Source organism: Klebsiella sp. HN106 (assembly GCF_051209435.1).
Lineage (GTDB): Bacteria > Pseudomonadota > Gammaproteobacteria > Enterobacterales > Enterobacteriaceae > Klebsiella > Klebsiella oxytoca.
Window position 1 is genome coordinate 1 of sequence record NZ_JBLURD010000005.1, and the last position, 57671, is coordinate 57671.

Sequence of the window (57671 nt, forward strand, 5' to 3'; positions counted from 1 at the left end):
TTTTTGCCAGGTCGAGACCAATACGTTTAATATTCATGATGGACACCTCCTCCAGTTAACTGTAGGTACACCTCAGTCTGGCACTTTGATGCCGTAAGGGGGAGGTGTCCATCACATCGGGCTACGGGTTTACCGCCATCTGCGGGTCGGTAGCCCGGAGAAGGCGCGCCAGCGCCGCCTCCGGGAAAATCACCGGGCCAATCCCGAGCAATAGTTAAAACAGATAAGCCATAAACCTCACCGGATAGCCACGCTATCCGGTTTTGCTTTACTGCGCAGGCGGGATATCCGTCGCTTCGCTACGTCCTTGCGCAACATCACCGGCGCTGTTCGACGCCGCGGCGGCCGCTGGCGCCATCAGCTTTTCCCACGTCGCCTGCAGGTCCTTCATGTTGTACTCCGGTTCGCCCTGCGGCTGCTGCAACACCAGCGCCATATCCTGCGAAAGCTGCTGACGCAGGTACTGATTCAGCATGTCAACCGTCAGCGAATTGAGGAACTCCTGACGCAGCTTCTGATACTGCTCGGGAGCGATATCCACCACCTGATTTTGCAACGAACGCATCCGCTGGCTAATCAGAAGATAGGTATCCGTGCGGGCATAGGTGGCAAACAGCTTCTGCAGTTCAAGGTTTTTCTGCGCAATCAGGGCATCAAACTCATCCTGCGGCAGACCGTTATCGCGCACTTTCGCCAGCTCGCGCGCCACGGTCGTTAAGTTGGCGTTCAGCCGCTCGCCCGGCGATTCGATATTGATCGCGCACTGGGCGCGCTGGTAAAGCACGCGGCAGTCAAAGCCCAGGCCGATATCCTTGATGTTACTTTTGCTCAGATTCTGCTGAACGTGCCAGAACAGCGCTTCTCTGGCGAGGTCATCTCGCCAGTAGCGCTGCAGCGCGACCGAGTCACGAATCGGCTGCCACGGCGCATCCCACATCAGCGACAGCTTATCCTGGCGCACTGCATCGGTCATGATGCTGACCGGCGTCGTCGGCAGCGGCGACAGGGTAGGAACCGCCACCGGCGTTTCGCGCTTGCCCTTCAGGCCGCCGAAAGTTTTGTTAATTTGCTCCGCGACGCTGCGGCTATCGACGTTGCCGACCACAATCAGGGTCATGGCATCCGGCGTGTACCACTTGTGGTAATAGTCTTTAAGCTGAGCAATATCCACCGGCTGCTTCAGCGGCGCCGCCGGATCATGCCCCAGCATGGTGGAGCCTTTCAGCCGATAACGCCACCAGCCCTCTTTAGTATCCGCAGGCCAGGTGACCACCATATCTTCGCCCTGCAGCGCATGGTTGACCGCTTCCGGAGTGATCGACATTTTACCGCTGGCGCTCGCCAGCCAGCTCAGCGCCTCTTTCAGCAGGTCGTTACGGTTATTCGGTAAGCTCAGGTTAAACAAACTGTAGTCATAAGAGACGATGGCGGGCGGCAGAGGACGTTTCGGGTCAATACTCTGCTGCCATAGCGAACGGGCCTGCATGGTCGGGAGGCCACCGTTTTGCGTCAGCGCGAGGCGCGGGATAAAGTGGCTAAAGCCGCTCTGCTGAGTGCTTTCGCTCAGCGAGCCAATATTCACGGACAGGCGAACTTCGATACGATCGCTGGGACGCTGCGGGGTGGCTAAAACCTGCCACTGAAACCCGTTTGCCAGTGTGCCCTGTTGCCAGGCCGGGTCCGGCTGGAGCGCTTCTGCCTGCACATAACCGACCGTCGCCAACATCAGCAAACCACCGGTTAAGAGTCGAATTTTTGTGCCCTGCATGTGAACCCCTGATGAACAATCCTGGTTACAACAGCGGCCCACGGGAGGGCCGCCGAAAAAATGGTGAGTTAAGTACGTCGGTTAGACCACACGGAGACGAAAATGTCGCATGTTGACGTGAAATAATCATAAGGGTCACCGCCGCGCATGCGGCAGCGACCCCTAATTATGCGCAGGAGCCCATAGTCCAGCAAGGGACTATGGACCTAACAGATGGATTTATGAGGATAATTCGTGCGATTTGTCTACCGGCGTACGGTTATTCAGCACATTATCGAGCTGCTGTGAGTCCAGCTCTTTAACCCATTTCGCGACCACAATAGTCGCTACGCCGTTACCCACCAGGTTGGTCAGCGCGCGCGCCTCGGACATAAAGCGGTCAATGCCAAGGATTAACGCCAGACCGGCGACCGGCAAATGACCGACGGCGGAGATGGTCGCCGCCAGGACGATAAAGCCGCTGCCCGTCACGCCCGCCGCGCCTTTCGAGGAGAGCAGCAGCACCACCAGCAGGGTAATCTGATGGAAAATATCCATATGGCTGTTTGTCGCCTGGGCGATAAACACCGCCGCCATCGTCAGGTAGATTGAGGTGCCATCGAGGTTAAAGGAGTACCCCGTCGGGATCACCAGCCCCACCACCGATTTACGGCAGCCCAGCTTCTCCATCTTATCAAGCATCCGCGGCAGCGCCGACTCGGACGAAGAGGTTCCCAGGACGATCAGCAGCTCTTCGCGGATATAGCGGATGAACTTAAAGATGCTGAAGCCGGTGGCTTTGGCGATCGAGCCCAGTACCACCACGACAAACAGGATACAGGTGATGTAGAAGCAGACGATCAGCTGACCAAGCTGCACCAGCGTACCGACGCCGTATTTCCCGATAGTAAAGGCCATGGCGCCGAATGCGCCAATCGGCGCCAGGCGCATGATCATATTGATGATGCCGAATATAACCTGCGAGAAGCTTTCGATAACGTTAAAAATCAGCTGGCCTTTGCTGCCCAGACGATGCAGCGCAAAACCGAACAGCACGGCAAACATCAGCACCTGCAGAATGTTGCCGCTGGCAAACGCGCCAATCACGCTGCCGGGGATAATATCGAGCAGGAACGCCACGATACCCTGATCTTTCGCCTGTTCGGCATAAACCGCCACGGCCTTCGCATCAAGGGTGGCCGGGTCAACGTTCATACCCGCGCCGGGCTGCACCACGTTAACAATGATCAGACCGATGATCAGCGCGATGGTGCTCACGACTTCAAAATAGAGCAGCGCCACCGCCCCGGTGCGGCCGACGGCCTTCATGCTCTCCATCCCGGCAATCCCCGTCACAACGGTACAGAAGATAACCGGGGCAATAATCATTTTAATCAGCTTAACGAAGGCATCGCCGAGGGGTTTCATCTGCGCACCCAGCTCCGGGTAAAAATGGCCCAGCAGAATACCGATCGCTATGGCCGATAAAACCTGGACATAGAGGCTTTTAAAGAAAGAGATTTTCATAGGGTGTCCTTTGGATATAACCACAGACTGTGAGGGGGTATTGCGTCTGTGGCTTAAAAATAACACCCACGAAACATTTCAGAAATAACGAGTGATGAAATTGCAATGCAATTGTTAATTTATTTGAACTGACTCGCATAAGCTAACAATGTTGTTACAAACTTGCATCCTCAACAACAGCCGGTAAAAAGCGGGCCTTAAAAGCCTCAGGCGGCATGGCGCAGCCAAAAAGATAACCTTGCACCGTCTCGACACCCGCCTCCTGCAGCCAGCGATACTGCTTATCGGTTTCAACGCCCTCCGCGACGATGTGCAGATTCAGCCCCCGCGCCAGCTGGATAATCGCGGGCACCATGCTGATGTCATCAGGTAGCATATCGATAAAGACTTTATCGATTTTCAGGATATCCACCGGCAGCGATTTAATATGCTGCAGTTGACGCAGCCCGGCGTAGCCCATACCAAAGTCGTCCAGCGCGATCCGCACGCCCGCTTCACGCAGCGGACGCAGCAGGGAAATCATGGCCTGCGGGTCGTCTATTCGACGGCTTTCGGTGACTTCGAGGATCAGCGTGCCCGGCGCGATACGATAGCGCGCGAGCAGCGCCAGCATCTCCGCGCCGCGATCGTGATGCAGCAGCTGTAGCTGCGACACGTTGACCGATAGCGGCAACATGATCCCCTGATTTTGCCAGGCGGCAAGCTGTCGGCAGGCCTCTTCCATCACCCAGTAGCCGACCGGGACGATCAGCCCGCAGGCTTCGATACGCTCAATCAGATCGCCAGGCAGCGACCAGCTCCCGTCAGCCTGACGCTGACGCAGCAGCGCTTCTGCACCGCAGACCTCGCCGCTGATAGTATCCACCTGCGGCTGCAGCCAGATGGCAAACTGCTGATTATCAAGCGCCGTTAAAATATCGTGCTCTTCCATCAGGCGGCGCTGCGCTTTTTCCATCTGTTCCGGATCGAAGAACTCAATCTGATTTTTACCTTTACGCCGCGCGGTAACGGCGGCGGAAAACGCCCGGCGATAGAGCTGTTCGCCGTTAATTTCGCCGTTAAACATCGCAATGCCGACGCTGGCGCAGGGGCGCAGCTGGATGCCGTGCAGGGGTAAACGTTCGCTTAAGACAGTAAGTACTTGCTTACTTAACGTCACCGCCTGCCAGGGCTCGGTAATTCCGTGGGCCAGAATCGCAAAGTCGTAGCCGCTCACCTGGGCCAGGACCATCTGCGTCGGGATAACCGCCCGCAGTTTTTCAACGAGCGTCAACAGCAGCATTTCGCGCTGCGTCTCTTTGAGTACGCCAGCGGTATCCTGCAGCGTTTCGCAGGCGACAATCAGCAGCGCAGACGCCTGCCCACGGGCGACGGTTTGCTCCAGCATCGCCATCAAAAAGGCTTTATTTGGCAGCTCGGATACCGGGAAACGGGTCGATTGCAAAGAGAGTTCATCGTGCAGGCGCAGCAGAGTCTGCTGGTTACGGTTATAGCTGCGCACCAGCATGCCGATTTCATCGTCATGATGTAAGCGCGGTATAGAAAGCTGATGGCCAAGACGCTCCTGCTGCGGGACATCATTCAGCTCGCGGGCGATTTTACGCAGCGGTCGTACCATCAGACGGTTGATGCACCAGGTGATGGCTACCGTCAGCATCAGCACCAAAAGTAAGTAAGCAGTCACTAATGTTGCCAGGGCGCTCATCACGAATTTATACATGCGATATGAATCGGCTTGCAGCACCAGATAGGCCAGCGGCTGTGGGTTAGCGGGCCGCTCAAGGGAGTAGATAGGCAGCGAAATCTGTACCGGCAGTTCAAACATGCGGGTGATGGTTACCGGCACCGGACGCTCGGGGATAAAGCGCATCCGCAGCGCCTGGAACTGATTAGGCAGGACAACATCCGCCCGGCTGACGATGCCAGCAGGCTGAATGCGGCTCAGAATGGCTTCCGCCTCCGGGATATCGGCTTTCAGAATAGCCGCTGACAGCGGTTCGCGGACGGAACGCGCAATGCTCTCTAACTGCGTGGCCGTGGTATAGCGACTCTGCTGAACAAAATGGAACAGCAAAATAGAACAGAAGACGAGTACAAACGCCATGGACACGCTCGCGACCATTGCCATCTGTTTAATTGTAAGTGAACGGCTGACGCGCAACGGGGTTCTCCACTGAAACTGAACGCATACCCGGTTTAGATCCATCATCTCCGGTCGTTTTCAGGCTGATTATATACTCAAATTGTTCGCTCACGCCCGCAAGGCGCGAAGCAATGCCATCGGGAGGCTTTCCCGGCGGCGGCACGGACCTGTAAGCATAGCGCGACCCGGGGACAATTCCCGGGCGGCGGCTGACGCCTTACCCGGGCTACAAAACGACAAAACCGTCCGGGGGACAAGTTCACCACCGCCATCGGGTCGGTAGCCCGGACAAGGTGCCTCTGGACCGCCTCCGGGATACAGCGCGCAATGCAGCTTCGCTAGCTCTCCCCAGTGGCGCCGCGCTTACCGGAGCTAAAGGTTCACAATCGCCACCGGAGGGGAAATCGGGCTGTATGGCCGGAGGCAACGAGTATACGCGAAGAGCGCCGTGGAGTGACGCCCTGTCGCATAATTCAGCCTAATCTGCTACCAGTCGGCGTAAGGGACCAGCGGCTGCGGCGGCATATCCATATCGCCCTGCCAGCCGGAAGCCGAATAGCGGACGTACAGCAGCGCATGGCTCGGGGTATAATCCTTCGCCTGCTGAATATCCACCGCCGCCCCGACAAACCAGTTGCTGGTTACCCGTCGTTCAATCAGCGCCCGCGCGGTATAGCCGACGCCAGAGCTGCTGCTGCCTTCTTCCGTAAGCTGGCTGGCATCATGACGATACTGAGAGGGGATCAAATTGAGCAGCGGATAGCGCGCCTCGGTTTTGGTCCGCGAGTGGGACCACGACACCGAGCCCCCCAGCTCCCATGACCAGTTCTCCGTCCGCTGACGCCAGGTCACAGGTACCGAGAAGGAGACATATTCCTGCGGACTGTAATATCCCCCCTGACCCAGGGTATAGCCGCTCAGGTCTTTATCGTAGTGCCAAAGCATATTGTTCAGGCCGACGGTGACCCGGCGGTTATCTTCGTTGATCGCTTTATAGTAGTAGCCGGTCATCCAGCGCACGCGCCAGTTGTCGGCAACGTTTTTCCCGGTCAGCTGGTCGACGCCCAACGAAGACCAGACCCCGTTGGCCTCGCCTTTATCGTAGCTCAGACTCACACCGCCGCCGTCGGCGCGCACCCCGCCCCAGGTCTTGCCAGTATGGCCGCCGTTAGGGTTATCTTTCTGCCCGCCGAAGGCCAACAGCGAGCTGGAGATGGGTCGCCGATGAAGATTAACGGTGTAGCCCAGCGGGCCAACGTCGCTGCTGTAGCTCAGGCCGCCCACCACATCAACGACGTTAAAGCCCATCGGCGTGGTGCCGATATCGCCGCTCCAGGTCTCGTTCTGCCAGCCCACCGCTACGCTGGCGCCGCTGTCGCTCTGATGTTTGCTGCCGCCGGTACAGGCGATTTCGCCGCAGGTGCCCCAGCTCGGCGCATAGCTGCCGTCGCTATTGGTAGAAAAACTCCCGGCATCCATATTAACCAGATCGGTACGGAAGAACATTCGCCCGTCGGCCAGCGGGGCATCTACGTGCAACATGGTGGTATGCGCTTTCAGATCGGAATAGCCGCCGGTACCGCTGGAGCCCCAGTAATCATGCTCGAGGGTGACGTTAAGATCCTGCTGGCGATAAAGATCGGCGGCATCGCTGCGGATCCCGCGCTTGAGCCAGTCATCGCTGCTGTCGTTACGCGTTAAGCGCGTAAAGGTGTCGTTATCCTGCGGGCGCTCGCGAGTAACCCCGGAGGCCACCATGGCGTCCTTATAACCTTCCAGCGCCTGCTGCGGCTCGCCGTTCTGCGCCTGGAAACGCGCGGCGTCGCGCAGCACCAGCGCGCTTTCCATCGACGGCGGCTGCGCTTTTGCCTGGGGCACGATGCGGGCGAAGGTTTGCTGCGCCTGAACGCGATCGCCCAGACCGGCCTGCGCGAGGGCAATACGCCGCTGCATATTGATAGAATCGATGTCTTCGCCCTTGAGCTGCGCCACCTGAGCGCGGGCAGCATTCTTATCGCCGTCGGCAAGATACACTTCCGCGAGTCCCAGACGCGCATCGCCGTTATCCGGCTGCTGGCCAAGCACCCGCTGATATTCCGCTATCGCCGTCTGGCTGTCGCTGCGCTGCTGCGCCCAGTCCGCCAGCGTGAGCGCGTAGCGCACCGACGTCGGTTGCTGTTTAATCAGCGCGATAGCCTGGGCCTCCTGGCCGCTATCGCGCAGCTGGTTTGCCTGCCGCAAGATCCTGTCGCTTTGCAGACGCGCCTCCAGCTCGCGAATATTGTCCGTCCACTGCCCTTGAGGCAGGGCGTTTATCTGCGCCAGCGCCATCTCATCCTGATTATTACCGGATAAATAGAGGCCGTAGGCGTAAACCCGATCAGCATCGCCAGGCTGGCGGTTGACCATCGCGCGCATCAGCGCGTCAGCCTCGCTGCGGCTGCCCGCGCTGACCAGATCCCGCGCCAGGCGGTAGGTTATCCACACGCTATCCGGATCCAGCGCCAGCCGACGGCGCTGCACTTCCGCCGCTTGCGCCCAGTTCCCCTGGCTCTCCAGCGCTTCGGCCTGTTTCTCCAGGCGTTCGTTCGTCAGGCTACGTTCAATATCATCAATGCTGCGCCGCTGGGCCGGCGACAGGCTGGCGATATACGCGCTGGCTTTTTCGGGCGATTCGCCGCGATACAGATTCGCCAGACCGCGTACCGCCAGGCTATTGCCGCGATCCATTCGCAGCGCGCGCTGGTAGTAACGCTCCGCCGCGGCGTTTTCTTTACGCGCCGCCGCCACGTCACCCAGCCCCAGCACCGCATAGCTATCGGTAGTGTCTATCCGCTGCGCCTGAGCGTAAGCATTTTGCGCTTGCGCCAGCTGGCCGCTTTTCAGAGCGCTATCGCCCTGCTTGATCAGCAGCCAGTAGCGGTTAGTCTTGAGCAGGCTGTCCCACTTATCGCGGCTCGGGCTATCCGGGGCCATTTTGATAGCTTTACTCAACTGAGCAACCGCCCGCGCCCGATCGCCGCGCTGGGAGTACGCCTGCCCCAATGCGCCAACCGCGTCGCTGTCTTTGGCATCCGCCCGGACAGCCTGTTGTAAATCGGCCACGGCCACCGAACCTTTCCCGGCCTTCACCGCCGCCAGCCCCTCCGCGCGATCGCGGAACGTCGGATCTTTGAGCTGGGTCTGCTGCTGATCGAGCAGAACGCGGGCATTTGCCGAGGTGGAACCGGTGGGGAATTGCACGATAAACCGCTGTAGCGCCTGTACGCTGGCCCGGCTCACCGGCATGCTTTTCACTTCGTTAAACCAGATGTCTGCTGCGATGCCACGACCCGCCGCCGAGCGCGACATCTGTTCAAGATACGCAAATCCCTCTTCCGGCTTATTATCGCCAAACATCTGTTTCGCCAGCGCCGTTTGCAGCTGGACGTTGTCCGGTAAGCGGGCGTTGAGTTTTTTCAGCTGATTGATGCCTTCGTTATGTCGGGCGGGCAGGCGCGCCACCAGCGTCCAGTACTCAATCGCCGCCTCATCATCATCCGGGACGCCGTTAAACAACTTCTCGTAAGCGGCGATGGCCTCGTCAACTTTCCCGGCCACGCCCAGCAGGCGCGCCTGCTGTAGCTCCTGGCGGCCATCGCCGGTGCTGCTTTTCATCTCGTCGCGCGAAGCTTTCAGCTCCGCCGATTCCGGCGCCAGCTTCGCCAGACGCGCCAGCTGCTTCTGCGCCCCGGCCGTATCACCCTGGCGGAGAAGATAGCGCACTCGCGCGGCGACAACGTCCGGATTGTTCGGATCGATCAATTCCAGGCGGTAGAGCGACTGACGCACCAAATCCTCTCGTTTGCTGGCCTCGCCGAGGCGCACCTGCTCCAGCAGATGCTCCTGAACAGGCGTGTTCACGGCGTGAGCCAGCGGCATCAGCGCGACGCTTAGGGAGAGCGTGAATAAGCTTAATGAGAACTTGTGCATTCCTGGTTCCAGTCAGGCCGTAATTCGCCACCGGCAGTGAAGCGAAAACGGTGTTGATCCCATCCCTGGCCGAAAAGGGTCAGGACCGTGCTGTAGTAAGCATCCGCGCCGGGATAGTGGTCGGCGACGCGCTGCCGCTGAATGGCCCGGGCATCTTCATGCTGCAAGAAAGGCAGTAGCGCCGCGGAGAAGCCCACCGGACCGTTGCCGGTGGTTTTACCGGTCGCAACGTTGGTTTTTTCCGGCGGCACACCCTGCACTACCGTCCGGGCCGCCATCGGTTTAAAGCGCGTCAGCAGGCGGGCTTTTTGCTTATCGCCGTCATCGAGCATACCGGCCCACAGATAGACGCGAATGGCGTCATAGCTGCCGATAATGGGTTTCTCCGCCTTCAACTGCCAGCCTTTGCCTTTTTCGTAACGGACCCAGTCAGGCGAAAAGCCTTTCGGCGCGGTCTCCAGCAGCAGGCGCAGATTGCCGTCGCGTATCTTTGGCCAGGGAGCGCCAAACGCCGCAAAGTAGGTCGCCAGCTGCGGCGGCAGATAGCTGGGATTAAAACGCCAGCCGCCGTCATCGACGAAGCCGACTCTCCCCGGCAAAATCATCGGCCCCAGCCCCGGTACGGTAGCCACTTCTTCATCAGCAATACGCGCCAGCAGCGCTTTGCCGACTTCCGTATACTGGGGCGTTTCCCACAGTCGTCCGGCCTCCAGCAGCGCCCAGGCTATCCACAGGTCGGAATCCGAGGCGGAGTTGTTATCGAGCACCGTCCATTCGTCATCGCTCTTTTTCCCCCACAGCCATCCCGGCAGATGCGCGCGCAGATCGCCCTCGGCAAGGTTGTTTTGCGTCCACTCGAACAGCTTGCGGAAGCCTTCGCGGTCGTTAGCCGCCAGGGCAAAGAACAGCCCGTAGCTTTGTCCTTCCGAGGTGGTGATTTTTCGTGAATCGCTGGGGTCGATAACCCGCCCTTCGGCGCTGACGTACTCTTGTTTAAACTGCTCCCAGGCCGGCCACCGGCAGGCGGCGCTCGCCTGCGCCGCCGCCAGCATGCATATCGACAACACCACTGCACGTACCGCGTTCATCAGCAACTACTCATCATCAAGGTGGAGGCGACGGCGGCTGATAATACGCAGCATGCGCCACAGCACCCACGCCAGTAGTACGATGCTTAATGCCGCCAGCACCGCCAGCAGTATCGGGTGGCTGGAGAGCGCAAACCAGATGCGTTCGAACCACGGCAGATGCCCGATATAGTAAACATCGCCTACCCGCAGGCTGTTGACGCCCGACTCGCGAATCACCGAGACGGAGCCAAACATCGCCGCGCGTTTACCGCTATCGTTAAGCGCCTGGGTGAGCAATTCGTTACCGCGAGGGCTATCGGCCAGCAGCGCCACGACGCTGCGCTGATCGTTGTAAGGCGACTGGAAGCCGATTATCGCCGCCATCGGCCCGGATGACGTGATATCAGTGCGGGTATTCGGCGTTCTGGCTTCGGTATCGGGGTAGATGCTCGCCAGGTCGTAATGGCGCATCGGCATTTTCACCCAGCTTTTGGTCGCTTCAACCAGCAGGTTAATTTTCGTTTCGTCCTTCAGCGCCTGCGGAATAGAGCCAATCAGCAGCAGGTCGGCGTCTTTGTCCTTAATCTGGCTGCCGTCATCGGTCATGCGCAGGTTAATCGCCGCCAGGCCGGTTTGCGCGCCGATGCCGCCGGCCGTTTCCAGCAGCGTGGCCACCTGACCCTCGGTCGGCGCTTTCGGCACCACGACTAAGGTATCGGAGAGATCGGCCATCCGGCTGTAGGGGAAGCCCGCGTTAGCAAACACGCGCAGATCCGGCATGGCCATAAAGTGATAGTACTTCGAGAAGTCGATGGTCGAGTCGTCCCCAATCACCACATGATTCTGCACCGGCTGGAAGGTAATACAGTTATCGATAGAGCCGCCGGGCATCGGGTTCATATACTGAAAATCGAAGCGCAGCTGGTTCATCGCCCCAAGGCGCAGCGCCGGGATTGTCACTTCCGTTTTGCCATCCAGCAGCCCCTGCAGCACCGGCAGGCGCAGAATCAGCTTATTAACATCCTGCGAGCTGTTGAGGCTGAAAGACTGTAAGAACTGATCGTTCAGGCTGATATCCATGCGCGAGCTGTCCTTGATCGGCGGCATGGTGTAGCGATAGTTCAGGTTCATATCGATGCCGTTGGCGCGCAGCAGGTAGAGATCCGGCGGCAGGTTCAGCGCGACGTTAATGGAATCCGGCACCAGGCCGCTGGATTGCAGCTGCTGTTCGTAGGTTTTCAGCTCGGCAAAGGTCACCGCGCGATCGGTGCGCACCCAGTTTGGCGCATCGTACGGTTTACGCGCCTGCAGTTGTTTGACATCGTCAACCGTCACGCTGCTGCCGCGGAACAGAATATTGCCCTGCGCTATCCCCTTCGCCGCCTGCAGCAGGTCTTTGTCATCTCGCCCAAAGACCACCAGCAGCTTAACGTACGGATTATCCGGATGGTCGATCATTTCAATAGTCGGCGCGTTAACCGGTGGATGCTCGCGCAGGAAGTCCGGGCGCTTATCGTTGGTCGCAAAAACAACGGCGTTGCGGTCCGGCAGCGCATTGAACTGCACCGGGAACTGCTGACCGCGCCAGCCCGCCTTGCTGCCGAACCAGGAGGCAACGATCGCCGCCGCCTGCTGCTGCAGGACACCCGGCGAGGAGGCAAAGACCATCGGTAGCGTCAGCTGGCGGTTATCACGCGAATCGTAGAACGGCACAGGAAAATGCGAAAGATCGTTGCGCACGTTCAGCGACTGATAGGTTAAATCCAGATAGCTTTCGCGACCGACGTCCAGCCACAGGGTACTGCTGGCCGGGTTTTCACAGACGTCGCGATAGTGGCCGACGAACTCAAGGCGCACGCGGTTAAAGTCGGTGATATAGAGAGGATCGATTGGGATCTGCGCGCTGACTTTTTTGCCCAACTGCTCTTTGGTGACCGGCAAAACGCCCATCAGCTCATCATTAAGATAAACCTTCAGCTGCGACTGCACCGGCAGCAGTGACGGAGAGGGGGTGTAGTCGAGATTAAGCAACGCTTTCGCCACCACCTCATCGCTGCGCATGCCGAACTCGACCGAACCCTCGGGGCGCGCGCCGCGCAGTACCATGCTGCCGGGAGGCGGAGCGATTTTGGCGAAGGTCAGCTTCACGTCGCGGCTCGGGGCGTTATCGAGCACCACCACCGGTGCCGCCGGATCGGCAAGGGTCGCCGTTGGCTGGCCGTCCGCTACCGTACCGGCAATACCGGGCACGGTTGTCGTCTGCGCCGCTGCCGTTGCCGCTGTCGGTTCCGCATACGACGCGAAGGAGGACCAGCCGCCAATGCCCACCGCTACTGCACAAATCAAAGAGAGTTTTCTGTTCATCGCATTATCATCATTGTTGGGCCATCGCCGGTTCTGCCGAGAGTGTCGCCGCAGCGCGTTCCGGACGGCGCGGAATAAACGAAACAAACCAGGCCACCAGCATGGTGAGCGAGCGGAAAATAACCTTCACCGACGGCGGGGAGAACTCCGCCAGGTGACGATATCCACGGAACCCCAGCTTCAGGATATCCAGCAGGCTTTCCATCGGCTTATCTTCCGGGAAGCTATCCTGCCAAAGCGCCCACGTATCTGCGCGGGCAAACGTACACTGCACAAAATCAATATGTTGTTGATTGCTTAGCGGCAGCAGCTGTAGCCCAACTTCACTGCCGTTAACCCGCGCGACCCGCACCGGGAAGGCATACTCCTGCTGCCCGCGTTTCAGCAGCAGCTTAACGTGCTGGCTTTCCAGCACCTGCGCCTCGCCGTGAATTCTGACGCCGAGGCCGCCGTCGGAGTAATCATGGACGGTACAGGAGAACAGGTGCCCGTCCTCGCGGGCAATCGCCGCCGGCATCGACATCTCCACGCGATGCGAGCGCCGCACCTGCTTGCTTTCAACCGATACCGCCACCGCGCCGCCGAGAATAATCAGGTTATAGAACACCCAGATAATGCTGACCCAGACGGTCAAAATTTCGTTTTCCGGGCCGTACATAAAGCGCCAGATACCCACGCCAACGCCGACCAGATTCAGCAGCACGAGGTAGATATAGGGACGCGAGATCACCCAGTCGACGTACTCGTCCTCCACCAGGCCGCCTTTTGCCGTCACGTTGAATTTGCCCTTATGCGGGTTAATCAACGCGACAACGGTCGGCGGCGCGATATACCACGCCAGTACCGTTTCATAGATCTCACTCCAGAAAGAGTGGCGGTATTTACCCTGAATCTTCGAGTTAGTCAGGCTGGCGTGAATCATATGCGGTAGCACGAACAGGGCGATCATCAGCGCCGGCGCATAGATGATATAGGCGTGGAGGAGCAGAAACGCCAGCGGCGCGGTCAGGAAGATCAGCCGCGGAATACCGGACAGGAAGTGCAGCATCGCGTTGACGTAGCAGATGCGCTGCGCCAGCTTCAGCCCTTTACCAAACAACGGGTTATCAAGGCGGAATATCTGCACCATCCCGCGCGCCCAGCGGATGCGCTGGCCGATATGCGCCGACAGGCTCTCCGTCGCCAGGCCGGCCGCCTGCGGAATACGCATATAGGCCGAAGTGTGCCCGCGACGATGCAGGCGCAAAGAGGTGTGGGCGTCTTCGGTGACCGTTTCCACGGCAATGCCGCCGATTTCATCCAGCGGGCCGCGGCGGATCACCGCACAGGAGCCGCAGAAGAAGGTGGCATCCCACATGTCGTTGCCGTCCTGCACCAGGCCATAAAACAACGTGCCTTCGTTCGGCGTTTTGCGAAAACGCCCCAGGTTACGTTCAAACGGGTCCGGAGAGAAGAAGTGGTGCGGCGTCTGCATCATCGCCAGCTCTTTCTCCTTCAGGAACCAGCCCATGGTCATCTGCAGGAACGAGCGGGTCGGCACGTGGTCGCAGTCGAAAATCGACACAAACTCGCCTTTGGCGTACTTCAGCGCATTGTTGATATTCCCGGCTTTCGCGTGTTCGTGCGTGGTGCGCGCGATGTAATGCACGCCAACGTCTTTGGCGAACTGGCGGAACTCTTCGCGCCCGCCGTCATCGAGGATCCAGATATTAAGCTTGTCCTTCGGCCAGTCGATCCCCTGCGAGGCGTAAATGGTGTTTTTCACCACGTTGAGATCTTCGTTATAAGTCGGCACGAAGATATCGACCGTCGGCCATTGCGCCATATCTTCCGGCAGCGGAACCGGCTGGCGGTTCAGCGGCCAGACGACCTGGAAATAGCCCAGCACCAGCACCACCCAGGCGTAGGTTTCTGCGAACAGCAGGATGATCCCGCACACCAGGCTTACGGGGTCGTCCCAGTTTAGCGTCGAGGTGTAGCGCCACCAGATATAGCGGCACGAGACCGTCAGCGAAAGCACGATCAGCATCAGCGCCGAGAAGCGCCCGGGGATGCGCCGTACCAGCAGCGCCACGCCCCACAGCAGCAGCAGAAAAATAAACTGCGAGAGCGGATTAAACGGCTGGGTAATACAGAGTAGCGCCAGGATCAGCGAGAAAAAGGTTATCGTGCCAAGGAGAAGCCGCCGCACTTTTGGATGCAGATGCCCCAGCTCCTTATGCTTATCCAGATGACCAGTGCGGGCGTTGACCTTTTCCGGTAGCTTTTCCAGCCACTGCGCATAGCGCCCCTGCACGCCTTCCAGCGCCGCCAGCGAACGCCAGTTGATCTTTTTATCCGGCTCCGGCACCCGCGTCACCAGCAGCCACAGGGCTTGCAGCAGATAGCGAATCGGGTCCAGCGGGCGCGGTCGATGCGGATTAATATGCGGAAAAAACTCGCCATGACGTTCGCGAATTGCCTGCCAGCGCGGGGTTTCCAGCGGCATCAACGCCCATGCCAGAGATGCCCACAAGCAGCCCAACGCGGCCGCCAGCCGCGACGCGCCGTGCTGGCGATAATCGCGATAGCGTTCGCTCAACCGCTCTCCAACCGGCGGCGCCAGCAGTAGCGTACTCAGGCGAATCATTCCGCGCCCCTTCCGGCGTAGTGCAGCAGGCACCAGTTGGCCAGCGTCAGTATCTCTTCCGCCGCCAGCGAGTCCTGGCGGTATTCGCCGAGCGGTTGCTTCGCCGCCAGACACTCCGCCATCGCTTCATCACGATGAATAGTCACCGGCAGAATGCGGCGCTGGCTCTCCAGCCACAGCTGATAGAGATCCTCCTGCAGCTGGCTGCCGACGCGCAGATCGTTAATCAAAATGTCGCTATTGACCGGCAGCGCCTGCTGATGCAGGCGAATATGGCTGTTGCCGTCCGGATGCACCACGACCAGCGTGCGATCGCAGACGTCAATCAGGGAGCGGGTCAGCGGTGAGAACCCGTCCGGCAGATCAATCAGCAGCCAGCGGTGATCGCCCTGCTGATGGAGCTTCTGCACCATCCCGGCCATCGGGGCCAGCGGCGTCTGAAGCTGGTCAATATTCTCGCGCTCGCCCGGCGTTAGCTGGCCAAAGGGCAGCAGATCGATATGCGAGGTGTAGCGCAGCCCGGCGTCTCGCCAGTCGTTCCCGTCGATGAGGGCGCGCGCCCAGCCCGCGTTGTGGCGGTAATCGACGTTGAAAAAGAAGCGCAGCATGTTAGCCGGGCTGGCGTCCACCACCAGCACGGTTTCCCCGAGTAATTGCAGCGCCCAGGCCAGCGCAGCGGTGATCGACGTGGTGCCGGTGCCGCCGCGCACGCCTTGTAATCCCAGAATAGCCATCGATGGCTTCCTTACTTTTTCTCTGCTAATTCAGCCAGTAGCGGCCAGCGTTTCAGCGCCGCGGTTAACTGCTCGCGTCGGGAAATATCATGATAATCAATATCAGGCAGGGAAAATGCCCGGCTTAACGCCAGGAAATCATTTTGAAACGTATAGCCCAAAGTCGCATCGGTGGGTACAGCAGGCTCTTTTGCTGGCATTTCTCTGTCCGTTGGAAAAATTAATAAATTATACCGAGAGGCGTTCGTTCATCCTTAAAATAGGTTTACATGCTAAAACTGATGTCCTTTAATTTCAATGTTAGGTTTACTCTGTCGCTTTCGCTAGTAAACTAATCAAGTGTAAAACAGGTCTCACGAGGGACACCGTGGATATCGTATATTCTTTGGGTATTTCATCATTATGGGACGAAGTGTGCCATATGCCCGTTGGCGGCGTGTGGTGGCTCAATGTCGACCGCCATGCGGACGCGGTAAGCTTGCTTAATCATACGCTTGCGGCCCAGGATAAACAGGCTCGCGTTGCGACGATAGCCATGGGTGATAACCCAAATGAAATCATAAAATTAGAAAAAGATCGCGGGCCTGAGAAAATCGCATTATTTACCATGCCGAACCGCTTTGAAGGGCTGGAAGAAATGCACCGCGATTTAGTCTGTTCCCTCGAACCTGGCAATTATTTGTTTATTCTGCTATGTGCTGAAAATGCCTGGCAGAATATTAAAAGCGAACAATTATGCAATTGGGTTGAGAAATCATATCGATGGACTAATTATCATCGTTGTTCATTATTAGTGCTTAATTCCGGGCACGATATCGATAAGCAACTTTCCCCTTTATTACGCGAGTACCGCTCGCTTTCCGGACTGGCAAGTATACGTTACCAGGGAGATAACCACCTGTTCGATATTGCCTGGTGGGGCAGCGAAAAGGGCATCAGCGCCCGGCAGCAGCTCATTGTTTTACACGATGAAAACGGCTGGCGGTTGGCGCAGGACGAGGAAACGGTGGTACAACCGCGCAGCGACGAGAAAACCATCCTCAGCAACCTGCGCGTACTGGAGGGGGCGCCCGCGCTTTCCGAATACTGGACGCTGTTCGAAACCAATGACGCCGTTTTCAACGCCGGCAGAATGGCGCAGGCGGCGACGCTGATTTTCTCCATTACCCAGAACGAACAGATTGAACAGCTGGGACGCTATATCCACACCCTGCGCCGCCAGCGCGGTAGCGCGCTGAAAATTGTCGTGCGCGAGCAAACGCCAAGCCTGCGCGCCACCGATGAACGCCTGCTGCTGAGCAGCGGCGCCAATATGGTTATTCCCAGCGGCGCACCGTTATCGCGCTGCCTCACACTTATAGAAAGCGTTCAAAAACAGCAGTTTACTCGCCATATTCCGGAGGATTTTAATACTCTGCTGAACTGGAGCCAGCCGCTGAAGCTGCGCGGCTACCAGAAGTGGGATGCCTTCTGCGAAGCGGTGCACAATATTATGGCCAACACCATGCTGCCCGCCGACGGCAAAGGGGTGATGGTGGCGCTGCGCCCGGCGCCCGGTCTGCGCGTAGAGCAGGCGCTGACGCTGTGTAAGCCTAATCGCATGGGCGACATCATGACCATCGGTAATAATCGCCTGGTGCTGTTTCTGTCATTTTGCCGGGTGAACGACCTCGACACCGCGTTAAACCATATCTTCCCTTTACCTACCGGCGATATTTTCTCTAATCGTATGATTTGGTTTGAAGATAAGCAGATAGCGGCTGAAATCCTGCAGATGCGCGGGATTATGCCGGAGAACTGGAATACGCCGCTGCCTGTTTCGCTTGCCAAAAAAACGCCTATCAACGCGACCCACGACGGACGTAGCTGGCGGCGAACCCCCGAGCCGCATCGTCTGTCCATCGACGGGGAGCCAACCTTATGATGTCGATTGCCGATATTATTCAGCTGGTCGTCCTGTGCGCCCTGCTGTTCTTTCCGCTGGGTTACCTTACGCGCCACTACCAGCGGCGAATTCGCACCACGTTAAGACTGATGTTCTTTAAACCCCGTTATGTCAAACCGGCTGGCGTGCTGCGCCGGGAAGCGGCATCCAGGCAAGGCAAATCAACGAAATGACCAAACCTAAAACCCCCTCAGCGTCGCTTCCGCTCTGGCGCTACTGGCGCGGCCTATCTGGCTGGAACTTCTACTTTCTGGTGAAGTTTGCCTTGCTATGGGCGGGATACCTCAATTTTCATCCCATGCTAAACCTGGTGTTTCTGGCCTTTCTGCTGGTGCCGATTCCGCAATATAAGCTGCACCGTATTCGCCACTGGATAGCGATCCCGCTGGGCTTTATGCTGTTCTGGCACGACACCTGGCTGCCCGGCCCGGAAAGCATCGTCAGCCAGGGTTCGCAGATTGCCGGCTTCAGCGCCGACTATATCTGGGATTTGGTAACCCGCTTTATTAACTGGAATATGATTGGCGCGTTCTTCGTGCTGCTGGTTCTGTGGCTGTTTATCAGCCAGTGGCTACGGGTAACGGTATTTGTCTCAGCAATTATGATTTGGCTGGTCGCCAGTCCGCTGCTACCTTCGTTTACCCTTTGGCCGACAGGTCAGCCGACGACCGCGGCGGCGAATAACGCGCCAAATACCGGTGGCGGGGCAATCGTCGCGACCAACGCCGCCCCGGCGAATAACGATATCCCGGCGCAAACGGAGCCGCCGACATCGGCCAATCTGACCAACTGGCTGAATACCTTTTACGCCTCTGAGCAGAAACGCAAAACCACGTTTCCTGATGCGCTCCCGGCCGATGCCCAGCCGTTTGATGTCTTGATCATCAACATCTGCTCGCTCTCATGGTCGGATATCGAAGCAGCGGGATTGATGGAGCATCCGCTGTGGAAGCATTTTGACCTGCTGTTCAAAAACTTTAACTCGGCGACCTCTTACAGCGGGCCGGCAGCGGCGCGTCTGCTGCGCGCCAGCTGCGGCCAGCTCTCTCACGCCAACCTTTATCAACCCTCAGGCAGCGAATGCTATCTGTTTGAAAACCTGGCGAAGCTGGGCTTCACCCAGCAACTGATGCTCGGTCACAACGGTGTCTTCGGCGACTTCCTGAAAGAGCTTCGTTCGTTGGGCGGTATCCAGAGCCCACTGATGGATCAAAGCGGCCTGCCGGTCATTCTGCAGGGCTTTGACGGCTCACCGGTCTATGATGACCAGGCGACGCTGAACCGCTGGCTGCAGTCGCTGGATAAGCTGAATACGCCGCGCACGGCGACCTTCTACAACACGCTGCCGCTGCACGACGGCAACCACTATCCGGGCCAGAGCAAAACCGCGGACTATAAAGCCCGTGCGCAGAAGTTCTTCGACGAACTGGACAGTTTCTTTACTGAGCTGGAGAAATCGGGACGCAAGGTGATGGTCATCGTCGTGCCTGAACACGGCGCGGCATTAAAAGGCGATAAAATGCAGGTCTCCGGTCTGCGCGATATTCCCAGCCCATCCATTACCAACGTGCCGGCGGCGGTGAAATTCTTCGGCATTAAGGCAAGACATCCCGATGCGCCGATTATCATCAGCCAGCCAAGCAGCTACCTGGCGGTTTCTGAGCTGGTGGTTCGCGCCCTCGACGGCAAGATGTTTGATGAGAATGACATCAACTGGCAGCAGTACATTGCCAACCTGCCGCAGAGCGCGGCGGTGTCGGAAAACTCCAACGCCATCGTCATTCAGTATCAGGGTAAACCGTATGTTCAGTTGAACGGCGGCAGTTGGGTACCTTATCCGCAATAAAACGAAAAAGGCCGCAGGATGTTCCCCCTGCGGCCCCGTTCGGGCGCATGCTGCCACTTAGGCAGACAGATGCCCACCGGTCGTCTACTTGCGATTATCCATCCAGCTCACGATGATGCTGACCAGAATGCCAGCAATGATCGGAGCCGCCAGATCGTCCCACAGCAGCAGACCCCACTGAGCGAGCGTCATACAGCCGCCTTATTGCAATGGCAACCGTTCGCGGCTATCCTCGAATTGTCTAGGTTCGAGATTAGCCCCCGAAACGTTGCCAGGTTATACCAAACAACGTGCGGGGGTTTTCTCTTTCCAGCAACCCATCAATCGATGCCGCCGGGGTTCAAGCCCCCGCAACATTGCGCCTCACCGGGCGAGCCCGGCTTGCCGACAATTCTACTGGCCCGATCGGCTACCCGCACTCCGCCATTACACACCATGCGAGACGCATTCCAGGAAAGTGTTTTGTTGCTGCAACAAAACGAAAAAGGCCGCAGGATTTTACCCCTGCGGCCCCGTTCGGGCGCATGCTGCCACTAAGGCAGGCAGATGCCCACCGGGTCGTCTACTTGCGATTATCCATCCAGCTCACGATGATGCTGACCAGAATGCCAGCAATGACCGGAGCCGCCAGATCGTCCCACAGCAGCAGACCCCACTGAGCGAGCGTCATACAGCCGCCTTATTGCAATGGCAACCGTTCGCGGCTATCCTCGAATTGTCTAGATGCGAGGTTAGCCCCCGAGACGTTGCCAGGTTGATACCAAACAACGTGCGGGGGTTTTCTCTTTCCAGCAACCCATCAATCGATGCCGCCGGGGTTCAAGCCCCCGCAACATTGCGCCTCACCGGGCGAGCCCGGCTTGCCGACAATTCTACTGGCCCGATCGGCTACCCGCACTCCGCCATTACGCACCATGCGAGACGCATTCCAGGAAAGTGTTTTGTTGCTGCAACAAAACGAAAAAGGCCGCAGGATGTTACCCCTGCGGCCCCGTTCGGGCGCATGCTGCCACTAAGGCAGGCAGATGCCCACCGGTCGTCTACTTGCGATTATCCATCCAGCTCACGATGATGCTGACCAGAATGCCAGCAATGACCGGAGCCGCCAGATCGTCCCACAGCAGCAGACCCCACTGAGCAAGCGTCATACAGCCGCCTTATTGCAATGGCAACCGTTCGCGGCTATCCTCGAATTGTTGAGGTTCGAGATTAGCCCCCGAGACGTTGCCAGGTTGATACCAAACAACGTGCGGGGGTTTTCTCTTTCCAGCAACCTATCAATCGATGCCGCCGGGGTTCAAGCCCCCGCAACATTGCGCCTCACCGGGCAAGCCGGCTTGCCCACAATTCTACGGCGCCCTTCAGATCTCAGCACCCAGCTCGACTGCGTTATTCGAGGCGCATTCCACAGTTTACGACCGTTCTTTCTTTGCCAGCCATACCAGCAGCTTCAGGCTGGCGGAGTAATAGTCGTCCTGGGAATTAATCTGCGGCTCGGCCTGCTCTTCACCAAGGGTTAAATCGCGTACCGCCAATAGCCCGCCGGTCATAAACCACGGCGCGGCCTCATTGGTATTGACGTTTATCCAGGCCGGCGTCTGCAGACGCGGATAGCGCTGAAACCAGTTTTTCCACGGCGTCAGCAGGCTGCTTTGCGGGTCGTCCCAGTAGACATACATAGGAATGCGGATAGCATCGAAGCTCATCCGCGTCGGCCACTCTTTTGCCGGCTCCATCTTGCCGTCCGCTCTTAAGGCGACCCAGTCGCTGGGTAGCTGCGATTTCCCCCACGCCATTTTCCCCAGCAGCGCCTGAGCATCACTCTTCAGCTTTCGCCAGGCGGTCAAATGAGTACGCGCCGCGAAGGCCTGCCAGGCGGGAAAGATAAAGTAGGATGGATTCAGATTCAGATGGTCGTTGAGATAAAATCCCTTTGCGCCCGGGAGCATCACCTGACGGTCGGCGAAGGTCACCACCGTATGCTTCAGCAGCGAAGCGGTTATCGCATCCGAAGCGGTACCGTAGGTTTTTTCATGCCACTGCTGCTGCGCGCGCAGCAGCGCCCAGGCAATCAGGGTATCGCCATCGGTGGCGTCATTTTTATCCGCCACTGGATCGGGCGCCACCGGGTTATAGCGCCAGTAAAACAGCCCGTTATCTTTGTTGCGCAGGGTTTTATCTGTCCACTGCCAGAGCTTGTCAAAGGCGGGACGATCGTCGTTGGCCACCGCTAACAGCATGGCAAAACCCTGCCCTTCAGTATGAGAGACGTTGCCGTTACCGGTATCAACAATACGCCCGTCCGGCATCATAAAACGCGATTTATAACTTTCCCACGCCGTATCGGCCCACGCGTGGGGAAGCATCATCACCGTCGTGACCACGACTGTCGCTAAAGCACGCAAGGACATAAATTCACCCATTAGGGATGGAAGTAAAGAAACTGAACGTCAGAGACTGAAAACAGCCGCTCACGCTGTAAAACCACGTGCGCCGCGCCGCCCTGTCCCTGTAACCAGCGGGAATAGAGCCCCTCGAGTATGGCACAAAATGCATTACACCAGCGGATGCGCCGCACTTCATGGCGGCTGACCGGCAGAGCCTGATGGCGTAATCGCAGGCCTTCATCGTTCACCTCGACGCTGACGAAGCCCCACTGAAAGCGGCTTAGCAGCGCATTCATGTTGGTCTCCAGCTGGCCGAGAGTCTCAGACTCCGGCAGCGGATGTTCATCGGCCAGCGCCTCGCCCATCTGCCGCAGAAAGGGCTGGCTCTCCAGCTCACCCGCGTTGTTGACCATACCATCAACCATAATGAGCAGCAGATCGAACCATCCGGCAGGCGTTTGCTGCTGCTGAAACCACGTCATAACCTGCGCGTTATTATTGTCCGTCACGATCAGTTATCTCCCAGCATGTAGCGGATATAGAGACCAGCGGTGCTCTCGTTATAATCGCCGAAGGTGTCATAGCCAACCTGACCACCGAGCGTCATTTGTTTGTTGACTTTGTAATCTGCGCCGGCGCGTAGGGTATAGCCGATACCGCTCTTCGAAGTGGCTGAATAGTAGGCTTCTTTGGCAAAACCGTTGCTCACTGCGGTCTCGAGGGCCTGCTGCCACCCGGCGTTAGTCGGGAAATAAGCGCTCTTATCCTGGCTATAGGATTGATAGCCCACCGAGCCGCCAAGTTTCATCGTCCAGTTGTCATATTTTTCCGTCAGGCTCACCGGCAGCGATACGCTGACGTAGTTCTGCGGGCTGAAGTAGCCCCCTTGCCCGTAGGTGAAGTAGCTCAGGTTTTTCGAGTAATCCATGTAACTCATGCTCAACCCGGTCTGCAGCTGACGATACTCATCGTGGTAAGGCCGCAAATAAACTCCGGCGTTGGCGTTTATGCTGGTATTGCTGGCGACGTTTTGTCCCAGGTAGCTATAGCCCCCGCCGCCGACGTAGAAACCGGCATCGCCGTCGTCATAGCTTAGCTGCAGGGTACCGCCGTTTTTGGTCACCTGCCCCCAGGTCTTGCCGGAATAGGAATCCTTCAGCCCTACCCAGGAGAGCAGACTGTCGGTCAGCGACCGACGCTCGCCGGTAAAAATCAACGACAGATAGTTGGTCAGCTTCGGCGACCACTTTACGCCGCCCACCACGGTATTTAGATCCTGGCCCAGAGGCGTGCTGCCGATATCGACGCGGTATTCGTCGCCGCTCAGCGCCAGAGCCAGCTCCACGCCGTTGGCTTTTTGTGAATCGGTTGAGCCGCTCGCCTGATCGACATTCGGTTTCAGGCTGGAAGAGGCCAGATAGCTGGCGACCTGCCCGGAATCGTAAGTTCCGAGTTTCGCCAGATTCTCCATGCCGCTGCTGGTGGTGGCGTTAAAGTCAGAGGCCTTGAGCGTGCCCAGACCGCTCAAGGCTTCTGCCCCCGGATTGTTGGCAAAGTACGTCGTGCGCTCGGTCGCGGTCATCGCCGCAATCGCCGCCTGCTCGCTGGTCGCGGTGGAAATCATATTGGAGACTGCATTGGATAGCGGGTTCGCGCCGTAACGCCGCCAGGCGTCGCCGGTCGCCGTCCCCGCGTTCAGCGTAATCGGCGTAACGGTAAAATCGAAACGCGAATCACCAAACGGCGATGAGGACCAGGTGAGCGGGGTTTTTATCTCGCTGAGCTTACTGGTGCCGGATTCGCCGTCGCGACCGCGAACCTCCATGCCCCCCTGCAGCCAGGTGCCGGTTTTTTCCTGCAACGTCTCCATCATGGTATCCACCTGGCGCAGCATCCGGGTCTGGGCGGTTTCGACCGGCAGATCGGTGCGCTGGATCCCCGGCAGCGCGCCGCCATCCCCGGTCGATACCTGAGAGACCTGCCACGGCATATATTGCCCGTAGGCGGAGGCCGCACGCGTCGCCCCGGGGGTACGCGAAACGCCGACAAACGGATTATCCGCCGCCAGCGCGCCGCCCACGGTCGGCGTTTGCGCGCCATTGCTGCTCTGTTGTCCCAGCAGCCTGCCGCGGGCGCTGCGCAGGTAAGTCATCGCCTGCTGATGATGCCCCTGCGACTCGGCAACGCGCGCCAGCAGCAGCAAACGGTCCGGCGAATTATCCGGGCGCAGTCCACCCGCCAGCTGCGCCGCCCGTTCGCTATTCCCCGCCGAGAGTGCGACATCAATAGCCCCGCTGCGCGCATCCTGCGTCGGCGTATCGCGGGTCATCAGATAGTCATAGACGACACCGGCCTCTTTGTTCATTTTGCCGCTCTGATAGAGCCGCGCCATAGCGAACATCAGATCGGTATTTTGCGGGTCGTTCTGCATCGCGCCCATCAGCTTGTCATACGCTGCCGCGTAGTTGCCCTGCTCGCGCAGATGGTCCGCTTCGTTAATCACATAACCGTTGCGAATACTGGCCAGCTGCGTCGGCGTACTGCTTGCCTGCAGCTGCGGGTTAGTGAGCAGACTCTGCGCTTCGGTTGTCAGGCCCGCCTGGTTAAGTACCGTCACCTGATCGGCATAATCCCCGGTATTACCTGAGATACCGCCGTTAATATTGTTGCGCACCAGCGATACCGCGGTGGTGACATCACCACTCTGGGCCAGCAGCCGCGCCAGTTTACCCACATCCGCCGGGGCTTCAGGCGGCGTTGCGGTCATCGTCCTGAGCGTATTAGCAGCGGCAACGGTATTGCCCTGCGCCAGATAGCTCTCCGCCGTCGCCAGCTGCAGGTTGTAGTTCACCCGTTGTTTCAGGTCGCGCATCTGGCTGGTCTGACTGGCGGGGGGAATTCTTGCCAGCAGGGTTTGCGCCTGCTGCCAGCCGCCGTTCTCGCTGGCAAAAAGTGCCGCAGCGTACAGCGAGCCGGCGCCGGCGCCGGGACGCCAGGCGGCGCCCATAACCGCATTTGCCTCACCGTCGTTACCGGCTTTTTGCAGCATACGGGCCAGATCGAGGCGCATCCACGCATCGTCCGGATAGCGAGAAAGCCCCTGGCGCAGCATGGCGATAGCCGCCGTCACGTTACCGGCGCTGGCCTGCTCCTGCGCCTGGCGACGCAGCGAATCGCCGGGCTGTCCGATGACCACCCGCGGCTGCAGTTTTTGCTGCAGGCTTTCCGGCAGCGTGCGCAGCATCGCCTGCGCTTCTGCCGTTTTATTCTGTTCGCGCAGAACGTAATAGAGATTCTCCCGCGCCGGGCCGTTTTGCGGCTGGTCGTTGAGCAGCGCCCGTAGCGTTTGTTCGGCCTGCGGCAAATCTTTGTTATGGCGCAGAACGTCGGCGCGGAACAGCTTCGCCGCCGTGCCCTGCGTCCCGCTCTGCTGCGCCAGCGGCGCAGAGAGCGCCAGCGCCTGGCTAATATTCCCTTGCTTGTAAGCCTGCTGCGCCTGGGCGAGCTGCCCGTAAAACAGCGCATCCGCCGCCTGCTGACGACGGGTTTCCGAGCCATCGCCGCCGAGATCCGCCGCCCGGCTCAAATACTGAGAGGCCGCCTGAAAATCGCCGCTGCGCTGGGCGATATAGCCCATTCCGGCCAGCGCGTCAGCGTCCTGCGGGTTGCTTTGCAGAACCTGTTCAAACTGCTGCTTCGCCGCGGCGGTATTGCCGCTGTTGAGGTCAGAATAGCCCTGGCCGCGCGCCTGGCCGCTGCGCCGTTCGCGAAAGTAGTTCTGGACTTCAGTATCCTGCGGATGACGCTGCATCCAGGTGTCGTAAAACGGCTCATCCCCCGGCTGCGGCCCCAGCCACAGCAGCGCCTGACGCAGCCCGCTATCGGCTTCTTTGCTGCCGCTGGCCATCGGCTCCAGCATGGCGATGCCTTCCCGGCGGGTCTCTTCGCGCCAGGTGAGCACTTTGCCCAGGGCAACGCGCGGCGCGTTCTCCTGCGGATGCTGCGCGACGTATTGACGTAGTTCGCTCAACGCCTGTGGGTAGAGCGCCTTGTCGCTGGCCATGGTCATATAGTATTCGGCCGCCAGCCCGGAAGGCGGAACGTTGCCGTTAAACATACTCCGCCAGGTCGCCAGCGCGGCGGGAACATTGCCGCTGCGCGCCTGCTGTCTGGCCAGAGTGAGCTGTCCCTGCGGCACCTGCGCCATTTTTTTTGCGCTATCCAGATCCTGTAGTCCGGGGCTGTCGGGCGCCGCTTTCTCCAGCCGCGCCCGCCACTGGGCTGCGGCCTGCAGATTGCCCCCCTGCTGCGCCCATAGCGCCATCAGGTACAGCGCCTGAGCGTTGTTGGCATCCACCGATAGCACTTTTTGCAGCGATTCCATCGCCAGTTCGTCATGCGATTTTTCGTGCCAGTAGTTGGCCTGTGCGAACAACGCTTGTAGCGCGGCATCGTTACCCGCCGCGTGCGCTCCGCCGAATGCGCCAAGCGTCAGCGCGCCGGACAGGCACAGCGTAGAAAATTGACGGGCTGCATGGGTATTCATTCTGCTGGCTCTTTTCATTGGCTCTCTCCCGAATCCAGGCGCTTACGAGCATGACGTTTAAACATGGCGGTCAGCGCCAGACCCAGAATCGATGTCGTAATCAACCCCAGCACCGCCAGCAGCCCGGAGTGCTGATTGGCGTACCATACCGCCATCATGTACCACGGCATCTGGCCGCTGGGGAACGGCGTGCTGACCTGGAAGCTACGCACGCCGTTATCGCTGGTGATCACTGCCGTATCGCCGCGAATACCGGCATTGATACGCGGGGAATTAAGATCGTCTTCCAGTTTCGCCAGCTGATCGTCGCTGCTGGCCATCGCCACCACCACCACCCGCTGCGGGTTCCACGGTGAGCGATAGCTGATAAAACCGCGCCAGGCGCTGCTGGAGGAGAAATAGCGATCGGCATCGACGCCGTCGGAAGCCCAGTCGCCGCTCAGCCTGCGCTGAATCTTTTCCCACAGCGTCGGTTCACGTACGCTCAGCAGGTTATCGACCGGGGCGTAGGGGGAATGGGCCAGCAGGCGCTGGTTAAACGCTTGTTGCTCGAGGGAACTGACCGCCAGCACGTCGCGATCGCGCAGCAGCGGCGCATTGGCGCCGCCGTCAGGAACGCCCAATATTACGCGGTTGTTGGCTAACGCTTTGCCGGTTGAATTACCCGAACGGGCTGCCAGATTCAGCATCATCGCCACCTGGGTTTCCGAAGGCTGTTCCGGCAGCAGCAGCGTAGTTTGCGAATAATCCGCTAACCGGGAGAACGGGAACGAAGCGCCGACAAAATAGGAAAGATTCGGCAGCAGCGAGAAGTGCCGCGTACCGCTCAAATCGATCCACGAATCGTCGGTGATTCGACTCTTGATAGTGCTGTTCAGCAGGAGCGAACAGGGCGCGTTATCCTTCGGCACCAGGTTGAAATAGAGAGATAGCTGGTTATCACCGTAAATCAGATACGGCGCCAGCGGGATAGTAAACCGTTCCTGACGCGCGTCGCCGCCCAGATGCCGCCAGAGCTTCTCCAGCGGCCCCTGTTTGTTCATCGGTAGATTATTAAGGAAGGTGTTGTTCAGCGTCACGCTCAGCAGCGACTTATCCTCGTTAATCCAGTTCTCCGACGGGAAACGATAGCCAATTTGCAGGGGGATAGTTTCTCCATCCCACAGATAAAGATCCGGCGCGGCGCGAAAGGCCACGCGCAGCGGTTCATGCCACACGCCGCTAACGGTCATACTTTGATCCTGACGGATCAGCTCGCTGATTTTTACCGGACGATCGGTGGCGATCCAGCGCGGCGCATCGTAGGGCTTGCCGACGGGAATCGCCTGCGGATCCACGGTCATGCTGGCCGTCTGCGGGGCGAAATCGCCGCGGGTCAGGCGCCACGCGGCCATGCGCAGTGCGGCGTCATTCTGGCCGACGATCAGCAGCAGCTTATAAGCCGGATTACCGGGATTTTCCACGATCCGCAGCAGCGGTTTGTCGGTTTGCGGCAGCGTCAGGCCGCCCACCCGATCCCCGGGATGACCGATGATAATCCCATGTTTCTCGGGCAGGCGATCGCGCAGCGCGTCAAAAGCGATGCCGCGATAGTCGGCCTGAATACCCAGCCATGACGACACCAGCGCCGCTGCGCTGAAAATATCCGCCGTTGGTTTCTCCGGATACGCGATAGCGATATCCGCTGGCGTCATCTGCATACGGTCGAAAAACGGGCGCGGGAAGTGGCCCAAATCGTTGCTGATATTGAGCTGCTGGCTCTCCCAGCTAAAGTGGGAGCCGGGCAGAATGGTTACCCGCGAGGTGTCGTGAATATCGAGCCGGCACTGCAGCGCATCGCCGTCGTTAATCTTAAAGCTCAGGTTGTTGCTGGACACCATCAGCGCCGCCGGGATATCCAGCTGGTAGTGCGAAATATCCTCGCCATCAGCCCCCAGCGGCAAGGTGCCGAGCGGCTGGCCGTTGAGCATTAATTGCAGCGTGGCGTTGCGGGACGCCATCTCCGGCGAAACCTTGACCTCCAGCATCAGCTGGGCGTGGGTGACCACCTGATCGGAGGGGAGCGTAAAGCTGGCGCCGCCCTGATTTTGTCCACCGCTGAGGATAATGCCGTCCGGCATGCCCATCTGCATCAGGTTAAGATTACCGCCAACGATCGGCGTAAGCGGTACCGTATCAGGGACAACAGGCGTTATCGGCGGCAGCGCGGGTAGCGAATCCGGCTGAGCGGCGTTTGCCGACGCGGCTTCCGTCGTCGCCGGTGAATTCGCTTCGCTAGCGGGCGCCGATGCGCTGTTCGCAGCCGCATCTGGAAGCGGAAAGTTAAGCTCCGGCAATGAATCTGCGGGCATCTCCTCGCTGTGCAGCGCTGGCGCAGAGAGCACTCCAACCAGCAGCGCGAGCGTCGTTAAGGATTTCATAGACTGCCATCCTCCTGCGCGGGGTTTGCCGCAGAGGGCTGACGACGCTGGCTGCGGCGCGTCTTCCACGTCAGCCAGAAGAGTTCAAATACGCAGCGTAAAATCGTGGCGAAAGAGCGGAACGGGTTGTCCTGCGGGCGCGGCGGATTAATCCACGCATCGGCGCGGGCCAGCACCACCCGCACCAGTTCACGGCGACGGGAAAGCTGAATGTTTTCATCAAATTGCAGGCGGATAAACCGATCGTCAGCGGTGACCTGGCGTACCGGGATCGAAATCGCTCCGGACTGAAGAATTAGCTCAATCTCTTCGATTTCATCCTCCAGGTGACGCTTATCCGGCGCGCTTACGCGGCAACCGCCCATGGACAGATCTGCGGTGTGGCTGCGGGAGACAATGCCGCTGGTGTAGTGGATAAGCACCGGGATATCGACATCAATACGAATCGTTTTTCGTACCTGACGGGTTTCGCGCGCCACGGCAATGGCGGCCAGCAGGAAAATCAGGCTGTAAATCCCCCAACCGACGTTCAGCGCGATAACGTTCGGGTCTGAGCCAAAATAGTCGTGACCGATGGCGCGGACGATACCAACCACCACCCCCAGGCCCAGCAGGCAGGCGACGACCAAGTGTGGCCTGACGACGGTAAAGTCGAAGTAGCCCACGTCCAGCAGGCCGCCTTTATCGGTCACGTTGAATTTTCCGCGTTTGGGGAAAATCATGGTGACCAGCGTTGGCAGCACCAGGTGGAAGGCCAGCACGATATCGTAGATTTCGCCCCAGAAACTGTAGCGATAGCGGCCGTTCATGCGCGATCCGACATAGATCGCGAGGAACAGATGCGGCAGCGCGTAGGAAACAATCAGGCTCGCCGAGGAGTAGATGATATTCAGGTTGAACAGCAGATAGGCCAGCGGTGCGGTGACAAAGACCACGCGCGGCAGAGCGAACTGATAATAGAGCATGGCGCTGAGGTAGCACAGGCGCTGCTGGAACGTTAGCCCACGCCCAAGTAGCGGGTTATCCAGACGGAAAATTTGCGTCATCCCGCGGGCCCAGCGGGTACGCTGAATGACGTGCACCACCAGGCGTTCGGTAGCCAAACCTGCCGCCAGAGGAATATCCAGGAACGCCGATTTCCAGCCCAGACGCTGGAACTTCAGCGCGGTATGGGCGTCTTCGGTGACGGTCTCAACCGCAAAGCCACCGATCTGCTCCAGCGCAGCGCGGCGAATAACCGCGCAGGAACCGCAGAAGAAGGTCGCATTCCAGTTGTCGTTTCCCTGCTGAATCGGACCATAAAACAGCATCCCTTCGTTGGGAATATTGCGGCCGACGGAGAGATTGCGCTCGAAGGGATCCGGCGAGTAAAAATAGTGCGGCGTCTGCACCAGCGCCAGCATCGGGTCTTTGAGGAATCCCCCCACCGTTGCCTGCAAGAAGACGCGGGTTGCCACGTGGTCGCAGTCAAAAACGCAGATCAGCTCGCCGTTGGTTAGCGTCATCGCGTGGTTGAGGTTGCCTGCCTTGGCGTGTTTGTTATCGTTGCGGGTGATATACCCTACCCCAACGTCGGCGGCGAATACCGCGAATTCGTTACGCTTGCCGTCATCCAGCAAATAGATTTTTAATTTATCTTTTGGATAATCAATACATTGCGCAGCGAGCACGGTATCACGCACCACTTCAAGCGGTTCGTTATAGCTGGGAATATAGATATCTACCGTCGGCCACTGGCTCATATCATCGGGCAACGGGACGATTTCACGCTTCAGCGGCCAGACCGTTTGCAGGTAGTTCAGCAGCAACATCACCCAGATATAGACTTCCGCCAGAAACAACCCCATTCCCAGAATCGCTTCGATGGTGGAGTTGAAATGCAGGGTCTGCGTCAGACGAAAATACATATAACGGGTCGACATCAACAGCGATGTCACCACCATAATGACGGAAACGCTGCGGTTTTTACTGAAACCCATAACAAAGAGAATACCGATGCTCAGCAGGCCAAAAATAGACTGCTTTTGGCTGTCCATCGGCGTAATCACCACCAGCACGGCAATGGGCGCAAGCACCAGTACCAGCGCCCAGAAAAGCGTTTTTTTCATTCAGCAGCCCTGCAGTTAAATTAAAGACCTGACCTGCGAGGCTGGCTGTGCACCGTGCCGTCGCCGATATTGATACCCAACTGCGCAGAGATTTTTTTGGCAATAATTTCAATATCAAAGGCGGCTGCGGAGGATGAGTTAAAGTCGAGGATCGACTTCTGGGAGGCATTTGCCTCCACCACGCTTTCATCACGATGAATAATGCCCAGCAGACGATCGCCCAGCTTTTCTTCCATCAACGCCGTGACATCGCGACTGACCTGGCGACGGTTATCGCTCTGGTTAATCACAAAATAGTGACCGTGTTTAGCGTTGAGAGCGCCTCCGGTCAGGCGCTGCTTTTCCACGTGCGACAATGCGGACATCGATGCGGTATCCGCCAGCAGCGGTACCAGATGCATGTCGGCCAGCGAAGTCAGCGCCTTTAGCGCGGGTGAAGGACCCGGCGGCAGGTCGGCAACGGTAATCAGCCCAGGGTAGTTAAGCAGTGCCGCCAGCCCGCGCGTCAGGAAATGCGCGTCATGGGTCAGACGCTCATCGAACGCCTGTCGCTGCGCCTCGCTCACCTCGCCGTAGGGCAAAACGAAAATATTGCTGCCGGCGCTTAACACGCACTGGCTCCAGTCATGGAGCTCCAGCGCTTTTGCGGCATACCCACGCTCATCGCCGAGAGGCACGCCAAAATGCAGGCGCAGCGCGTTCTGCACATCAAAATCCAGAGCGAGGACTTTGCTGCCTGCGCGGGCCAACGCCCAGGCCAGGTTTGCCGCCAGGGTCGTCTTTCCTACGCCGCCTTTCGGCGAACACACGCAGATCAACGGCATGTCGCAATCCTTTCTAAGAGTGATTTCAGGGGCTGATCTTTATCTTTCGCCGCTGGCGCCACCGTTTTTGCCGCAAAGAGATGGGCAAAACCGTCCACCGTCGGCGCTATCGCCGGGCGAGGTCTGACAGCCGGAGCTGGCACGTGGCCAGATAGCGGCGCAACAGGTTGCGATACGGCTGTCCGGAACGCTTGCCCGGTCGCGGCCTCGCCTGCCTGCACTATCGGTTCTACGGCAACCGGAGCAATATGACTCACCGCGGGCACAGGCTGCGGCGCGGATGGGGCGACAGGGTCGGGAATCATTACCGACGGCGCAACCGACGATGCCGCCGGCGCGGTCTGAATGGCTGTCCGCTCCACCTGATGAAACATATTGGCCGGCACCAGCTGCGGCAGGGGTAAAGATACCGATCCTCCCATAGCCAAAGAGGATGCTTGCTCGGCAGGAATAAGCTGATTGAGAATAACCCAATCGCCTTTTTCACCGGCGCCGGTTTCTGATGAGAGGTCCTTGAATGGGAGACTGTGTGTCCGCGTCTTTTCCTTAAAGCGCTGCAAATCATCATAATGGTTCATAGATAACCTCATGATTTTAAATACATCATATTTAATCTGTTTTAATTGTCATGCTATGCCGCCAGAGCATAGTTTAATGGGTTGTTTTTTGGGGAGTTACGCCCGTCACGATACGCTAACTTTAGTATTAATTTGATTATTTTGAATAAGCCTGACTGGTTTAATTCCATAGCGGTAGTGCGGCTACACTAACAGCTCTTTTTCAAAATGATAGCCCCATTTTTTGGGCGGCAGCGTCATCAATCCCCCCGCAACCTGCCGGGCTATCAGCAGACCGTAGTTTTTTATGCCGTTTAACTTTTAAAAACCGTGTAATACGCGCCGACTGAATACGAAAGAGAAAACATTTTAATATTTTTTAATGTCTTTAGTAATCACCTGCCACGCTTAATTAAAATAATAAATAACACCGCGGCGCAAAATAAATAGCTCAGGATGTTAGCTAAAAACCAGGAATATAAAGCGTTGACCGAACAACAAGGAACAACTTCATGAATCACCTTTGCTGCTTACCCGCTCCAACCAAAGAAAGAACGAAGACAAAACAAAATATTTTCATGTAGTTATCTCGATTTCCCGCAATAACTATTGTACTGGCGTAGGGTGCCAGCATTGTTCGTTGTAGGTTTGTTCCAACAGCGCTGAGTCCGGGCTAAAAAAAGCCGAAGCACAGGCTTCGGCTTTGATTATCGGTTACCTGGATCAGCTCAGCGGCTTCTCGCCGTTTTGATCCTGGTCGACCGCAAAGCAGGCCACCAGCTGGCCGCTGTAGTCTTTCAACTGCGGTTGAAGCTGGGTACATGGGCCAAAACGGCGGCGACAGCGGGCGTTAAACGCGCATCCAGGCGGCGGATTCAGCGGGCTCGGCAGCTCGCCGGTGAGCTTGATACGCTCGCGGCGGTCATCCGGATTCAGACGCGGCGTGGCTGACAGCAGCGCCTGAGTGTACGGATGCTGCGGGTTATTGAAGATTTGATCCTTCGTCCCTTTCTCCACGCAGCGGCCCAGATACATCACCATGACTTCATCAGCGATATGCTCCACGACCGACAAATCGTGAGAGATGAAGACGTAAGAAAGCCCCAGATCCTGCTGTAAATCCATCATCAGGTTCAGCACCTGCGCGCGCACCGAAACGTCCAGCGCGGAGACCGGTTCATCGGCAATCACCACGTCCGGGTCCAGCATCAGACCGCGGGCAATCGCGATACGCTGACGCTGGCCGCCGGAGAACATATGCGGATAACGGTCGTAATGTTCGGTTTTCAGACCCACTTTCGCCATCATCGCCAGCGCCTTCTCCCGGCGCTGCTCTTTGCTCAAGCTGGTGTTGATCTGCAGCGGCTCCTCGAGAATCTGCCCCACCTTTTTACGCGGGTTAAGCGAACCGTAGGGATTCTGGAACACAATCTGGATTTTCTGCCGGCGCAGCTTCTGCGCCTGCGGATCGTGCTTCAACAGGTCCTGTCCCTGGTAGTAAAGCTCCCCGCCGGTGGGAATTTCAATCATCGTCAGCAGACGACCGAGCGTCGACTTGCCGCAGCCAGACTCCCCTACCACCGCCAGCGTTTTACCGCGTTCAAGGGTAAACGAAACGCCGTCCAGCGCTTTGACCAGGCGTTCCGGCGCAAACAGCCCCTTCTTCACCGGGTAGTATTTTTTCAGATCGGTGGCCAGCAACAGAGGCTGTTGCGTGATGGCCTCATGCGTACTCATAGCCCAGGCCTCCCGGCATCATCAAGTGGGTAATGACATTTCGACTGGCGACCGCCGTTAAGCAGGTTCAGCTCAGGTTCTTCACTGCGGCATTTGTCTGTCGCATAGGGGCAGCGCGGATTGAGCAAACAGCCGTTCGGACGGTCGTATTTACCCGGCACCACGCCCGGCAGCGAGGCAAGGCGCGCTTTATCCTGAGCGAACTCCGGCAGCGCGCGCAGCAGCGCCTGCGTATAGGGGTGACGAGGCGCGCGGAAGATATCCTTCGCGTCGCCGGTTTCCACCACCTGCCCCGCGTACATGACGATGATTTTGTGCGCCGCTTCGGCCACCAGCGCCAGATCGTGGGTGATCAGGATCAGCGCCATATTCTCTTTTTGCTGCAGCTCAAGCAGCAACTCAATGATCTGCGCCTGGATAGTCACATCCAGCGCCGTCGTGGGTTCATCGGCAATCAGCAGCTTTGGCCGACAGGCGATGGCCATCGCAATCATCACGCGCTGGCTCATACCGCCGGAAAGCTGATGCGGATAGACATCAAGACGCGAAGCCGGGTCGGGGATACCGACCAGCGTCAGCAGGTCAATAGCCCGCTGCACGCGGGTTTTCTTGTTGCCGCCCTGGTGCACCTTAATGGCTTCCATAATCTGGTAGCCGACGGTATAGCACGGATTCAGGCTGGTCATCGGGTCCTGGAAGATCATCGCCACTTCCGCGCCCACCAGCTGGCGGCGCTCTTTTTCGGAAATGCGCTTCAGGTCGCGACCGTTAAACTCCAGCTTTTCAGCCATCACCCGGCCGGGATAGTCAATCAGCCCCATAATCGCCAAAGAGCTAACCGATTTACCCGAACCGGACTCGCCGACGATACCAACCACTTCGCCCTGATTTACGCTGTAGCTCACGCGATCTACGGCGCGGAACGGCGTCCCTTCGTCGCCGAAGTGCACCGAGAGTTTATCTACATTTAATAACGCCATCTCGAACCTCTTACTGCTTCAGTTTGGGATCGAGCGCGTCACGCAGACCGTCACCCATCAGGTTAAATGCCAGCACCGTCAGCAGGATAGCGACACCGGGAAAGGTGACGACCCACCAGGCGCTCTGCGCGAACTGCAACACGTCGGAGAGCATCGTGCCCCACTCCGGTGTCGGCGGCTGCGCACCCATGCCAAGGAAGCCAAGAGCGGCCATATCGAGAATGGCGTTAGAGAAGCCCAGAGACGCCTGAACAATCAGCGGCGCAAGGCAGTTAGGAAGAATGTTGATAAACATCTGACGCATCGCGCCAGCCCCCGCCACGCGGGAAGCGGTGACGTAATCGCGGTTCACCTCTACCAGCACCGCCGCGCGGGTCAGACGCACGTAGTGCGGCAGGGCGACAAAGGTCAGCGCTATTGAGGCATTGACGATCGACGGGCCGAAGATGGCCACCAGCACCAGCGCCAGCAGCAGACTTGGCAGAGCCAGCATAATGTCGACAACGCGCATAATGACCGAGTCAATCACGCCGCCAAAATAGCCCGCGACAAGACCGAGCACCACACCGAGGATCAGCGATAGCACAACGACCAGACAGCCTACCAGCAGCGACAGGCGCGCGCCGTACATCAGGCGCGACAGGATATCGCGGCCAACGTCATCGGTGCCGAGCAGGTGGGACATGCTGCCGCCCTCCTGCCAGAACGGCGGAGCCAGCAGCGCATCGCGGAACTGATCCGCCGGATTGTAAGGCGCGAGGAAGTTGGCGAAGACGGCGATGATGATCATCACCGCGACATAGGCCAGCCCCACGACGGCGCCTTTATTACGTTTAAAATAGTGCCAGAACTCCTGCAACGGGGTCATTGGCACCGGCGCGGCGACAACTTTATTTTCAGTAACTTGTGACATGATGGCCCCTTACTTCTTATGCCGGATACGCGGGTTCACCACGCCGTACAATAGGTCGACCAGCAGGTTGACGAGAATAATCATCGTCGCCACCAGCAGCACCCCGCCCTGCACCACCGGATAGTCGCGGCGCTGCAGCGCATCAATCAGCCAGCGGCCAAGGCCCGGCCAGGAGAAGATGGTTTCGGTCAGGATAGCCCCCGCCAGCAGCGTACCGACCTGCAGGCCGATAACCGTGACCACCGGCAGCATCGCGTTACGTAAAGCATGCACGATGATTACCCGCATCCGCGTCAGGCCTTTCGCGCGCGCGGTACGGATATAATCCTCACCCAGCACTTCCAGCATCGACGAACGGGTCATACGCACGATCACCGCCAGGGGAATCGTCCCCAGCACCACCGCGGGCAGGATCATATGCATTACCGCATCAATAAAGTCGCCCGGCTCGCCCCAAATCGCGGTATCGATCAGCATAAATCCGGTCAACGGCAGGGTATCGTCAAGGAAGACGGTATCGCTGATACGCCCGGAAACCGGCGTCAGATTGAGCTGCACCGACACCAGCATGATTAGCATCATGCCCCACCAGAAGATGGGCATAGAGTAGCCGGTCAGCGCGAGGCCAACGGAGGTGTGGTCGAAGATAGAGCCGCGCTTAACCGCCGCCAGCACGCCCACCGGGATACCGACAATGACGGCAAAAATCATCGCGCAGACGCCCAGCTCCATCGTGGCTTTAAAGCGCGGTACGAACTCTTCCCAGACGGGAATACGGCTTTTCAGCGAGATGCCCAAATCACCGTGCATCACGCCCCAAATATAGTTGACGTACTGCTGCCACATCGGTTTATCAAGGCCCATCTCGGCCAGCAGCTGCGCGTGACGTTCAGGGGAAATACCACGTTCGCCCGCCATAATCATCACCGGGTCGCCGGGAATCATATGAACGAAGGCAAAAGTGAGAAGGGTAATACCGATAAATGTCGGGATGACAAGTCCCAAACGTCGGAGAATGAACTGCAACATAACCCGGATTCTCTCTAGTGACGACCCGCCTGGTGACAGGACGTCTGTATTGCTCACAAATGTCAATTCCCTCTCCCCAAGGCGGGGAGAGGGGAAACACGCTGTTATTATTCGATAGAGACGTTATCGAAGTGGTGTTTACCTAATGGATCGACCACGTAGCCTTTGACCTCTTTACGCACCGGCTCATAGACGGTGGAGTGAGCGACGATCAGCGCCGGCGCCTGGTCGTGCATCACAACCTGAGCCTGTTTGTACAGCTCAATACGCTTGTTGTGGTCGTCGGTAGCGCGAGCCGGTTGAATCAAGTCTTCAAACGGCTTGTAGCACCAGCGGGAGTAGTTAGAACCGTCTTTTGCCGCGGCGCAGCTAAACAGGGTCGCGAAGAAGTTATCCGGATCCCCGTTGTCGCCGGTCCAGCCCATCATTACGGTCTGGTGCTCGCCCGCTTTCGCGCGCTTGAGGTATTCACCCCACTCGAAGGTCACGATCTTGGCCTGGACGCCAACTTTAGCCCAGTCGGCCTGAATCATCTCAGCCATACGGCGCGCGTTCGGGTTATACGGACGCTGTACCGGCATCGCCCACAGGTCGATGGTAAAGCCTTTTTCCAGTCCCGCCTCTTTCAGCAGCGCTTTCGCTTTTTCTGGATCGTAGGTGTAGTCTTTAATGTCGTCGTTATAGCCCCACATGGTCGGCGGGATCAGGTTCTTCGCGGCCTGGCCGGCGCCCTGATAAACGGCTTTGATAATCGCTTCTTTGTTTACCGCGTAGGTCAGCGCCTGACGAACTTTGACATCATCCAGCGGCTTCTTCTCGGTGTTAAAAGAGAGGTAGCCGACGTTCAGACCCGGCTGTTCCAGCAGGGTGATATTTTTGTCTTCCTTCATGCGCGCGATGTCTGCCGGGTTCGGGTACGGCATGATCTGGCATTCATTTTTCTGCAGCTTAGCGTAGCGCACGGAAGCATCAGGGGTGATGGAGAAGACCAGGCGATCGATTTTCGGCTTAGTGCCCCAGTAACCCGGGAAGGCTTTATAGAGAATACGGGAGTCTTTTTGATACTGCAGCAGCTGGAACGGACCGGTACCGATTGGGTTGAGGTCCACTTTCTCCGGCGTACCGGCTTTCAGCATGTTATCGGTATACTCTTTTGACAGAATAGAGGCGAAGTCCATAGCGAGGTCGGCAAGGAACGGCGATTCCGGACGGGTCAGCACGAACTGGACGGTATTATCGTCCACTTTCTTCACTTCGCTAATCAGGTCTGGTAATCCCATGCCTTCAAAGTATTCATAGCTGCCGCCAGACACTTTGTGGTACGGGTTATTGGTATTTTTTTGTCTGTCGAATGAGAAAACGACGTCATCGGCGTTCAGCGTGCGGGTCGGTTTAAAATCTTTGTTATCCTGCCACTTCACGTCTTTACGCAGATGGAAAGTATAGGTTTTTCCGTCTTCACTAACTTCCCATTTCTCCGCCAGGCCCGGAATAACTTCCGTGGTGCCGGTTTTGAATTCTACCAGGCGGTTATAAATTGGCACTGAGCTGGCGTCATAGGTGGTACCAGAGGTGAAGAGCTGTGGGTTAAAGCCTTCCGGCGAACCTTCTGAACAATAAACCAGGGTCTTCGCTTGTACGCTTGCTGCGACGGTCATGGCAACCAGGCTCAGACCAAGCTTCAGCATCCCTGATTTCTTCAAGGAAATACTCATTATTCTGCTCCAAATGTGATGTTGTTTGCATATATCCGCCAGACCTTTATTTATTTTTATTCGTCATATTTCGAACTACGGATGCGTTGGCTGCGCTCGATCGCTCCAGTCACATAGCCATCTATGCTCCTGGGGATTCTCAAGCTTGCCGCCTTCCCGCAGCTCGAACTATTTAGAATATACCCGGTCCGGTCGGTGGTGCCCGAAAGCGTTGAGAGAGATGGGGATTCCTTTCGCAAAAACGACTGAGTTGCAGTACGGATTCTCCATGAAATGCCCCTCATGCCCTACAATCTGTCAACAGAATGGGGAAACGTCAATACAGCCAACCTGGTTTTACATCCGGGGTGAGAATCGGCAGGCAAAGATTAAAAAAAGTGCAATGCGCTATTTCCAGCAGAGAAATTTATGCTAGCGGCCAATAGACAGAATAAAGCCCTTTATATTTTTCAACAGGCAGTCATAAGCAATTCCAGGAAATGGTAAAAATTTCTTGCGATGTGACCAATATGTGAGCGATAAATAGCGTGAACGTTAAAACGCACAGCGGAAAATGCTGAAGTTATCCATAAGCTTCGCGAAAAAAGATCGGAGTATATATAAAAAAATACAATGGAAGATGTCACAAAACAGGGAATTGGCGGCAGGAAATGAGGATGGATGCGTTTTTTCACACTCTTAGCAGGCAGCGCCTTTTCCCCGAGGCGATGCTGCGCATCTGTCCGGGCTACCTGCCCGCAGACAATGCTGAACCTGTAGCCCGGGCAAGGCGTTTTGCGCCGCCCTCGGGAGCGGTGTGCGATGCGGCTAATTTCCCGGAGGCGATGCTGCATATCAGTAAAAGCTACAGATGCAAAAAAGCCTGCTCGTTGAGCAGGCTTTTGAATTTGGTCGGTGATAGAGGATTCGAACCTCCGACCCCTTCGTCCCGAACGAAGTGCGCTACCAGGCTGCGCCAATCACCGAATGCGGGCGCATCTTACTGCTGCGATACACACCCGTCAATGCCTTATTATGAAAAAGTCGCTCAAGCGGCGAGAAACTCGCCACTCCGCTACGGCTTTTTCGCCGCAGCGTCAGGAACGTGGCACCAGTTGTTATATTGGTTAATCCCGCCATCCGGCGAAGTATAGCCAAGACAGCCCATAATGGTGTCATACAGCTCTACGTGGCGGCGCGGCACCTTCATGGCTGCCTGCTGCTTCAGACGAGCAAAAGAGGCGGCATGATCGGGAGACGCCAGATACTTATCCGACATCCATACCATCATCGGCACGCGGAACTGCTCCGGCGGCGCCATCTTGCGAGGCGTACCGTGCAGGTGCTCGCGCTCATTAATGGACTCGCCGTGGTCGGCGGCATAGAAAACAATCGCTTTCTTATCCCGCAGCTGATCCAGCACGCTGACAATAAAGTGATCGACATAGGTCACGCTGTTATCATACGAGTTAATCAGCTCAGCCTTCGAACACTTATTATCGACGCCAACGCACTCCGGCTGCCACTGCGCAAAACTGCGCGGATAGCGCTGGGTATAGTTAAAGTGCGACCCTTTGGTATGCAGAATAATCAGATGCTTACCATTGGGATTCTTCGCCAGACCGCGCTTCATTTCGTCCACCAGCAGCATATCGTCAACGCTCTTGCCGCGGTTACTCGGCTCCGCGCCAATCTGCTCGCGATAGGCGATATTGTTCGCCATCGTGTTGCTGTAGAACCACATCTCGCTCTGCATGGCATACAGGTCGCCGGTAAAGCCAAGCTGATGCAGAACGGCAAAAACGTTCTGCTCTTTCAGCGTCCGCTGCGGATTATCATCCGCCCCGCCCTGACGGACGAACATACAGCGCAGGGACAGCTTAGTCGCGGTATCGCAGGAGTATCCGCGAAAAGCGACCAGGTTTTTCTCCTGCGCCAGCTTAGGCGTGGTATTACGGCTATAGCCCAGAATCCCCATATGATCCCAGCGGGTGGTTTCGCCGATGATAAACACCACGTAGGTATCGTCGAGCCCTTCGGGCGCCACGTAGGTAAATTTTTTCGCCGGATTAATCAGGGATTTAGTATCCGATGACTCATCAACCTGCGCCCACGCGTACAGCCCCAGCGCCGAAAGCCAGTTTGACGGCAGGTAGGAGTTAGCCACTACGCCGCCGTAGCTTGGCAGATCGACCTCTGAGCTCCGCTCGAAGTTCTTCTGACGGACCTCCAGCAAACGGATTGGCCCCCAGACCATCAATCCCGCCAGCAATACGATCGTAATATTCTTCATCCGCTGACCAGGGGTACGAATTTGCCGCAGCAGCGTGAAGCGGCAGCGGTTGCTCCAGATAAGCAGCAGCGGCAGCGCGCTCATCAGCACCAGCCAGAGGATCAGGTGCCAGCCGATCACCTCTCTGGATAAGTCGATGTCGGTGGTCATCACCGAGGCGATAATCCCGTAGCCGATCACCACGTTCAGGAAGGTCATGTAATAGCTGGCGGCAGCGGAGAATAGAACGACGATAGTCGCGAGGATACGCCAGACCCGGCGTCCGAACAGCGACAAAATACGCAGCAGAAAGAAGGTGACCAGGAAAGTCCCGACCAGTTCCACTGCCCCTGAGAGTCCTTTCCAGATGGTAAATTCCTGAGCGTACCCTTCGAAGCGGCGGAAGAGTACGGCAGCGTTCATAAACCAGCCGATGTACAGCGCCAGCCAGATACTGAGCTTCAGCTGCGTCATCGTTTTAATGTATTTCATGCAAAAAACCTGGAAAACGAAGAGATAAAACCGCCCGACTTAAGCAATATAAGTAAGCAGGTTAATAAAGTGCGTTTAGCTTGGTTATAAGAAACCTCTACAATGCGCGCTAAGTAGACCACAGCGGAAGGGAAAAGTATCAGGAGGGAATGTGATCCAACCAAACATTTACAAAACATTTGGTTGGATTGGCACTATTAGCTTAGGTGATTAATCATCGAGACCACGATAACGCCCGGTTTCAGGCATGCGCTTCGTGATAAATCTCACTTTTCGGCTGGCGGATGGTGGTCGATAGCGCCAGGGAGAGAATCAGCAGCGCAAAGATGACGCAGAAGGTCACGTAGAAACCGCCGAACAGGGACGCAATCAGGGAACCGCAAATGCTGCCGATACCAAAGCCGAGATAAATCACGCCGTAGTTTTTCGCCAGGTTATTGAGACCAAAGAATTCGCTGACCAGCGACGGGAAGACGGTAATCGTACCGCCGAAGTTAAAGGCCACGCAGGCAATGGCGGCGAAGAAAGTGGTGGCGTTCAGCGGAGCGAACAGCAGCGCCGCCATACCGATAAGCGAAACAACCTGCCCGATGGTAATCACTCGAATACGGGACATTTTATCAGACAGGATCCCCAGCACCAGGCGACCGCTAAGGTTAGCGATAGAGATCACCGTGACCGCGTTAGCTGCCGTCGCCACATCAAGGTGCACCATCCCCTGGGCAATATCTTTCGCCACGCCAATCACGTACAGGCCGCTCATGCAGGCGGTCAGGAACATTACCGCCAGCATCCAGTACTGTGGTTTACGCATCGATTCGGCAAGGGTGAAGTCGTTTTCGACGACGCCGTTGTTGGCGGTAGCGGTATGGTTCGGTGCGTCTTTCATCAGCGTCGCGCCGAACACAATCATCACCAGCACGATAGCGCCCCAGATAATAAAGGTTTTCTCAAGGCCGACCGTCGCCAGCAGATGGGAATCAATAAATTTAAAGCCCAGGCTGCCAAGCCCATAAGAACCGATGGAAAAGGCGGAGATCAGCCCCTTACGTTCCGGGAACCATTTGACGCAGTTTGACAGCGTGAGCAGATAGCCGGCGCCATCCGCCAGCCCCACCAGCAGGCCCGCGCTCAGCCACAGCATCATCAGGCTGTTTGAATGAGCGGTAAGGAAGAAACCGAGGCCCAGCAGAACGCCTGACGCCATGGTGACGCGTTTGACGCCAAAACGTTCCTGTAATTTACCCGCCACGGATGAGGAGAGCGCCAGACCAAGGCTTAGCAGGCCAAATGAGAATGCCACCTGGCTTACCGGTTCGTTCAGCTTGGCGGAAAGGGAACTATTGAACAAACTCCATGTATAAACCGATCCCAGCGCAAATTGCGTAATGATAGTGCCGAGCAGCGTGAGCCAGCGGGTGTATTGACGGTTTGCAGCGTTCATAGCAGTTGTCCTGAATAATTAACTGCCGCCACCATAACGAAGTCCCCTGTAAGCCTGGGGAAAAAAGGCATGAGCTGCCGCTACTGCGGAATGAAATGCATAAAAGACGGAATGAATGACATTGCAAAACATTCACGCCTTAAATATTTACTGCAAAGTTAGTGTCCACTATCGCTGCAAGATGCGTCAATGCTGTAACTGATACGTTAATAAATTAAATAAAACATGATACAAATAAATTAAAAATTGGCGCTCACGCCCATTAAATAGAGATAGTTTTCCCCGGAGGGCACATTATCCGCCTGCGATAGCGCCGCCCAGGCGGCTATATGGGGGTTAAGCGACATATCCGCGCCAAAGGTCACGTCCCGCCAGGCGCCATCCTGCGCGCGATTCGGCCCGCCAGAATCCGTCGTTAATCCCTGGTTATAGCTCACCTGCGCCCACGGATGTACGCCCCATAATTTCTGGTAATCGACCCGCCAGCCCAGCGTATTCACATAGCCGGCTCCGGCGGCATTTCGGCTAAGCAGCAGCGAAGTCAAATCGGTATGTAAACTGGCTACCGGACCGGACGTCATGCCCTCGAGCAGAGAGAAATTCCAGCCGACGCTCATCCCGCGGGCGCTATCTGCCGGGGAGACTGCCTTATTAAATGCCAGTCCTGAAGGATCGTCGGCCGCATTTATCCGCTCCGCGAGAATATCTTCATAGCGCGGTTGGTGATCGCTGTCCCATGTATAGCGTTCCGCTGTATTACTTTTTGTATCGATAGCGATATATTCCTGTTGCCAGGCATTCGCACCGGCAACACACGACGCCCAGACGGATACGCACGCCGGGACCAGGAATCCCCGGAGGCCATTGCATTTCTTTATTATCATTAATGCGACTCCAAAAAGAGCCGAAACGGCAAAGTTGCTGTGTTTTTTTATGGGGTGCCCTATTCCTGCTGTGGGAATAATAACCCTGTATTAACTATTATCTTTATCTTTCAGCCGTCAAGTTGAACGACTGATTTTTATGACAAAAGGGAGAGGCAGATGCAACGTTGCGGATGGGTCAGTCAGGATCCTTTATACATTGAGTATCACGATAGCGAGTGGGGCGTTGCGGAAAAGAATCCTCGTAAGCTGTTTGAGATGATTTGCCTTGAGGGCCAGCAGGCCGGACTATCGTGGATCACCGTGCTGAAAAAGCGTGAAAACTACCGCAACGCTTTTCACCAGTTTGACCCGGTTCGCGTCGCCGCTATGGGTGAAGAAGATATTGAACGTCTGCTTCTCGACGCCGGTATTATTCGCCACCGCGGTAAAATCCAGGCCATCATCGGCAACGCTCGCGCCTTCCTGGCAATGGAAGAAAATGGCGAACCTTTCGCAGATTTCGTCTGGTCGTTCGTCGACAATCAACCGCAGGTGACGACCGCCGCCACGCTGGCGGAGATCCCGACAACCACCCCCGCTTCTGACGCGCTATCGAAAGCGCTGAAAAAACGCGGCTTTAAGTTTGTCGGCTCCACTATCTGCTACTCCTTTATGCAGGCCTGCGGTCTGGTCAATGACCACGTCACCGGCTGTTTCTGTCGCACAGGAGGCCAGGATGATTCGTCACTGGGACGCTAGCGAAACCGGCCCGCTGCTTGAGCTGTGGCTGGAAAGTACGATCCACGCGCACCCGTTTATCGCCGAAAGCTACTGGCATGATAGCCTGGCGATAGTGCGCGACGTTTATCTGCCCGCCGCCCAAACCTGGGTCTGGGAACAGGATGGCATGCTGAAGGGCTTTATCAGCGTAATGGAATCCCGCTTCATCGGCGCGCTGTTCGTTGCGCCGGACGCCGTCAGACAGGGTATCGGCAGCGCGCTAATTAGCGAAGTCAAAAAACACTACGGCTGGCTCAGCCTCGAGGTATATCAGAAAAACGTTCAGGCGGTAAATTTCTACCATGCGCAAGGCTTCCGCATTGAAGACTGCGCATGGCAGGATGAAACCCAGCATCCAACCTGGATTATGCATTGGTCGGCGGATCAAATGCCGTCAGCGTAAGCTCGGGTCCGGTATATTTTTCCAGCCAGGCCAGCGCCGTATTTCCGGCGCAGCCGTTGCCCAGCCGCGAGGTGGGAATATCTTTGGTAAGCACGTTTACCGCACCGTTTTTGCAGATACCCGCCTGAGCGTCGAGATCCGGCCACGCCCCTTCATGCAGGCAGATAACCCCCGGACGGATACCCTCGGTTACCACTGCGCCGGCCAGCACCTGACCGCGTGAATTCCATACCCGCACCAGATCGCCATCGGCAATATTGCGCGCCTGCGCATCCTGCGGATGAAGGGTTAACGGTTCACGGCCCGCCACAGCGTACCGTTCACGCAGCGACGTCTGGTTGAGCTGGCTATGAAGGCGATGCGCCGGATGCGCGGAAAGCACCTGAAGCTGGCCTGCCTGCGCATTGCCGTGCCACTCGTCCGGCTCCAGCCACATAGGATGCGGCGGGCAATCCGCATAAGCAAACCCGGCGATGGTCGGCGAGTGAATTTCAATTTTTCCGCTGGCGGTTTTCAGCGGATTCGCCAGCGGATCGGCCCTGAAGGCGGCAAAGCGGGCGAAACGCGCGTTTTCAGGATTTTCCGGCATTTCAATCAACTGATTGTCCTGCCAGAACTGGGCGAACGGCGGCAGGGAAACCTGCTGCGCCGCCCCGCGCTGGGCGGCAATCTGGTAAAACGTCTCCAGCCACTGCAGATCGTTTTTACCCTCAGTGAAGCGCTCCCGCCCGCCCGCTTCCCAGCGCTCGCTGAGATCGGCGAAGACCTCGAAATCATCGCGCGCTTCATCGCGCGGCGCGACCACCCGCTTCATCGGCACCAGATGCTGGTTACTGTAATCGCCGGTCATCGTCATATCGTTGCGTTCAAATGAGGTTGTCGCAGGCAGGACGATATCGGCATGGCGCGCCGCCGCGGTCCAGAAGCATTCGGAAATCACCACCAGCTCCGGCTTTTGCCAGGCGCGGATCAGGCGATTGGTATCCTGATGATGGGTAAAGTTGGCGCCGCCCGCCCACCAGATAAAGCGGATATCCGGGAAGCGGCGTTCCATACCGTTATGTTGATAAGACGCCCCGGGGTTTTCCAGCGCTTCAACGATGCGCGCGACCGGGATTTTTTCCACTGCATCGGTACCGCCCGCCACGCTGCCCTGCATTGAGGCCAGCACCGCCGCGCGGCGCGTAGGGTTGCCGCCGTTGGCAAAGTGATAGGAGAGGCCAAAGCCTCCGCCCTCGGTGCCAATCTGGCCGAGCATGGCGGCAAGGGTCACCAGCATCCAGTGCTTTTGTTCGCCAAACTGCTGGCGCTGCATTCCCCAGCCGGACATTAACATGGTGGTGTTTTCGTGGAAAAGTTGTGCCAGTTCGCGAATTTTTTCCGCGCTAATGCCGCAGATCGCCGCCGCCCATTCCGCCGTTTTGGCCGTTCCGTCGCTCTCCCCGGTCAGATAGCGAGCGAAAACGTCATAGCCGCTGGTGCAGCGGGCCAAAAACGCGTCATCCTGCCAGCCGTTTTCCACCAGCGTATGGGCGATACCGAGCATCAGCGCCACGTCGGTGCCCATATGCGGGGCGATCCACTCCGCCGCGTCGCCAAAGAATTCCGCCGTTTCCGATCGCATTGGATCGATGCAGATCACCCGCTTCCCGCTCTGACGCAGACGATCGAACCACGGGATGCCCTGCTCATCGGAAGCGTTCCAGGCAATTTTTAGCGTATTTAATGGGTTAGCGCTCCACAGCACCACCACATCGCTATGTTCCAGCACCATTGGCCAGCTGGTCTGCTGCTGATAAACCTCATTACCGCCAACCACGTACGGCATGATCGCCTGCGCCGCGCCGGTGGAATAATCGCCCAGATGCCCGGTATAACCGCCCGCCAGGCTCATATAGCGCTGGAGCAGCGTCGCCGCTTTGTGCAGCACGCCGTTAGAACGCCAGCCGTAGGAACCCGCGAAGATGGCGCTCGGGCCATAGCTGTCGCGAATGCGTCGATGCTGAGCGTGAATCAGATCCAGCGCCTGCTCCCAGCTCACCCGCACAAACTCGTCCTGCCCGCGCACGCCTTGTGGGCTTTCTGGCGAGGCGAGGAAGCCCTTACGCACCATCGGGTAACGTACCCGAGTTTTGCTGTGCACCTGATCGCGCACGGCAGTTTGCAGGGAGTTGGCGAAAGGCGTATCAAGCGCTCCGCGCGACGAGATGACGTTTTCACCATCGGTTTCGACCAGTATGGGTCCCCAGTGGGCGGCGGTCAGAATAGTTTTGGTGGCAGATGAAGTTGGCAAAACGGACTCCTGGTCAGCGATAGCAGGTGTAGTGACGACAAGTTATTCAGCCGTTCAATGTTATTTACAAATTGAGATGCTCTCTGCGGAATTTTCTCCGGCTTCGGGCGTCATAATCAACCGTCACGGTCGCTGTGGCAAAGAATAAAAAGGATTAAGGAATTAAGATGAAAAAACGCGTACTCATGATTGCGGCTATCGTTAGCGGCGCACTGGTCATTTCTGGCTGTACCACCAACCCCTACACTGGCGAACGCGAAGCGGGTAAATCCGGGATCGGCGCGGGCATTGGTTCATTGGTCGGCGCAGGCGTCGGCGTGCTCTCCTCTTCCAAACATGACCGCGGCAAAGGCGCGCTGATTGGCGCAGCGGCCGGTGCAGCGCTGGGCGGCGGCATCGGTTACTACATGGACGTGCAGGAAGCGAAGCTGCGCGACAAAATGCAGGGAACCGGCGTAAGCGTAACGCGCAACGGTGACAATATCGTGCTGAATATGCCAAACAATGTGACCTTCGACAGCAGCAGCGCCAATCTCAAACCGGCAGGCGCCAATACCCTGACCGGGGTGGCAATGGTGCTCAAAGAGTATGAGAAAACCGCGGTTAACGTGGTTGGCTATACCGACAGTACCGGTAGCCAGGATCTGAATATGCGTCTTTCTCAGCAGCGCGCGGAGAGCGTCGCCAGCGCGCTTATCACCCAGGGCGTAGCGGCCAGTCGCATCCGCACGACCGGCATGGGTCCGGCGAACCCCATCGCCAGCAACAGCACGGCGGAAGGGAAAGCGCAGAACCGCCGCGTGGAAATTACCCTCAGCCCGCTGCAGTAACCTCTCCCTTTGTCCGGCGAATCGCCGGGCAAAATGCTTGATATAGCGGATTTTCGCGCTAAGGTGTGTGCAGATTTCAGCAAAGGAAGCCACCATGGCGAAAGCGGCGCGAGCAACCATTAGCGATGTGGCGAAAGCCGCAAAGACCGGCAAAACCAGCATTTCACGCTATCTGAACGGCGAGAAGCACCTGCTTTCCGACGATTTGCTGGGACGCATTGAAAAAGCCATTGCCGAGCTCGACTATCGTCCCAGCCTGATGGCCCGCGGCCTGAAGCATGGCCGCACCCGACTGATCGGCCTGATCATCGCCGATATTACCAATCCCTACTCCGTCAACGTGCTCAGCGGTATTGAAGCGGCCTGTCGTGAAAAGGGATTCACCCTACTGGTATGTAATACCAACAACGAGCTGGATCAGGAACTGCACTATCTCGACCTGCTGCGCAGCTACCAGGTCGAGGGGATTGTGGTCAACGCCGTCGGGATGCGTGAGGATGGCCTTAACCGCCTGCAGCAGTCGGCGCTGCCGATGGTGCTTATCGACCGCAAGATTCCGGAATTCGCCTGCGATGTCGTCGGCCTCGATAATACCCAGGCCGCCACCACGGCCACCGAACATCTGGTGGAGAAAGGCTTCGAAGCGCTGTTGTTCCTCAGCGAGCCCCTTGGCTCAGTCAATACCCGTCGCGAGCGCCTGAGCGCGTTTCGCCAGACGCTCCAGCGCCATACCGGCATCGTCGCGGAAAACGCCGAAGTGCCGTTGAACGATGGCGCGATGCTGGATAACGTCCTGCGTCATTTCCACTCCCACCATCGCGGCATGCGTAAGGCGGTAATTTCCGCCAACGGCGCGCTGACGCTGCAGGTGGCACGCTCCCTGAAACGCGTTGGCCTGATTTGGGGCAGCGATATCGGCCTGCTGGGCTTCGATGAACTGGAGTGGGCCGAGCTGGCGGGCGTGGGGATTACTACGCTCAAACAGCCGACCTGGCAGATTGGCTTCGCCGCCGTCGAGCAGGTGGTGCGCCGGATTGAAGGCAGCACCGACCCGGTCTGCGAAAGGGTATTTTCCGGAGAGCTGATCGTCAGAGGCTCAACCTCCCGCTAGCGATCCTTCGTGATGGCGATCATAAATCAGACATCCTGGCCTTTGCTTTGGAACCGATACCATCTAGCGTAATAAGCAACGCATCAGATAATCGTCGGGAGTATTGGGATGGCCAGAAAGATTATTGTCGTTACCGCCGCGTACGGGAATGACCACGTTAAAGCGCTGGGCGGACAGTCCGCCGTCCTGCCGTTTATCGCCGGTTCCGGCGCCGATGGCGTAGAGATCCGCCGCGAACTGTTCACCCCTGATGAACTGTCCCGCCTGGCGGAATTAGCGGCCGACATTGAGCGTCGCGGCCTGCTGGTCTGCTATTCCGCGCCGGAAGCCCTGTTTGCCGCAGACGGCTCGCTCAACCCGCGTCTTAGCGACTTTTTGCTGGAAGCGCAAACGCTCAACGCGCTGTGGCTGAAGCTCTCGCTGGGCCACTTTAGCCACCACGATGACCTCGAAGCCCTGCGCGAAATTCTGCAGGAGAGCGGGATGGCGCTGGTGGTGGAAAACGACCAAACCGACTGCGGCCAGCTGGCGCCGATGCAGCGCTTCAAAGCCGCCTGCCGGGTTAATCAGCTGCCGATCACCCTCACCTTTGATATGGGCAACTGGCTATGGGTCGGCGACTCGCCGGAAGAGGCTGCTCGCCACCTGGCCCCGGCCGTTAGCTATATTCATGTTAAGGCGGCTGAGCCGCACCATTCGCAGTTTCGCGCCGTGCCGCCGGATGAGGCCTCCGCACGCTGGCTGGCGCTGCTCAACAACCTGCCCGCCGATGCCCCGCGGGGGATCGAATTTCCGCTGACTGGCCATGACCTGACGGCCGTGACCCGCCGCTACGTCAAGCTGTTACGCGAGGATTAAGTTATGCAAAAACCATTAGATGTCATCACGATAGGCGAAGCGATGGCGATGTTTATCGCCACCGAAACCGGCAAGCTGGCCGATGTTGAACACTTTATGAAGCGCGTGGCGGGCGCGGAGCTGAACGTCGCGACCGGTCTGGCCCGCCTCGGCTTAAGCGTCGGCTGGGTAAGCCGCGTTGGCGCGGACAGCTTTGGCCGCTTCGTCCTCAATACGCTGGCGAAGGAGGGGATCGACGCCTACGGCGTGAGCACCGATAGCCGCTACGCTACCGGCTTTCAGCTGAAATCTAAAGTTGAAAATGGAACCGATCCCATCGTGGAATACTTCCGTAAAGGATCCGCCGCCAGCCATCTTTCGACGGACGACTTTAACGAATCGTACTTCGCCAGCGCCCGCCACCTGCACTTAAGCGGCGTGGCCGCCGCGCTGTCGGAAAGTTCATACGCCCTGCTGGACCGCGCGGCACGCACCATGAAGGCGCAGGGAAAAACCATTTCGTTCGACCCCAATCTGCGGCCGGTGCTGTGGAAAAGCGAAGCCGAAATGGTGGAGAAGCTTAACCAGCTTGCCTTCCAGGCCGACTGGGTTCTGCCGGGTTTAAAAGAAGGCATGATTCTGACCGGCCAGCAAACGCCGGAAGCTATTGCGGACTTTTATCTCCGCCACGGTGTTCGCGCGGTCATCATTAAAACCGGAACCGATGGCGCCTGGTATAAAACCGCCGACGGCGAACAGGGGGCCGTCGCGGCAATAAAAGTGGATAACGTCGTCGATACCGTCGGCGCGGGCGATGGTTTTGCCGTCGGGGTCATCAGCGCCCTGTTGGAAGGAAAACCGCTGCAGCAGGCGGTAAAACGTGGAAATAAAATTGGCTCCCTGGCCATTCAGGTTCAGGGCGATAGCGAAGGCTTACCCACGCGCGAGGCGCTGGGCGAGTAAACAGATTCAGCACAACGTCAGGCCGTTCTGTACCCTACATGCAGCGCGGCGTAACGAATCTTTTCTATGATGAGCGTCACCTCAATTACAGAGGCAAAACTATGAATAGTTCAACGAATGCAACAAAACGCTGGTGGTACATCATGCCTATCGTGTTTATCACGTATAGCCTGGCATACCTCGACCGCGCTAACTTCAGCTTCGCTTCGGCGGCCGGTATTACCGAAGACCTGGGGATCACCAAAGGTATCTCCTCCCTGCTGGGAGCGCTGTTCTTCCTCGGCTACTTCTTCTTTCAGATCCCCGGCGCGATTTACGCCGAACGCCGCAGCGTACGTAAACTGATTTTTATCTGTCTGATCCTTTGGGGTGCCTGCGCCTCGCTGACCGGGATGGTGCACAATATCCCCGCGCTGGCGGCGATTCGTTTTATTCTTGGGGTTGTCGAGGCTGCGGTCATGCCGGCGATGCTGATTTACATCAGCAACTGGTTTACGAAATCTGAACGCTCCCGCGCCAATACCTTCCTGATCCTCGGTAACCCGGTGACGGTGCTGTGGATGTCGGTCGTATCCGGCTATCTCATCCAGGCTTTCGGCTGGCGGGAAATGTTTATTATTGAAGGGGTTCCGGCGGTAATTTGGGCCTTCTGCTGGTGGGTGCTGGTAAAAGATAAACCGTCGCAGGTCAACTGGCTGGCGGAAAGTGAAAAAGCCGCGTTACAGGAGCAGCTGGAGCGTGAACAGCAGGGTATCAAACCGGTGCGCAACTACGGCGAAGCCTTCCGCTCGCGCAATGTTATCCTGCTGTGCATGCAGTATTTCGCCTGGAGCATCGGGGTTTACGGTTTCGTTCTGTGGCTGCCGTCCATTATCCGCAGCGGCGGCGAGAATATGGGCATGGTCGAAGTCGGCTGGCTCTCCTCGGTTCCCTATCTGGCGGCGACCATCGCGATGATCGTAGTCTCCTGGGCCTCTGATAAAATGCAGAACCGCAAGCTGTTTGTCTGGCCGCTGCTGCTGATTGCCGCCTTCGCCTTTATTGGTTCCTGGGCCGTTGGCGCCAACCATTTCTGGATCTCGTACACCCTGCTGGTGATTGCCGGCGCGGCGATGTACGCCCCCTACGGGCCGTTCTTCGCCATCATTCCTGAGATGCTGCCGCGCAACGTCGCCGGCGGCGCCATGGCGCTGATTAACAGCATGGGCGCGCTGGGTTCGTTCTTCGGTTCATGGTTTGTCGGTTACCTGAACGGCACTACCGGCAGCCCCGCAGCCTCGTACATTTTCATGGGAGTGGCGCTTTTCGTCTCGGTATGGCTTACTTTGATTGTTAAGCCTGCTAATAATCAAAAACTTCCGCTTGGCGCACGTCACGCCTGAAACCTTAACGCAACGGAGAACCGCATGAAGCCGTCAGTTATTCTCTACAAAACGCTTCCCGACGACCTGCAACAGCGTCTGGAACAACACTTTACCGTCACTCAGGTGAAAAACCTGCGTCCGGAGACCGTTTCGCAGCACGCCGACGCGTTCGCTGAAGCGGTTGGCCTGCTGGGTTCCAGCGAAAAAGTCGATACCGCGTTACTGGAGAAAATGCCCAAGCTTCGTGCGACCTCGACCATTTCCGTCGGTTACGATAACTTCGACGTCGATGCGCTGAATGCGCGTAAGGTGCTGCTGATGCACACCCCGACCGTGCTGACCGAAACCGTCGCCGATACCGTAATGGCCCTGGTACTGAGCACCGCGCGTCGGGTGGTTGAGGTGGCCAACCGCGTGAAGGCCGGGGAGTGGACCAAAAGCATCGGTCCGGACTGGTTTGGCAACGATGTGCATCATAAAACCCTCGGCATCGTGGGTATGGGGCGTATCGGGATGGCGCTCGCCCAGCGCGCCCACGCGGGCTTCGGTATGCCGATTCTCTACAATGCCCGCCGCCAGCACCCGCAGGCGGAAGAGCGCTTTAACGCCCGCTATTGCAATCTCGATACCCTGCTGCAGGAAGCGGATTTTGTCTGCCTGATCCTACCGCTGACCGACGAGACTTATCATCTGTTCGGCAAAGAACAGTTCGCCAAAATGAAGTCCAGCGCCATCTTTATTAACGCCGGGCGCGGCCCGGTAGTGGACGAAAAGGCGCTGATTGCCGCTCTGCAGGAAGGGGTTATTCACGCCGCCGGACTGGACGTTTTCGAACAAGAACCGCTGGAAAAAGACTCCCCGCTGCTGACTATGCCGAACGTTGTTGCCGTGCCGCATATTGGCTCCGCAACGCATGAAACCCGCTATAACATGGCGGCCTGCGCGGTGGATAACCTGATTGATGCTCTGAACGGTAAAGTGGAAAAGAACTGCGTGAATCCGCAGGTGAAGTGAGAAGGGGAAAAAGAAAACCCGGGCGAAGGTGAAGCCTTGCCCGGGCTATCAGAGCCGTTAACGGGTCGCGTTAACAGCTGCCGTCCACGCCTGGTTGAAGGCCTGGTGCTGAGCGGCCAGCGGGCCAATCAGCGTATTGTACTGGCTGGCCTGCTGCGAAGTCGGGAACTGAATACCGTTCGCCGCAAAGCTAACCTGGGATTCTTGCTGAGCAATAAAATCGCCTACCTGCACCAGCTGCTGGGTAAAGACCTGAGCGGCCGGAATAAGCGGCTGTAGCGCATTCGCCGGCGCGGTCACGACTTTATTATACACCTGGTCGAAGACCGGCTTGAGATCGTCCCCCTGCTTCAGCGCGCCGTGAGCGGCATCCGCCTGCATTTTTGCATTCTCCAGCTGCTGGCTCAGTACGCCGAGGGCGCCGTTTGCCTGACGCAGCGGCTCGCGCTGGGTGACATAATCCTGCGGTACGCGGATCGCGTTTACGCTATCCACCACCGGACGCAAACCCGCATCCATCGCCTGGCTTACCTGCTGTGAATAGCCATAAATCACCGCATAATCGGAAACGAAAGGCCCAAACTGTTTTTTCTGATCGGCGGTCAGCGTCGGCAGACGTTCGCCGCTACGCATTGCCGTATTTTGCAGGAAATCGATGAACGCTTTGCGCTGATCGCCTTCTTTATCAAAACACCCACTCAGGCTAACCACCATTAACAGGGCCGCAATAGCCGCAAACCAGCGAGAGCAGGACTTTCCTGTCGCCATTTTTTTACTCCTTTCAGCCAAAAAAAGCGCAAACAGACACACACGTGCCAGACGCTGACAAGGATAGTCCAGGTCGGCCTTGCAGGATACCTTTTCCTCACAATCTTCCTCCCTGAAAGCCGGCTTTTTAGCGTTTTAGCGGCCAGTCGCGTCGGCTGTTAAGTTCATCACAATTACCGCTATCATCCGGCATTCGAGCGAAACGCTTAACTATTTGATTTTAATATTATTAATCTATTCTCTCTTCTGCCCACGTCGCAAAGTGGACGATAATCGCACGCTTCCCTTTTCGCCTGCATTGCCTGAACCGCCGTTCGATGATTTTATTAAATGAGCGATTAACGGCTCTTTGTTCGATAATCGCACAAACAACATCAACGACCGCGAGGGAGATAACAATAATCGATACCCCAAGTAATTCGAGTTGCGGGACAAAGCGGTTAACCGTTTTGAACAGCGCTTGCGCTGGCACCGTAAGGGGCGAGGCCTTAAGCCGCGTAACGCGGCAAGTGAGAGAGTCCCAGGCGCTTACTGGTGTAAGTAACTGGGGTGAACGAGCGAAGCCAACGCACAGGCAACTTGAAGTATGACGGGTATATCTCTGTCCCCCGCTCTGCCTGCCAGGAATGCCGCATGAAGAAAACAACCATCGATATTCAGGCTTTTATCAATGAACATCCCTTCACGAAATACCAGTGGATGATTCTGGCCTTATGTTTTATCACCGTCGCGATGGACGGATTCGATACCGCGATAATCGGCTTTATCGCCTCTGACCTGGTGCAGGAATGGGGCGTCGAAAAATCGGCGTTAGGCCCGGTGATGAGCGCCGCCTTAGTCGGGCTCGCCGTCGGCGCGCTGACCGCCGGACCGCTCGCCGATCGCGTTGGGCGCAAAAAAGTTCTGATTTTGTCCATTGTGGTTTTCGGCGGCTTCAGCCTGCTGACCGCCTTTGCTACCAGCCTTAATCAGCTAACGCTGCTGCGTTTTCTCACCGGCCTTGGGCTGGGTGCCGCCATGCCGAACGCCGCGACACTGATGAGCGAATATGCCCCTGAGCGCCGCAGAGCGCTAATGGTCAATCTGATGTTCGTTGGCTTTCCAATGGGCTCCTCGCTGGGCGGTTTTCTCTCCGCCTGGATGATCCCCCATTACGGCTGGCAAAGCGTGCTGGTGCTCGGTGGCGTAATGCCGCTGCTGCTGGCGGTCGTTTTGATCTTTTTTCTACCGGAATCCGCGCGCTATATGGTGGTCAAACGCCAGCCTGCGCAGCGTATCGCCGCGATCCTGCGCCGCATTGCACCTGTTCCTGAGCAGGCGGAATTTGAGCTTCGCGAAGCGGGCCAGGTAAAAGAGAAATCGTCCATCGGCGTGATTTTTTCTCCGCGCTACGCCGTCGGCACCGTGATGCTTTGCCTGACCTACTTTATGGGCCTGCTGATTTTCTATTTACTGACCAGCTGGCTGCCGCTGCTCATCCGCGAAACCGGGGCGACGATGAGCCAGGCCTCCATTATCACCGCGCTGTTCCCGCTGGGTGGCGGCATTGGCGTACTCATTCTCGGCGCGCTGATGGATAAGCTCAATCCAAACAAAGTCGTGGCGGTAGGCTGGCTGCTGACGGGGGTCTTTGTTTGTCTGGTCGGTTTCTCAACCCATAACCTGCTGCTGATGGGGATTATGGTATTTATCGCCGGCAGCATTATGAACGGCGCGCAATCGTCGATGCCGGCGCTGGCTGCCGGCTTCTATCCCACTCAGGGACGCGCAACCGGCGTGGCCTGGATGCTGGGTATTGGCCGCTTTGGCGGCATTCTCGGGGCGTTTAGCGGCGCATTCCTGATGCAGGCCCAGCTCTCTTTCGAAACAATTTTCTCCCTGCTGGCTATCCCGGCATTTCTGTCGGCCATCGCCCTGCTGGTGAAATATAAGCTGGGTCAGCGGCAACCTGCGGCTGCGCCAGGCGAAGTGGAGAAGCTGCAAAAGGCGTAATACACCGGCCAGCGGGCGCGCGCTGGCCATTTCTGCTTTTCTTCTGACCTGTTTACAATAATTTGCTTAACTGCTCTCTCTATTACTTTTCAGCACCTTATAGCGTCTGCAACGGACCTGAAGAACCTCTGGTGATAAATAATTATCAGGGTAATCATTCCTGGGCTTTTTTTCCGACTATTCTTAAGAGGCTCTACATAATTCACCCTCCGCCGTATGAAAGAGAGGAGTCCTCAATGGAATATAAAGATCCTGCATTTGAACTGCTGAGCAACCTTGAACAAATTATTTTTAAAGATCAGGCTCAGGCGGCCTCCCTGACGCGTAAGCCCGCCGCATGCATTGAATTTGACCAGCTACGCAAAGGTACCGGGCTGAAAATAGATGATTTTGCCAACGCCATGGGCGTCAGCGTAGCAATGGTACAAGAGTGGGAGTCAAGACGCGTACGGCCTTCGCCCACGGAGCTTAAGCTGATGCGCCTGATACAGGCCAATCCGCAGCTTTCAAGACAGCTTATTGATTCATAATTTTAGCGTTTATAGGTTTCGGCTAGCGGTCCTGCTAAAGGACCGTTTTCAAGCCAACGAAAAAAAAGTTTGCTATCACGACGTGAAAATGCGTTAATGCTCGCAGGTTTGAAGTAAAGACCACAGAGCATTCGAATAGAGCAGTCCTTCAAAGGTTATCCGTTGATACCCCGGTAGTGAACTTTCCCTTTATCGCTTTAAATCTGTAGTCCAGACCGTAACGCCGCAAGGCTCATTTATTTTTTTAAAGGTAATTCACTATGTCCGGTAAAATGACTGGTATCGTAAAATGGTTCAACGCTGACAAAGGCTTTGGCTTCATCACTCCTGACGATGGTTCTAAAGACGTGTTCGTACACTTCTCTGCTATCCAGAACGATGGCTATAAATCTCTGGACGAAGGTCAGAAAGTTTCCTTCACCATCGAAAGCGGCGCTAAAGGCCCGGCAGCTGGCAACGTAACCAGCCTGTAAGCTTAAAAAGCTCAAAATTCTAAGTCCCTGCCATACGGCGGGGATTTTTTTTATTTGCAGCGTAGTT

General features: G+C 57.3%; 42 protein-coding genes, 1 tRNA gene and 1 pseudogene. 14 read left to right on the forward strand and 30 right to left on the reverse strand.

Annotation, left to right across the window (positions count from 1 at the left end):
• Nucleotides 1–268: 268 nt before the first annotated feature.
• From ACSIPU_RS14295 to bcsR, 9 genes are all read right to left on the reverse strand, one after another.
• On the reverse strand, nt 269–1768 hold the full coding sequence (locus ACSIPU_RS14295) for a M16 family metallopeptidase (protein ID WP_435322163.1): 1500 nt from the start codon (nt 1766–1768) through the stop codon (nt 269–271).
• A 219-nt stretch (nt 1769–1987) separates the two neighbouring features.
• Nucleotides 1988–3274 (reverse strand): dicarboxylate/amino acid:cation symporter, encoded by a 1287-nt coding sequence (locus ACSIPU_RS14300; RefSeq protein WP_016807550.1) that lies wholly within the window; start codon nt 3272–3274, stop codon nt 1988–1990.
• Between the two features lie 154 nt (nt 3275–3428).
• Complete coding sequence (gene hmsP, locus ACSIPU_RS14305; RefSeq protein ID WP_024274799.1) at nt 3429–5435, reverse strand: biofilm formation regulator HmsP; 2007 nt, start codon at nt 5433–5435, stop codon at nt 3429–3431.
• Nucleotides 5436–5903: 468 nt separating this feature from the next.
• Nucleotides 5904–9389, reverse strand: a complete 3486-nt coding sequence (bcsC, locus tag ACSIPU_RS14310; RefSeq protein ID WP_196557650.1) for a cellulose synthase complex outer membrane protein BcsC — start codon at nt 9387–9389, stop codon at nt 5904–5906.
• A complete protein-coding gene (gene bcsZ / locus ACSIPU_RS14315; RefSeq protein WP_123830039.1) occupies nt 9371–10477 on the reverse strand; it encodes a cellulose synthase complex periplasmic endoglucanase BcsZ in 1107 nt (368 codons plus the stop codon). Before bcsZ ends, bcsC begins: the two co-directional genes overlap by 19 nt.
• Nucleotides 10478–10483: 6 nt before the next feature.
• The gene (gene bcsB, locus ACSIPU_RS14320) at nt 10484–12823 is read right to left on the reverse strand and encodes a cellulose biosynthesis cyclic di-GMP-binding regulatory protein BcsB (RefSeq protein WP_196557648.1); all 2340 of its coding nucleotides are present in this window, start codon (nt 12821–12823) and stop codon (nt 10484–10486) included.
• Between the two features lie 10 nt (nt 12824–12833).
• The gene (bcsA, locus tag ACSIPU_RS14325; RefSeq protein WP_017145271.1) at nt 12834–15452 is read right to left on the reverse strand and encodes a UDP-forming cellulose synthase catalytic subunit; all 2619 of its coding nucleotides are present in this window, start codon (nt 15450–15452) and stop codon (nt 12834–12836) included.
• Complete coding sequence (gene bcsQ / locus ACSIPU_RS14330) at nt 15449–16186, reverse strand: cellulose biosynthesis protein BcsQ (protein ID WP_196557646.1); 738 nt, start codon at nt 16184–16186, stop codon at nt 15449–15451. Before bcsQ (ACSIPU_RS14330) ends, bcsA (ACSIPU_RS14325) begins: the two co-directional genes overlap by 4 nt.
• A gap of 11 nt (nt 16187–16197) precedes the next feature.
• Nucleotides 16198–16386: a cellulose biosynthesis protein BcsR gene (gene bcsR, locus ACSIPU_RS14335; protein ID WP_004106713.1), complete on the reverse strand. Its 189-nt coding sequence runs from the start codon at nt 16384–16386 to the stop codon at nt 16198–16200.
• A 167-nt stretch (nt 16387–16553) separates the two neighbouring features.
• Between bcsR and bcsE the strand changes: the two genes are divergently transcribed.
• Genes bcsE through bcsG form a run of 3 tightly spaced genes read left to right on the forward strand, consistent with a single transcriptional unit; the run spans nt 16554 to nt 19977 of the window.
• Nucleotides 16554–18110 carry a cellulose biosynthesis protein BcsE gene (gene bcsE / locus ACSIPU_RS14340; RefSeq protein WP_004106714.1) on the forward strand — a complete coding sequence of 519 codons (1557 nt, stop codon included), beginning with the start codon at nt 16554–16556 and terminating at the stop codon, nt 18108–18110.
• Complete coding sequence (gene bcsF, locus ACSIPU_RS14345) at nt 18107–18304, forward strand: cellulose biosynthesis protein BcsF (RefSeq protein ID WP_004106715.1); 198 nt, start codon at nt 18107–18109, stop codon at nt 18302–18304. The genes bcsE and bcsF overlap by 4 nt, the downstream gene beginning before the upstream one ends.
• Nucleotides 18301–19977 carry a cellulose biosynthesis protein BcsG gene (gene bcsG, locus ACSIPU_RS14350; RefSeq protein ID WP_017145269.1) on the forward strand — a complete coding sequence of 559 codons (1677 nt, stop codon included), beginning with the start codon at nt 18301–18303 and terminating at the stop codon, nt 19975–19977. Before bcsF ends, bcsG begins: the two co-directional genes overlap by 4 nt.
• A gap of 84 nt (nt 19978–20061) precedes the next feature.
• On the opposite strand, the gene ACSIPU_RS14355 is transcribed toward bcsG, so the two are convergent.
• The 19 genes and pseudogenes from ACSIPU_RS14355 to ACSIPU_RS14445 all read right to left on the reverse strand — a co-directional run bounded on the left by ACSIPU_RS14355 (nt 20062) and on the right by ACSIPU_RS14445 (nt 44264).
• A complete protein-coding gene (locus ACSIPU_RS14355) occupies nt 20062–20169 on the reverse strand; it encodes a type I toxin-antitoxin system toxin Ldr family protein (RefSeq protein ID WP_064365044.1) in 108 nt (35 codons plus the stop codon).
• A 370-nt stretch (nt 20170–20539) separates the two neighbouring features.
• Nucleotides 20540–20647 carry a type I toxin-antitoxin system toxin Ldr family protein gene (locus tag ACSIPU_RS14360; RefSeq protein WP_004116246.1) on the reverse strand — a complete coding sequence of 36 codons (108 nt, stop codon included), beginning with the start codon at nt 20645–20647 and terminating at the stop codon, nt 20540–20542.
• A 370-nt stretch (nt 20648–21017) separates the two neighbouring features.
• Complete coding sequence (locus ACSIPU_RS14365) at nt 21018–21125, reverse strand: type I toxin-antitoxin system toxin Ldr family protein (RefSeq protein ID WP_004116246.1); 108 nt, start codon at nt 21123–21125, stop codon at nt 21018–21020.
• Between the two features lie 264 nt (nt 21126–21389).
• Complete coding sequence (locus ACSIPU_RS14370) at nt 21390–22388, reverse strand: glycosyl hydrolase family 8 (RefSeq protein ID WP_016807736.1); 999 nt, start codon at nt 22386–22388, stop codon at nt 21390–21392.
• 11 nt (nt 22389–22399) lie between these two features.
• Nucleotides 22400–22876 carry a cellulose biosynthesis protein BcsD gene (gene bcsD, locus ACSIPU_RS14375; RefSeq protein WP_196557658.1) on the reverse strand — a complete coding sequence of 159 codons (477 nt, stop codon included), beginning with the start codon at nt 22874–22876 and terminating at the stop codon, nt 22400–22402.
• A complete protein-coding gene (locus ACSIPU_RS14380; protein WP_196557644.1) occupies nt 22876–26928 on the reverse strand; it encodes a cellulose biosynthesis protein BcsC in 4053 nt (1350 codons plus the stop codon). The genes bcsD and ACSIPU_RS14380 overlap by 1 nt, the downstream gene beginning before the upstream one ends.
• Nucleotides 26925–29330 carry a cellulose biosynthesis cyclic di-GMP-binding regulatory protein BcsB gene (gene bcsB, locus ACSIPU_RS14385; RefSeq protein WP_123830042.1) on the reverse strand — a complete coding sequence of 802 codons (2406 nt, stop codon included), beginning with the start codon at nt 29328–29330 and terminating at the stop codon, nt 26925–26927. The genes ACSIPU_RS14380 and bcsB (ACSIPU_RS14385) overlap by 4 nt, the downstream gene beginning before the upstream one ends.
• Nucleotides 29327–31438 (reverse strand): UDP-forming cellulose synthase catalytic subunit, encoded by a 2112-nt coding sequence (gene bcsA, locus ACSIPU_RS14390; protein WP_004106724.1) that lies wholly within the window; start codon nt 31436–31438, stop codon nt 29327–29329. The genes bcsB (ACSIPU_RS14385) and bcsA (ACSIPU_RS14390) overlap by 4 nt, the downstream gene beginning before the upstream one ends.
• A gap of 20 nt (nt 31439–31458) precedes the next feature.
• Nucleotides 31459–32251, reverse strand: a pseudogene (gene bcsQ / locus ACSIPU_RS14395) (cellulose biosynthesis protein BcsQ).
• A gap of 1 nt (nt 32252) precedes the next feature.
• Nucleotides 32253–32840, reverse strand: coding sequence for a cellulose biosynthesis protein BcsO (locus ACSIPU_RS14400; protein ID WP_134883525.1), 588 nt, complete (start codon nt 32838–32840; stop codon nt 32253–32255).
• A gap of 702 nt (nt 32841–33542) precedes the next feature.
• On the reverse strand, nt 33543–34556 hold the full coding sequence (gene dppF, locus ACSIPU_RS14405) for a dipeptide ABC transporter ATP-binding subunit DppF (RefSeq protein WP_049591478.1): 1014 nt from the start codon (nt 34554–34556) through the stop codon (nt 33543–33545).
• Complete coding sequence (gene dppD, locus ACSIPU_RS14410) at nt 34553–35536, reverse strand: dipeptide ABC transporter ATP-binding protein (RefSeq protein ID WP_016807730.1); 984 nt, start codon at nt 35534–35536, stop codon at nt 34553–34555. The genes dppF and dppD overlap by 4 nt, the downstream gene beginning before the upstream one ends.
• A gap of 10 nt (nt 35537–35546) precedes the next feature.
• A complete protein-coding gene (gene dppC / locus ACSIPU_RS14415) occupies nt 35547–36449 on the reverse strand; it encodes a dipeptide ABC transporter permease DppC (RefSeq protein ID WP_004106740.1) in 903 nt (300 codons plus the stop codon).
• Nucleotides 36450–36458: 9 nt separating this feature from the next.
• Nucleotides 36459–37478, reverse strand: coding sequence for a dipeptide ABC transporter permease DppB (gene dppB, locus ACSIPU_RS14420; protein WP_004106742.1), 1020 nt, complete (start codon nt 37476–37478; stop codon nt 36459–36461).
• A 107-nt stretch (nt 37479–37585) separates the two neighbouring features.
• Entirely contained in the window at nt 37586–39193 is a 1608-nt protein-coding gene (dppA, locus tag ACSIPU_RS14425; RefSeq protein WP_196557642.1) for a dipeptide ABC transporter periplasmic-binding protein DppA, read from the reverse strand.
• A gap of 888 nt (nt 39194–40081) precedes the next feature.
• Nucleotides 40082–40158: transfer RNA gene (locus ACSIPU_RS14430), tRNA-Pro, on the reverse strand.
• 89 nt (nt 40159–40247) lie between these two features.
• The gene (gene eptB, locus ACSIPU_RS14435) at nt 40248–41936 is read right to left on the reverse strand and encodes a kdo(2)-lipid A phosphoethanolamine 7''-transferase (RefSeq protein ID WP_004116305.1); all 1689 of its coding nucleotides are present in this window, start codon (nt 41934–41936) and stop codon (nt 40248–40250) included.
• Between the two features lie 241 nt (nt 41937–42177).
• Entirely contained in the window at nt 42178–43380 is a 1203-nt protein-coding gene (locus ACSIPU_RS14440; protein ID WP_004116308.1) for an L-lactate MFS transporter, read from the reverse strand.
• Between the two features lie 239 nt (nt 43381–43619).
• Nucleotides 43620–44264: a hypothetical protein gene (locus ACSIPU_RS14445; RefSeq protein ID WP_032729117.1), complete on the reverse strand. Its 645-nt coding sequence runs from the start codon at nt 44262–44264 to the stop codon at nt 43620–43622.
• Nucleotides 44265–44423: 159 nt separating this feature from the next.
• Between ACSIPU_RS14445 and tag the strand changes: the two genes are divergently transcribed.
• Both tag and ACSIPU_RS14455 read left to right on the forward strand, forming a co-directional pair.
• Nucleotides 44424–45005 (forward strand): DNA-3-methyladenine glycosylase I, encoded by a 582-nt coding sequence (gene tag, locus ACSIPU_RS14450; protein WP_004116312.1) that lies wholly within the window; start codon nt 44424–44426, stop codon nt 45003–45005.
• The gene (locus tag ACSIPU_RS14455) at nt 44983–45429 is read left to right on the forward strand and encodes an N-acetyltransferase (protein ID WP_004106753.1); all 447 of its coding nucleotides are present in this window, start codon (nt 44983–44985) and stop codon (nt 45427–45429) included. Before tag ends, ACSIPU_RS14455 begins: the two co-directional genes overlap by 23 nt.
• Here ACSIPU_RS14455 and ACSIPU_RS14460 read toward each other — a convergent pair.
• Entirely contained in the window at nt 45392–47722 is a 2331-nt protein-coding gene (locus ACSIPU_RS14460; protein WP_004106755.1) for a molybdopterin guanine dinucleotide-containing S/N-oxide reductase, read from the reverse strand. The genes ACSIPU_RS14455 and ACSIPU_RS14460 overlap by 38 nt on opposite strands.
• 167 nt (nt 47723–47889) lie before the next feature.
• Here ACSIPU_RS14460 and ACSIPU_RS14465 point away from each other — a divergent pair, with 167 nt between their 5' ends.
• The 6 genes from ACSIPU_RS14465 to ghrB all read left to right on the forward strand — a co-directional run bounded on the left by ACSIPU_RS14465 (nt 47890) and on the right by ghrB (nt 53841).
• Entirely contained in the window at nt 47890–48552 is a 663-nt protein-coding gene (locus ACSIPU_RS14465) for an OmpA family lipoprotein (protein ID WP_004106757.1), read from the forward strand.
• Nucleotides 48553–48646: 94 nt separating this feature from the next.
• Nucleotides 48647–49663, forward strand: a complete 1017-nt coding sequence (locus ACSIPU_RS14470; protein WP_004106759.1) for a LacI family DNA-binding transcriptional regulator — start codon at nt 48647–48649, stop codon at nt 49661–49663.
• Nucleotides 49664–49771: 108 nt separating this feature from the next.
• On the forward strand, nt 49772–50521 hold the full coding sequence (locus tag ACSIPU_RS14475) for a sugar phosphate isomerase/epimerase family protein (RefSeq protein ID WP_004116325.1): 750 nt from the start codon (nt 49772–49774) through the stop codon (nt 50519–50521).
• Between the two features lie 3 nt (nt 50522–50524).
• Nucleotides 50525–51463, forward strand: a complete 939-nt coding sequence (locus ACSIPU_RS14480; protein ID WP_196557640.1) for a sugar kinase — start codon at nt 50525–50527, stop codon at nt 51461–51463.
• A gap of 101 nt (nt 51464–51564) precedes the next feature.
• A complete protein-coding gene (locus ACSIPU_RS14485) occupies nt 51565–52845 on the forward strand; it encodes an MFS transporter (protein WP_004106766.1) in 1281 nt (426 codons plus the stop codon).
• A gap of 24 nt (nt 52846–52869) precedes the next feature.
• A complete protein-coding gene (gene ghrB / locus ACSIPU_RS14490; protein WP_032729123.1) occupies nt 52870–53841 on the forward strand; it encodes a glyoxylate/hydroxypyruvate reductase GhrB in 972 nt (323 codons plus the stop codon).
• Between the two features lie 57 nt (nt 53842–53898).
• Here the strand turns inward: ghrB and ACSIPU_RS14495 are convergent, their stop codons facing one another.
• The gene (locus ACSIPU_RS14495) at nt 53899–54609 is read right to left on the reverse strand and encodes a DUF3053 domain-containing protein (protein WP_004106769.1); all 711 of its coding nucleotides are present in this window, start codon (nt 54607–54609) and stop codon (nt 53899–53901) included.
• Between the two features lie 633 nt (nt 54610–55242).
• Between ACSIPU_RS14495 and ACSIPU_RS14500 the strand changes: the two genes are divergently transcribed.
• The 3 genes from ACSIPU_RS14500 (at nt 55243) to cspE (ending at nt 57604) form a co-directional block, all read left to right on the forward strand.
• The gene (locus ACSIPU_RS14500; protein WP_004106772.1) at nt 55243–56601 is read left to right on the forward strand and encodes an MFS transporter; all 1359 of its coding nucleotides are present in this window, start codon (nt 55243–55245) and stop codon (nt 56599–56601) included.
• Nucleotides 56602–56837: 236 nt separating this feature from the next.
• A complete protein-coding gene (locus tag ACSIPU_RS14505; RefSeq protein WP_004106774.1) occupies nt 56838–57131 on the forward strand; it encodes an HTH-type transcriptional regulator in 294 nt (97 codons plus the stop codon).
• Nucleotides 57132–57391: 260 nt separating this feature from the next.
• Entirely contained in the window at nt 57392–57604 is a 213-nt protein-coding gene (gene cspE / locus ACSIPU_RS14510; protein ID WP_000014594.1) for a transcription antiterminator/RNA stability regulator CspE, read from the forward strand.
• Nucleotides 57605–57671 lie beyond the last annotated feature (67 nt).

What these genes read in the sequence shown, in the direction of transcription:
- ACSIPU_RS14295 (WP_435322163.1), bottom strand. Translation starts at nt 1,768, where the DNA reads ATGCAGGGCACAAAAATTCGACTCTTAACCGGTGGTTTGCTGATGTTG.
- ACSIPU_RS14300 (WP_016807550.1), bottom strand. Translation starts at nt 3,274, where the DNA reads ATGAAAATCTCTTTCTTTAAAAGCCTCTATGTCCAGGTTTTATCGGCC.
- bcsC (WP_196557650.1), bottom strand. Translation starts at nt 9,389, where the DNA reads ATGCACAAGTTCTCATTAAGCTTATTCACGCTCTCCCTAAGCGTCGCG.
- bcsZ (WP_123830039.1), bottom strand. Translation starts at nt 10,477, where the DNA reads ATGAACGCGGTACGTGCAGTGGTGTTGTCGATATGCATGCTGGCGGCG.
- bcsB (WP_196557648.1), bottom strand. Translation starts at nt 12,823, where the DNA reads ATGAACAGAAAACTCTCTTTGATTTGTGCAGTAGCGGTGGGCATTGGC.
- bcsA (WP_017145271.1), bottom strand. Translation starts at nt 15,452, where the DNA reads ATGATTCGCCTGAGTACGCTACTGCTGGCGCCGCCGGTTGGAGAGCGG.
- bcsQ (WP_196557646.1), bottom strand. Translation starts at nt 16,186, where the DNA reads ATGGCTATTCTGGGATTACAAGGCGTGCGCGGCGGCACCGGCACCACG.
- bcsR (WP_004106713.1), bottom strand. Translation starts at nt 16,386, where the DNA reads ATGCCAGCAAAAGAGCCTGCTGTACCCACCGATGCGACTTTGGGCTAT.
- bcsF (WP_004106715.1), top strand. Translation starts at nt 18,107, where the DNA reads ATGATGTCGATTGCCGATATTATTCAGCTGGTCGTCCTGTGCGCCCTG.
- bcsG (WP_017145269.1), top strand. Translation starts at nt 18,301, where the DNA reads ATGACCAAACCTAAAACCCCCTCAGCGTCGCTTCCGCTCTGGCGCTAC.
- ACSIPU_RS14355 (WP_064365044.1), bottom strand. Translation starts at nt 20,169, where the DNA reads ATGACGCTCGCTCAGTGGGGTCTGCTGCTGTGGGACGATCTGGCGGCT.
- ACSIPU_RS14360 (WP_004116246.1), bottom strand. Translation starts at nt 20,647, where the DNA reads ATGACGCTCGCTCAGTGGGGTCTGCTGCTGTGGGACGATCTGGCGGCT.
- ACSIPU_RS14365 (WP_004116246.1), bottom strand. Translation starts at nt 21,125, where the DNA reads ATGACGCTTGCTCAGTGGGGTCTGCTGCTGTGGGACGATCTGGCGGCT.
- ACSIPU_RS14370 (WP_016807736.1), bottom strand. Translation starts at nt 22,388, where the DNA reads ATGTCCTTGCGTGCTTTAGCGACAGTCGTGGTCACGACGGTGATGATG.
- ACSIPU_RS14380 (WP_196557644.1), bottom strand. Translation starts at nt 26,928, where the DNA reads ATGAAAAGAGCCAGCAGAATGAATACCCATGCAGCCCGTCAATTTTCT.
- bcsB (WP_123830042.1), bottom strand. Translation starts at nt 29,330, where the DNA reads ATGAAATCCTTAACGACGCTCGCGCTGCTGGTTGGAGTGCTCTCTGCG.
- bcsA (WP_004106724.1), bottom strand. Translation starts at nt 31,438, where the DNA reads ATGAAAAAAACGCTTTTCTGGGCGCTGGTACTGGTGCTTGCGCCCATT.
- ACSIPU_RS14400 (WP_134883525.1), bottom strand. Translation starts at nt 32,840, where the DNA reads ATGAACCATTATGATGATTTGCAGCGCTTTAAGGAAAAGACGCGGACA.
- dppF (WP_049591478.1), bottom strand. Translation starts at nt 34,556, where the DNA reads ATGAGTACGCATGAGGCCATCACGCAACAGCCTCTGTTGCTGGCCACC.
- dppD (WP_016807730.1), bottom strand. Translation starts at nt 35,536, where the DNA reads ATGGCGTTATTAAATGTAGATAAACTCTCGGTGCACTTCGGCGACGAA.
- dppC (WP_004106740.1), bottom strand. Translation starts at nt 36,449, where the DNA reads ATGTCACAAGTTACTGAAAATAAAGTTGTCGCCGCGCCGGTGCCAATG.
- dppB (WP_004106742.1), bottom strand. Translation starts at nt 37,478, where the DNA reads ATGTTGCAGTTCATTCTCCGACGTTTGGGACTTGTCATCCCGACATTT.
- dppA (WP_196557642.1), bottom strand. Translation starts at nt 39,193, where the DNA reads ATGAGTATTTCCTTGAAGAAATCAGGGATGCTGAAGCTTGGTCTGAGC.
- eptB (WP_004116305.1), bottom strand. Translation starts at nt 41,936, where the DNA reads ATGAAATACATTAAAACGATGACGCAGCTGAAGCTCAGTATCTGGCTG.
- ACSIPU_RS14440 (WP_004116308.1), bottom strand. Translation starts at nt 43,380, where the DNA reads ATGAACGCTGCAAACCGTCAATACACCCGCTGGCTCACGCTGCTCGGC.
- ACSIPU_RS14445 (WP_032729117.1), bottom strand. Translation starts at nt 44,264, where the DNA reads ATGATAATAAAGAAATGCAATGGCCTCCGGGGATTCCTGGTCCCGGCG.
- tag (WP_004116312.1), top strand. Translation starts at nt 44,424, where the DNA reads ATGCAACGTTGCGGATGGGTCAGTCAGGATCCTTTATACATTGAGTAT.
- ACSIPU_RS14455 (WP_004106753.1), top strand. Translation starts at nt 44,983, where the DNA reads ATGATTCGTCACTGGGACGCTAGCGAAACCGGCCCGCTGCTTGAGCTG.
- ACSIPU_RS14465 (WP_004106757.1), top strand. Translation starts at nt 47,890, where the DNA reads ATGAAAAAACGCGTACTCATGATTGCGGCTATCGTTAGCGGCGCACTG.
- ACSIPU_RS14470 (WP_004106759.1), top strand. Translation starts at nt 48,647, where the DNA reads ATGGCGAAAGCGGCGCGAGCAACCATTAGCGATGTGGCGAAAGCCGCA.
- ACSIPU_RS14475 (WP_004116325.1), top strand. Translation starts at nt 49,772, where the DNA reads ATGGCCAGAAAGATTATTGTCGTTACCGCCGCGTACGGGAATGACCAC.
- ACSIPU_RS14480 (WP_196557640.1), top strand. Translation starts at nt 50,525, where the DNA reads ATGCAAAAACCATTAGATGTCATCACGATAGGCGAAGCGATGGCGATG.
- ACSIPU_RS14485 (WP_004106766.1), top strand. Translation starts at nt 51,565, where the DNA reads ATGAATAGTTCAACGAATGCAACAAAACGCTGGTGGTACATCATGCCT.
- ghrB (WP_032729123.1), top strand. Translation starts at nt 52,870, where the DNA reads ATGAAGCCGTCAGTTATTCTCTACAAAACGCTTCCCGACGACCTGCAA.
- ACSIPU_RS14495 (WP_004106769.1), bottom strand. Translation starts at nt 54,609, where the DNA reads ATGGCGACAGGAAAGTCCTGCTCTCGCTGGTTTGCGGCTATTGCGGCC.
- ACSIPU_RS14500 (WP_004106772.1), top strand. Translation starts at nt 55,243, where the DNA reads ATGAAGAAAACAACCATCGATATTCAGGCTTTTATCAATGAACATCCC.
- ACSIPU_RS14505 (WP_004106774.1), top strand. Translation starts at nt 56,838, where the DNA reads ATGGAATATAAAGATCCTGCATTTGAACTGCTGAGCAACCTTGAACAA.
- cspE (WP_000014594.1), top strand. Translation starts at nt 57,392, where the DNA reads ATGTCCGGTAAAATGACTGGTATCGTAAAATGGTTCAACGCTGACAAA.